This is a genomic window from Pseudonocardia ailaonensis (assembly GCF_039531635.1).
In the GTDB taxonomy this organism is placed as follows: Bacteria; Actinomycetota; Actinomycetes; order Mycobacteriales; family Pseudonocardiaceae; genus Pseudonocardia; species Pseudonocardia ailaonensis.
This window is the reverse complement of sequence record NZ_BAAAQK010000005.1, coordinates 710,554-764,432: the sequence shown is the minus strand read 5'-3', so window position 1 is coordinate 764,432 and position 53,879 is coordinate 710,554. Positions and strand designations below refer to the sequence as shown.

General features: G+C 71.1%; 61 protein-coding genes and 4 pseudogenes (2 of these 65 only partly in view). 35 read left to right on the top strand and 30 right to left on the bottom strand.

The genetic code is table 11. The features are described 5' to 3' along the window. Positions 1 to 364: the 5' portion of an SDR family NAD(P)-dependent oxidoreductase gene (locus ABD324_RS12390; protein WP_344415720.1), read on the bottom strand. 293 nt of this gene lie to the left of the window's left edge; only the first 364 of its 657 coding nucleotides appear in the window; the start codon lies at positions 362 to 364; the stop codon falls past the left edge of the window. A gap of 28 nt (positions 365 to 392) precedes the next feature. Beyond that, positions 393 to 527 carry a hypothetical protein gene (locus ABD324_RS12385; RefSeq protein ID WP_344415718.1) on the bottom strand — a complete coding sequence of 45 codons (135 nt, stop codon included), beginning with the start codon at positions 525 to 527 and terminating at the stop codon, positions 393 to 395. A gap of 424 nt (positions 528 to 951) precedes the next feature. Here ABD324_RS12385 and ABD324_RS12380 point away from each other — a divergent pair, with 424 nt between their 5' ends. From ABD324_RS12380 to ABD324_RS37220, 7 genes and pseudogenes are all read left to right on the top strand, one after another. Beyond that, positions 952 to 1,638 carry an isochorismatase family protein gene (locus ABD324_RS12380; RefSeq protein ID WP_344415716.1) on the top strand — a complete coding sequence of 229 codons (687 nt, stop codon included), beginning with the start codon at positions 952 to 954 and terminating at the stop codon, positions 1,636 to 1,638. A gap of 50 nt (positions 1,639 to 1,688) precedes the next feature. Beyond that, positions 1,689 to 2,489 (top strand): annotated as a pseudogene (locus ABD324_RS37230) (TIGR03619 family F420-dependent LLM class oxidoreductase); the annotation flags it as partial. Continuing rightward, positions 2,411 to 2,806 carry an EthD domain-containing protein gene (locus ABD324_RS37225; protein WP_425565846.1) on the top strand — a complete coding sequence of 132 codons (396 nt, stop codon included), beginning with the start codon at positions 2,411 to 2,413 and terminating at the stop codon, positions 2,804 to 2,806. The pseudogene ABD324_RS37230 and the gene ABD324_RS37225, both read left to right, overlap by 79 nt. Then, positions 2,803 to 4,425, top strand: a complete 1,623-nt coding sequence (locus ABD324_RS12375) for a flavin-containing monooxygenase (RefSeq protein WP_344415714.1) — start codon at positions 2,803 to 2,805, stop codon at positions 4,423 to 4,425. The genes ABD324_RS37225 and ABD324_RS12375 overlap by 4 nt, the downstream gene beginning before the upstream one ends. Before the next feature lie 92 nt (positions 4,426 to 4,517). After that, positions 4,518 to 4,823 carry a hypothetical protein gene (locus ABD324_RS12370; RefSeq protein WP_344415712.1) on the top strand — a complete coding sequence of 102 codons (306 nt, stop codon included), beginning with the start codon at positions 4,518 to 4,520 and terminating at the stop codon, positions 4,821 to 4,823. Next, on the top strand, positions 4,820 to 5,374 hold the full coding sequence (locus ABD324_RS12365; RefSeq protein WP_344415710.1) for a Dabb family protein: 555 nt from the start codon (positions 4,820 to 4,822) through the stop codon (positions 5,372 to 5,374). The genes ABD324_RS12370 and ABD324_RS12365 overlap by 4 nt, the downstream gene beginning before the upstream one ends. A 74-nt stretch (positions 5,375 to 5,448) precedes the next feature. Further along, positions 5,449 to 5,763 (top strand): annotated as a pseudogene (locus ABD324_RS37220) (helix-turn-helix domain-containing protein); the annotation flags it as partial. Positions 5,764 to 5,979: 216 nt separating this feature from the next. Here the strand turns inward: ABD324_RS37220 and ABD324_RS12360 are convergent. After that, complete coding sequence (locus ABD324_RS12360; protein ID WP_344415708.1) at positions 5,980 to 6,198, bottom strand: hypothetical protein; 219 nt, start codon at positions 6,196 to 6,198, stop codon at positions 5,980 to 5,982. A 152-nt stretch (positions 6,199 to 6,350) separates the two neighbouring features. Between ABD324_RS12360 and ABD324_RS12355 the strand changes: the two genes are divergently transcribed. Then, positions 6,351 to 6,806, top strand: a complete 456-nt coding sequence (locus ABD324_RS12355) for a nuclear transport factor 2 family protein (RefSeq protein WP_344415706.1) — start codon at positions 6,351 to 6,353, stop codon at positions 6,804 to 6,806. Between the two features lie 56 nt (positions 6,807 to 6,862). On the opposite strand, the gene ABD324_RS12350 is transcribed toward ABD324_RS12355, so the two are convergent. The 5 genes from ABD324_RS12350 to ABD324_RS12330 form a co-directional block, all read right to left on the bottom strand. Then, a complete protein-coding gene (locus tag ABD324_RS12350; RefSeq protein WP_344415704.1) occupies positions 6,863 to 7,642 on the bottom strand; it encodes an SDR family oxidoreductase in 780 nt (259 codons plus the stop codon). Positions 7,643 to 7,816: 174 nt separating this feature from the next. Next, a complete protein-coding gene (locus ABD324_RS12345; protein WP_344415702.1) occupies positions 7,817 to 8,263 on the bottom strand; it encodes a nuclear transport factor 2 family protein in 447 nt (148 codons plus the stop codon). Between the two features lie 3 nt (positions 8,264 to 8,266). After that, entirely contained in the window at positions 8,267 to 9,130 is an 864-nt protein-coding gene (locus tag ABD324_RS12340) for an SDR family oxidoreductase (RefSeq protein WP_344415700.1), read from the bottom strand. After that, positions 9,127 to 9,957, bottom strand: coding sequence for an alpha/beta hydrolase (locus ABD324_RS12335; protein WP_344415698.1), 831 nt, complete (start codon positions 9,955 to 9,957; stop codon positions 9,127 to 9,129). The genes ABD324_RS12340 and ABD324_RS12335 overlap by 4 nt, the downstream gene beginning before the upstream one ends. A gap of 194 nt (positions 9,958 to 10,151) precedes the next feature. Continuing rightward, positions 10,152 to 10,574, bottom strand: coding sequence for a nuclear transport factor 2 family protein (locus ABD324_RS12330; RefSeq protein WP_344415696.1), 423 nt, complete (start codon positions 10,572 to 10,574; stop codon positions 10,152 to 10,154). Positions 10,575 to 10,973: 399 nt separating this feature from the next. Here ABD324_RS12330 and ABD324_RS12325 point away from each other — a divergent pair, with 399 nt between their 5' ends. Together ABD324_RS12325 and ABD324_RS12320 are read left to right on the top strand one after the other, a co-directional pair. After that, a complete protein-coding gene (locus tag ABD324_RS12325; protein WP_344415694.1) occupies positions 10,974 to 11,741 on the top strand; it encodes a hypothetical protein in 768 nt (255 codons plus the stop codon). A gap of 88 nt (positions 11,742 to 11,829) precedes the next feature. Further along, positions 11,830 to 13,866: a molybdopterin-containing oxidoreductase family protein gene (locus ABD324_RS12320; RefSeq protein WP_344415692.1), complete on the top strand. Its 2,037-nt coding sequence runs from the start codon at positions 11,830 to 11,832 to the stop codon at positions 13,864 to 13,866. A 20-nt stretch (positions 13,867 to 13,886) separates the two neighbouring features. Here the strand turns inward: ABD324_RS12320 and ABD324_RS12315 are convergent, their stop codons facing one another. Continuing rightward, positions 13,887 to 14,834: a TIGR03619 family F420-dependent LLM class oxidoreductase gene (locus ABD324_RS12315; protein ID WP_344416378.1), complete on the bottom strand. Its 948-nt coding sequence runs from the start codon at positions 14,832 to 14,834 to the stop codon at positions 13,887 to 13,889. Positions 14,835 to 14,946: 112 nt separating this feature from the next. On the opposite strand from ABD324_RS12315, the gene ABD324_RS12310 reads away from it, so the two are divergent. After that, the gene (locus ABD324_RS12310; protein WP_344415690.1) at positions 14,947 to 15,744 is read left to right on the top strand and encodes an AMP-binding protein; all 798 of its coding nucleotides are present in this window, start codon (positions 14,947 to 14,949) and stop codon (positions 15,742 to 15,744) included. Positions 15,745 to 15,781: 37 nt separating this feature from the next. Further along, a pseudogene (locus tag ABD324_RS37215) lies at positions 15,782 to 16,030 on the top strand (AMP-binding protein); the annotation flags it as partial. Here the strand turns inward: ABD324_RS37215 and ABD324_RS37210 are convergent. The 3 genes and pseudogenes from ABD324_RS37210 to ABD324_RS12305 form a co-directional block, all read right to left on the bottom strand. Beyond that, positions 15,924 to 16,196, bottom strand: a complete 273-nt coding sequence (locus tag ABD324_RS37210) for an AMP-binding enzyme (RefSeq protein WP_425565845.1) — start codon at positions 16,194 to 16,196, stop codon at positions 15,924 to 15,926. The pseudogene ABD324_RS37215 and the gene ABD324_RS37210 sit on opposite strands and share 107 nt — an antisense overlap. A gap of 196 nt (positions 16,197 to 16,392) precedes the next feature. Next, positions 16,393 to 16,503 (bottom strand): annotated as a pseudogene (locus ABD324_RS37205) (hypothetical protein); the annotation flags it as partial. 11 nt (positions 16,504 to 16,514) lie between these two features. Then, positions 16,515 to 16,718: a hypothetical protein gene (locus ABD324_RS12305; protein ID WP_344415688.1), complete on the bottom strand. Its 204-nt coding sequence runs from the start codon at positions 16,716 to 16,718 to the stop codon at positions 16,515 to 16,517. Between the two features lie 283 nt (positions 16,719 to 17,001). On the opposite strand from ABD324_RS12305, the gene ABD324_RS12300 reads away from it, so the two are divergent. Beyond that, positions 17,002 to 17,802 carry a mycofactocin-coupled SDR family oxidoreductase gene (locus ABD324_RS12300; protein WP_344415686.1) on the top strand — a complete coding sequence of 267 codons (801 nt, stop codon included), beginning with the start codon at positions 17,002 to 17,004 and terminating at the stop codon, positions 17,800 to 17,802. 38 nt (positions 17,803 to 17,840) lie between these two features. Here the strand turns inward: ABD324_RS12300 and ABD324_RS12295 are convergent, their stop codons facing one another. Further along, complete coding sequence (locus ABD324_RS12295; protein ID WP_344415684.1) at positions 17,841 to 18,065, bottom strand: hypothetical protein; 225 nt, start codon at positions 18,063 to 18,065, stop codon at positions 17,841 to 17,843. Positions 18,066 to 18,630: 565 nt separating this feature from the next. On the opposite strand from ABD324_RS12295, the gene ABD324_RS12290 reads away from it, so the two are divergent. From ABD324_RS12290 to ABD324_RS12275, 4 genes are all read left to right on the top strand, one after another. Next, a complete protein-coding gene (locus ABD324_RS12290; protein WP_344415682.1) occupies positions 18,631 to 19,608 on the top strand; it encodes a branched-chain amino acid ABC transporter permease in 978 nt (325 codons plus the stop codon). Between the two features lie 176 nt (positions 19,609 to 19,784). Continuing rightward, positions 19,785 to 20,282: a hypothetical protein gene (locus ABD324_RS12285; protein WP_344415680.1), complete on the top strand. Its 498-nt coding sequence runs from the start codon at positions 19,785 to 19,787 to the stop codon at positions 20,280 to 20,282. 9 nt (positions 20,283 to 20,291) lie between these two features. Continuing rightward, on the top strand, positions 20,292 to 20,519 hold the full coding sequence (locus ABD324_RS12280; RefSeq protein WP_344416377.1) for a hydantoinase/oxoprolinase N-terminal domain-containing protein: 228 nt from the start codon (positions 20,292 to 20,294) through the stop codon (positions 20,517 to 20,519). Continuing rightward, positions 20,468 to 20,731, top strand: a complete 264-nt coding sequence (locus ABD324_RS12275) for a hydantoinase/oxoprolinase family protein (protein WP_344416375.1) — start codon at positions 20,468 to 20,470, stop codon at positions 20,729 to 20,731. Before ABD324_RS12280 ends, ABD324_RS12275 begins: the two co-directional genes overlap by 52 nt. Before the next feature lie 223 nt (positions 20,732 to 20,954). On the opposite strand, the gene ABD324_RS12270 is transcribed toward ABD324_RS12275, so the two are convergent. Further along, on the bottom strand, positions 20,955 to 21,839 hold the full coding sequence (locus ABD324_RS12270; protein ID WP_344415678.1) for a hypothetical protein: 885 nt from the start codon (positions 21,837 to 21,839) through the stop codon (positions 20,955 to 20,957). Between the two features lie 151 nt (positions 21,840 to 21,990). On the opposite strand from ABD324_RS12270, the gene ABD324_RS12265 reads away from it, so the two are divergent. From ABD324_RS12265 to ABD324_RS12235, 7 genes are read left to right on the top strand one after another with little or no spacing between them, the layout of a single operon-like run. After that, positions 21,991 to 22,854, top strand: coding sequence for an acyl-CoA thioesterase (locus ABD324_RS12265; protein WP_344415676.1), 864 nt, complete (start codon positions 21,991 to 21,993; stop codon positions 22,852 to 22,854). Continuing rightward, complete coding sequence (locus ABD324_RS12260) at positions 22,851 to 23,948, top strand: acyl-CoA dehydrogenase family protein (protein ID WP_344415674.1); 1,098 nt, start codon at positions 22,851 to 22,853, stop codon at positions 23,946 to 23,948. Before ABD324_RS12265 ends, ABD324_RS12260 begins: the two co-directional genes overlap by 4 nt. Next, complete coding sequence (locus ABD324_RS12255; protein ID WP_344415672.1) at positions 23,945 to 25,102, top strand: acyl-CoA dehydrogenase family protein; 1,158 nt, start codon at positions 23,945 to 23,947, stop codon at positions 25,100 to 25,102. The genes ABD324_RS12260 and ABD324_RS12255 overlap by 4 nt, the downstream gene beginning before the upstream one ends. A gap of 31 nt (positions 25,103 to 25,133) precedes the next feature. Further along, positions 25,134 to 25,754, top strand: a complete 621-nt coding sequence (locus ABD324_RS12250; protein ID WP_344415670.1) for an isochorismatase family protein — start codon at positions 25,134 to 25,136, stop codon at positions 25,752 to 25,754. Next, positions 25,751 to 26,236 (top strand): MaoC family dehydratase, encoded by a 486-nt coding sequence (locus ABD324_RS12245; protein WP_344415668.1) that lies wholly within the window; start codon positions 25,751 to 25,753, stop codon positions 26,234 to 26,236. The genes ABD324_RS12250 and ABD324_RS12245 overlap by 4 nt, the downstream gene beginning before the upstream one ends. Continuing rightward, positions 26,233 to 27,009 carry an SDR family NAD(P)-dependent oxidoreductase gene (locus tag ABD324_RS12240; RefSeq protein ID WP_344415666.1) on the top strand — a complete coding sequence of 259 codons (777 nt, stop codon included), beginning with the start codon at positions 26,233 to 26,235 and terminating at the stop codon, positions 27,007 to 27,009. The genes ABD324_RS12245 and ABD324_RS12240 overlap by 4 nt, the downstream gene beginning before the upstream one ends. A gap of 38 nt (positions 27,010 to 27,047) precedes the next feature. Beyond that, a complete protein-coding gene (locus ABD324_RS12235) occupies positions 27,048 to 28,004 on the top strand; it encodes a TIGR03619 family F420-dependent LLM class oxidoreductase (protein WP_344415664.1) in 957 nt (318 codons plus the stop codon). Positions 28,005 to 28,023: 19 nt separating this feature from the next. Here the strand turns inward: ABD324_RS12235 and ABD324_RS12230 are convergent, their stop codons facing one another. Next, the gene (locus tag ABD324_RS12230; RefSeq protein ID WP_344415662.1) at positions 28,024 to 28,452 is read right to left on the bottom strand and encodes a nuclear transport factor 2 family protein; all 429 of its coding nucleotides are present in this window, start codon (positions 28,450 to 28,452) and stop codon (positions 28,024 to 28,026) included. Positions 28,453 to 28,551: 99 nt separating this feature from the next. Here ABD324_RS12230 and ABD324_RS12225 point away from each other — a divergent pair, with 99 nt between their 5' ends. The 3 genes from ABD324_RS12225 to ABD324_RS12215 are packed head-to-tail and all read left to right on the top strand — an operon-like array spanning position 28,552 to position 31,963. Continuing rightward, positions 28,552 to 29,700: an acetyl-CoA C-acetyltransferase gene (locus tag ABD324_RS12225; protein ID WP_344415660.1), complete on the top strand. Its 1,149-nt coding sequence runs from the start codon at positions 28,552 to 28,554 to the stop codon at positions 29,698 to 29,700. A 51-nt stretch (positions 29,701 to 29,751) separates the two neighbouring features. Continuing rightward, positions 29,752 to 30,606 (top strand): hypothetical protein, encoded by an 855-nt coding sequence (locus ABD324_RS12220; protein ID WP_344415658.1) that lies wholly within the window; start codon positions 29,752 to 29,754, stop codon positions 30,604 to 30,606. A gap of 10 nt (positions 30,607 to 30,616) precedes the next feature. After that, entirely contained in the window at positions 30,617 to 31,963 is a 1,347-nt protein-coding gene (locus ABD324_RS12215) for an MFS transporter (protein ID WP_344415656.1), read from the top strand. A gap of 46 nt (positions 31,964 to 32,009) precedes the next feature. On the opposite strand, the gene ABD324_RS12210 is transcribed toward ABD324_RS12215, so the two are convergent. Beyond that, positions 32,010 to 33,281 (bottom strand): DUF427 domain-containing protein, encoded by a 1,272-nt coding sequence (locus ABD324_RS12210; RefSeq protein ID WP_344415654.1) that lies wholly within the window; start codon positions 33,279 to 33,281, stop codon positions 32,010 to 32,012. 148 nt (positions 33,282 to 33,429) lie between these two features. Here ABD324_RS12210 and ABD324_RS12205 point away from each other — a divergent pair, with 148 nt between their 5' ends. Next, the gene (locus tag ABD324_RS12205) at positions 33,430 to 34,248 is read left to right on the top strand and encodes an SDR family oxidoreductase (protein WP_344415652.1); all 819 of its coding nucleotides are present in this window, start codon (positions 33,430 to 33,432) and stop codon (positions 34,246 to 34,248) included. A 49-nt stretch (positions 34,249 to 34,297) separates the two neighbouring features. Further along, entirely contained in the window at positions 34,298 to 34,891 is a 594-nt protein-coding gene (locus ABD324_RS12200; RefSeq protein ID WP_344415650.1) for a TetR/AcrR family transcriptional regulator, read from the top strand. A 13-nt stretch (positions 34,892 to 34,904) separates the two neighbouring features. Here the strand turns inward: ABD324_RS12200 and ABD324_RS12195 are convergent, their stop codons facing one another. The 11 genes from ABD324_RS12195 to ABD324_RS12145 all read right to left on the bottom strand — a co-directional run bounded on the left by ABD324_RS12195 (position 34,905) and on the right by ABD324_RS12145 (position 45,300). Beyond that, the gene (locus ABD324_RS12195; protein WP_344415648.1) at positions 34,905 to 35,939 is read right to left on the bottom strand and encodes an acyl-CoA dehydrogenase family protein; all 1,035 of its coding nucleotides are present in this window, start codon (positions 35,937 to 35,939) and stop codon (positions 34,905 to 34,907) included. Beyond that, positions 35,939 to 37,120 (bottom strand): acyl-CoA dehydrogenase family protein, encoded by a 1,182-nt coding sequence (locus ABD324_RS12190; RefSeq protein WP_344415646.1) that lies wholly within the window; start codon positions 37,118 to 37,120, stop codon positions 35,939 to 35,941. The genes ABD324_RS12195 and ABD324_RS12190 overlap by 1 nt, the downstream gene beginning before the upstream one ends. Position 37,121: 1 nt before the next feature. Further along, positions 37,122 to 37,982, bottom strand: coding sequence for an SDR family oxidoreductase (locus tag ABD324_RS12185; protein ID WP_344415644.1), 861 nt, complete (start codon positions 37,980 to 37,982; stop codon positions 37,122 to 37,124). Next, entirely contained in the window at positions 37,982 to 38,842 is an 861-nt protein-coding gene (locus tag ABD324_RS12180; protein ID WP_344416372.1) for an enoyl-CoA hydratase, read from the bottom strand. Before ABD324_RS12180 ends, ABD324_RS12185 begins: the two co-directional genes overlap by 1 nt. Before the next feature lie 70 nt (positions 38,843 to 38,912). After that, a complete protein-coding gene (locus tag ABD324_RS12175) occupies positions 38,913 to 39,896 on the bottom strand; it encodes an acyl-CoA dehydrogenase family protein (protein ID WP_344415642.1) in 984 nt (327 codons plus the stop codon). Positions 39,897 to 39,898: 2 nt separating this feature from the next. Then, positions 39,899 to 41,032, bottom strand: coding sequence for an acyl-CoA dehydrogenase family protein (locus ABD324_RS12170; RefSeq protein WP_344415639.1), 1,134 nt, complete (start codon positions 41,030 to 41,032; stop codon positions 39,899 to 39,901). A gap of 4 nt (positions 41,033 to 41,036) precedes the next feature. After that, the gene (locus ABD324_RS12165; protein WP_344415637.1) at positions 41,037 to 41,798 is read right to left on the bottom strand and encodes an enoyl-CoA hydratase family protein; all 762 of its coding nucleotides are present in this window, start codon (positions 41,796 to 41,798) and stop codon (positions 41,037 to 41,039) included. Between the two features lie 10 nt (positions 41,799 to 41,808). After that, positions 41,809 to 42,585: an SDR family oxidoreductase gene (locus tag ABD324_RS12160; protein ID WP_344415635.1), complete on the bottom strand. Its 777-nt coding sequence runs from the start codon at positions 42,583 to 42,585 to the stop codon at positions 41,809 to 41,811. Next, on the bottom strand, positions 42,582 to 43,667 hold the full coding sequence (locus tag ABD324_RS12155; RefSeq protein WP_344415633.1) for an NAD(P)H-dependent flavin oxidoreductase: 1,086 nt from the start codon (positions 43,665 to 43,667) through the stop codon (positions 42,582 to 42,584). The genes ABD324_RS12160 and ABD324_RS12155 overlap by 4 nt, the downstream gene beginning before the upstream one ends. Continuing rightward, a complete protein-coding gene (locus ABD324_RS12150) occupies positions 43,664 to 44,452 on the bottom strand; it encodes a CoA-transferase subunit beta (RefSeq protein ID WP_344415631.1) in 789 nt (262 codons plus the stop codon). The genes ABD324_RS12155 and ABD324_RS12150 overlap by 4 nt, the downstream gene beginning before the upstream one ends. Beyond that, positions 44,449 to 45,300: a CoA transferase subunit A gene (locus ABD324_RS12145; RefSeq protein ID WP_344415629.1), complete on the bottom strand. Its 852-nt coding sequence runs from the start codon at positions 45,298 to 45,300 to the stop codon at positions 44,449 to 44,451. Before ABD324_RS12145 ends, ABD324_RS12150 begins: the two co-directional genes overlap by 4 nt. A gap of 178 nt (positions 45,301 to 45,478) precedes the next feature. Here ABD324_RS12145 and ABD324_RS12140 point away from each other — a divergent pair, with 178 nt between their 5' ends. The 5 genes from ABD324_RS12140 to ABD324_RS12120 all read left to right on the top strand — a co-directional run bounded on the left by ABD324_RS12140 (position 45,479) and on the right by ABD324_RS12120 (position 50,501). Beyond that, positions 45,479 to 46,090, top strand: coding sequence for a TetR/AcrR family transcriptional regulator (locus ABD324_RS12140; protein ID WP_344415627.1), 612 nt, complete (start codon positions 45,479 to 45,481; stop codon positions 46,088 to 46,090). Between the two features lie 109 nt (positions 46,091 to 46,199). Then, positions 46,200 to 47,105: an enoyl-CoA hydratase gene (locus tag ABD324_RS12135; protein WP_344415625.1), complete on the top strand. Its 906-nt coding sequence runs from the start codon at positions 46,200 to 46,202 to the stop codon at positions 47,103 to 47,105. Between the two features lie 90 nt (positions 47,106 to 47,195). After that, positions 47,196 to 47,813, top strand: coding sequence for a TetR/AcrR family transcriptional regulator (locus tag ABD324_RS12130; protein WP_344415623.1), 618 nt, complete (start codon positions 47,196 to 47,198; stop codon positions 47,811 to 47,813). Between the two features lie 153 nt (positions 47,814 to 47,966). Continuing rightward, on the top strand, positions 47,967 to 48,773 hold the full coding sequence (locus ABD324_RS12125) for an SDR family NAD(P)-dependent oxidoreductase (protein ID WP_344415620.1): 807 nt from the start codon (positions 47,967 to 47,969) through the stop codon (positions 48,771 to 48,773). A 126-nt stretch (positions 48,774 to 48,899) separates the two neighbouring features. Next, the gene (locus tag ABD324_RS12120; protein WP_344415618.1) at positions 48,900 to 50,501 is read left to right on the top strand and encodes an AMP-binding protein; all 1,602 of its coding nucleotides are present in this window, start codon (positions 48,900 to 48,902) and stop codon (positions 50,499 to 50,501) included. A 69-nt stretch (positions 50,502 to 50,570) separates the two neighbouring features. Here the strand turns inward: ABD324_RS12120 and ABD324_RS12115 are convergent, their stop codons facing one another. Continuing rightward, a complete protein-coding gene (locus tag ABD324_RS12115) occupies positions 50,571 to 50,834 on the bottom strand; it encodes a hypothetical protein (RefSeq protein ID WP_344415616.1) in 264 nt (87 codons plus the stop codon). A gap of 387 nt (positions 50,835 to 51,221) precedes the next feature. Here ABD324_RS12115 and ABD324_RS12110 point away from each other — a divergent pair, with 387 nt between their 5' ends. After that, positions 51,222 to 51,356 carry a hypothetical protein gene (locus ABD324_RS12110; protein WP_344415614.1) on the top strand — a complete coding sequence of 45 codons (135 nt, stop codon included), beginning with the start codon at positions 51,222 to 51,224 and terminating at the stop codon, positions 51,354 to 51,356. A 477-nt stretch (positions 51,357 to 51,833) separates the two neighbouring features. Here the strand turns inward: ABD324_RS12110 and ABD324_RS12105 are convergent, their stop codons facing one another. Continuing rightward, complete coding sequence (locus ABD324_RS12105) at positions 51,834 to 53,066, bottom strand: acetyl-CoA C-acetyltransferase (RefSeq protein ID WP_344415611.1); 1,233 nt, start codon at positions 53,064 to 53,066, stop codon at positions 51,834 to 51,836. A gap of 71 nt (positions 53,067 to 53,137) precedes the next feature. Continuing rightward, positions 53,138 to 53,879, bottom strand: the 3' portion of a protein-coding gene (locus ABD324_RS12100) for a class I adenylate-forming enzyme family protein (RefSeq protein WP_344416370.1). It continues 839 nt past the right edge of the window; the window shows 742 of its 1,581 coding nt (coding positions 840–1,581); its start codon lies beyond the right edge, outside the window; its stop codon occupies positions 53,138 to 53,140.

The window sequence follows — 53,879 nt, the reverse complement described above, 5'->3', positions numbered from 1 at the left end:
CCCCAAGCTCGAAGGGCGACAGATCCGCTGCCAGGTTCGGACTTCGCCCGCCGACGTCGCCCGGGGCCACGGCGTTGACTCGCACGCCTGCGGGCCCGAGCTCGGCCGATAGCGTACGGACCAGCGAGATGACCCCGGCCTTGACCGCACCGTAGGCGGCGTGGAGCTGGGAGCTGCCGATGCCGTCCACCGATGCGATGCTGGACATCGCCCCGCCGGTGCCCCGCTCGACGAGGACCGCGACAGACTCCCGGAAGCAGTAGAAGACCTGGCTGAGGTTGGTCTCCAGACCGGTGGCCCAGTCGTTGTCAGTGGTATCCGCCAGGGTGTGCCACCCCGCTTCGCCGATGATGTCGACGGCCATATCGATTCCCCCGAGCACGGCGGCGGCATCAGCAACCGCGGCCCGAGCACTCGGTGGGCCTGCGCAGGTCGGCGACGATGGAGTGGGCCTTGCCGCCGAGCTCGTGGATCCCGGCGACGATCGCCTCCGCACGATCCCGGTCCGTGTCGATGCAGGCGACCATCGAGCCAGCCTCCGAGCCGTCGCTCGGCCGTGGCCGGCCCGCTCGGGCCGGAAGCCCGCTCCGGCGACGACGGCCCGTCGGTCGGTCAACCCAAGTCGATGACGGGATCTCCTCTCACAGCAGAGACGCCGTCTGGTCGGCCGGTTCCCACCTCCTGCGGCGGGGACCACGGGACCGGCAGCCTGCCGCGCAGGAAACCGCCTTCTGACGAGAACGTCAAGTCTGCCCAGACGTCTGGCCGCCGTCCGAGTACAGACCAACTCGATGGGACGGATCCACTGCGCCACTGGGCAGAGTAAACTACACTGCTTTCTGAGTTGACATAATCGTCAAGCTTCGGTAGAACGACGGGGCCCCGGATGTCGTCACAACGCACCGTTCCTACAGAGCGGGACACACCGCGAGGCGCCTCCAGGTCCAGGTCGTGTGGGTCCTGCCCGTGCCCGCGCGCTTCCTCGCCACCGAACCCGAGGACACCACAGACAATGACATCGGCCAGGCGCTCCTTCTTCCTCGATCCCATGACGACCGCGGTCGTCTGTCTCGGGTGCCAGAACGGTGTACTGGGCCCGGATGCGGCGCTGCCGGACCTGGCCGCCGACGACGCGCCCGTGCTCGACGACATCGAGCGCCTCCTACACGCCGCCCGGGACGCAGGGGTGCTCGTGGTTCACGCGGTCGCCGCGGGTGCGTTCGGCCCCAAGGACTTGGGGCCCACCCCACTGCTGCACTCGTTGGCTGCGAGCAACCACGACTGGCACCCCGATCACCCCGCGACTCAGGTCGTCCCGCGCCTGTGCGCCGACGGCGAGCTGATGATGCGACGGCGTTTGGGCCTGTCCCCAGCGAACAACACCGAGCTGCTCCCCTGCTGCGGAGCCGGGGGACCCACACCGTCTTGCTCGCTGGGGTGTCGCTCCATGTCGCGATCCTCCTGGCCACTGCGGACGCGACGGAGCGTGGGTTCGACGTGGTCGTCCCGCGCGACACCGTCGTCGGCACTCCCCGGGAATACGGCGAGCAGGTCCTGCGCAACACGCTGGCGATGCTGGCCCGACTCACGACCGTCGACGCGCTTGTCGCAGGCTGGACGGAACGGGGCGCGGCCTGAGCACCCTGCCTGAAGCCCGCCTGTAGTCCGCCATCGACGTAAGGAGCGCAGTGAAGTTCGTTCTGCAGTTCCCGGTCCGGGCGACGCGCCGCTGGGACACCTGGGTCGGTGATGGGGATCTCGCCGACCTGGCCGTCGCTGCCGAGAAATGCGGTCTCGCGGTGTTCGGCTTGTCCGACCATCCCTTCTCCCCGCACAGCTGGGTCGAGCAGGGCGGACACCACTCCTTTGACCCGTTCGACACGCTGGCCTTCGCCGCGGCGCGGACCCGACGGATCCGGCTGCTGACAGCTCTCCTGGTCGCGGGCTACCGCAATCCGCACCTGACCGCCAAGTCCCTGGCCAGCCTCGATCTGCTCTCCGGCAGTCGCGTCGTTGCCGGCAGGGGTGCCGGGTACCTGCGCGCGGAGTTCGCGGCCCTGGGCGGTTCCTTCCCCGACTGTGGCGCGCGCTTGGACGCAGCCGTCGACGCGATGCGCCGCTCCCGGAGCGGCGAGCTGGTCCACAGCGACGGACCCTTTCCTGCCGGCGGCAACGTCGCGCTACCACGCCCGCGCCAGCAGCCCGGGCCCCCCGTCTGGATCGGCGGGAACGGACGGGCCGCGAGTCGGCGCGTTGCGGAGCGCGGGGACGACTGGCTGCCGTTCGAACAGCCGACGGCGATGGCCGAGATCACCGGAACGCCCCCGCTGATCCCCGAACAGCTCGACGAACGGATCGCCGAGATTCGGCAGCGGCGCGCCGCCACCAGCCGCCCCCGGGACTTCGACGTGTGCTTCACCCCGCTCCCGGGCCGCGACCCCGCGGCCGACACCGACTACCTGGCGGGGCGGGTGGCCGGGTACGCCGCTGCCGGGGTCACCCTCCGGCCCGCGCCCCCGCTCCTCGGGGGCGAGACCGGGAGGCGGAGTACGACGTGGTCACCGAGATCTGGTTCGACGATCGGGCCGCGTTCGACGCGATGCGGGCGAGGCTGGCGACGACCCAGACTGTGCTGCGGACGTCGCGGCCGACGAGGAGAAGTTCATCGACAGGTCGCGTTCCCGCATCGCCTTTCGTCGAGCCCGGGGGACCGAGACGTCTACCCAAGACCCACGGTGAACGACAGCCGGCACATGGCCGGCGAACAGATGCCGACCTCAACCCTTGCGGAACGGAACAGCAATGACACAGAAAACGCAGGCCAGTCGTCTCGACGCAATCGTCATCGGAGCCGGCTTCGGCGGTCTCTACGCACTGTACGAACTCCGCCGGCAGGGCTTCGACGTGCTCCTACTGGAGCGAGCCCCCGGGGTCGGCGGGACCTGGTACTGGAACTGCTACCCGGGCGCACGTGTCGACGTGTACGGCATCGAGTACTCCTACAGCTTCTCCGATGAGATCCAGCAGGAGTGGGACTGGAGCGAGGTGATGCCGACCCAACCCGAGCTCGAGCGGTACCTTAACTTTGTCACGGACCGACTCGATCTCCGTCGGGACATTCGGTTCAGCACCACCGTGACAGCCGCCCGTTTCGACGAGGAGGCCGGAGTCTGGTCGGTGGAGGCCGACACGGGTGAGCGGTTCACCGCGCAGTTCGTCGTGGCCGCCACCGGCTGCCTGTCCGCCCCGCTCGCCCCGAACATCCGAGGTGTCGAGGCGTTCAGCGGTGACACGCTGATTACCAGCACCTTCCCGCGCGAGGGCTACGACTTCCGCGGCAAGCGGGTCGCCGTCGTTGGCACGGGTTCGTCGGGGGTCCAGGCCATCCCGATCGTCGCCGAGCAGGCCTCGAGCCTGCACGTCTTCCAACGCTCGGCCGCATTCACCCGGCCGGCCGGCAACCGGCCGATGGGCCGCGACGAGATGGACGCCATCAAGGCCTCGTACCCCGATCTCCGCCGGCGCCTCGCCGAGACGTTCACCGGCACGATCCACGTGGGTGCGATCACCGTCGAGGACATCCCGACAGACGAACGCATCCTGACGGCGAGCCCGGAAAAGATCCGCCGGAAGGTCGCCGAAGACGGTTGGTCGGCGCCCTGGGGCTGGTACGACGCGTTCGTCGACCCGGCTGCGAACAAGGCCGCCGTCGCTCTGTACGGCGACCTCGTGCGGGGCGTCGTCCAGGATCCCGACGTCGCCGAGTCGCTCGTCCCCACGTATCCTCTTGGATGTAAGCGGCCGATTTACGACACGGGCTACTTCGCGACGTTCAACCGCGACAACGTCACGCTGGTCGACCTGCGGAAGGAGCCGATCGACCGCGTGACGCCCGACGGCATCGAGACGGCCGCCCAGAAGTACAACTTCGACGTCATCGTCTACGCAACCGGATTCGACGCCATCACCGGAGCACTCACGCGAATCGACATCCGCGGCCGCGATGATGTCTCGCTGAAGGCCAGATGGCTCGACGATGCCCGCGCGTACCTGGGACTCCAGTCACACGGCTTCCCGAACCTCTTCATGGTGAACGGGCCAGGCAGTCCCTCGGTCCACATCAACGTCGTCGCCGCGGTGGAACACCACGTCCAGATCATCGCCGACCTAATGGTGCACATGGCGAAGAACGACAAGACGACGGTGGAGCCGGACGTCGAGGCCGAGATCGGCTGGGCGGAACGTGTCGATTCCCTGGTGACTGGCACGATCCGCGCGTCCGACGACTGCAACTCCTGGTATCTGGGCTCCAACGTCGCTGGCAAGCGGCGCAAATACCTCACGTTCGTCGGCGGCCAAGTCGCCTATCGGCAAGCATGTGACGAGCTCGTCAACGGCGGCTACATCGGCTTCGTCTTCGACTGATACACCGGCTGACGAATGGCCGGAACCTGCGTGATGCAGGCGTTCTGTCAGCACTGTCTTGCCAGCACGTCGAGATTCTGGAGGAGTAGTTCGTGAGTCGCGTTGCGATCATAGACCGTATCACCCTCGCGGAGGACCGGGTCGAGTCCTGGCTCGGACGCCTGGACCAGGAGTACCGGCCCACCGTCGAGGAACGCGGCGCCATGCTGGTGAGCTCATGGCGCCGCCACATCGACGGGGAGACGATCGAACTGTGCCTGGTCTGGGAGTGCCCGGACATTGCTGCGTTCTGGAAGGTCCGCAGCGAGGCACGGCTCGATCCCAGGATTCTGGAGTGGTGGGCCGCCACCGACGACATCGCCATCAGCCGCGATCGGAAGGTCTACGGTTCGTCATGACGCGCTGGGTACTGCAACTGAAGCTGGCCCCCGAGGCCTCCGTCCGTGACCTGCCTGGCGCGGCGGGCCAGCATGAACCCGGATCGTACGGGGGCGGTGACGCGACCTGGGACATCGTCGCCGACGTCTTGCCGACCGTCGATCGGCCCGGCATCGAGGTGGTCGATGCCGTGGCGCTTGCGCCGGTCGCCTCGCAACACGTGTCCCTAGAAGGCCCGCGCGTGAAAAGGACGCTCCTACTCGGCCTGAAACCGGGTATACCCGACGACGTGCGGACCTCCTTCGAGCACTCGCTCACCGGCATGCCCCTCCACATCGGAGCGATCCGGAGCTGGTCGTTGAGCCGAGTCGACCAAGCCTTGAGCCCGTCCCGATGGACACACGTCTGGGAGCAAGAGTACGAGTCGATCGACGGTCTCCGGGTCGACTACAGCCGGAGTTCCTACCACTGGGCGGGTGTCGACCGATGGTTCGACACGGAGATGCCCGACGCGATCGTCGAGAACACGTTCACGCACGTGTTCTACGTGGCCGAGCGCCCCGTGCTCTGAAGGGGTGACGGATGCCCGCTCTCGGGGGAAGGTCGTAGTTGTCACGACTGCCGCCCGCGGCCAGGGGCGTGCCCATGCCGTTTGGCTGGCCTGGGACGGCGCAGATGTCGCCGCAATCGACCTGTGCGGCCAGACCGGATCGGCTATCCGCTCGCGTCCCTCGCCGATCTCGACGAGACCCGCGCGCCGGTCGAGGCGGAAGTCCGCCCCTCTCGAGCTCCGAGTCATGCTTCGGAACTGGCTGTCCCAGGCCGACACAGATGAAGGCCGCTCGAATTCCTACCTACGGATGGCCACGAGTCCACGCCGAGCTGACCCTCGGGCTGGGCCTGGTGGTCGACCACAAGCGTGTCGCCAGGCTCATGCGCGAGGCCGGCGTCCAGGGCCTGTACCGGCGCCGCAGCCGAGGCTGCACCATCCGTCACCAGCACGCCGACCCCTATGAGGGCCTGGCCGACCGAGACTTCGTCGTGGACGGTCCGAACGACACCTGGTGCACCGACATCACCGAACACCCCCACCCGGGAAGGGACGATCTACTGTGCGGCGGCCATCGACGTGGATCCAGGCCTGTCTCTCTCGATGATCGAGCAGGGTCGGGCGGCTCAGTCGTCATCACCGGATCGACCGCGGCCCTCAAGGGCTTCTGCCACGGCAACGCTGGTGCGGCCGCCTACACTGCCGCCAAGGCCGGCCTGCTGGGGCCACAGCGGCATCGACACGCCGATGATCCACAACGACTCCGGAGGGATATGCTTGACCGCGCGCGGCGCAGCCGGGCGAACCTGGCGAACGCCCTGCCGGTGGGGCACATCGAGGCTCACGACGTCAGCAGGCCGTCGCCTGGCTCGCCTTCCCTGCGGCCCGCTACGTGACTGGTATGTCGCTGGCCGTGGACGCTGGCTTCTCCGTCCTGTGAACAGACGATCGACACGATCTGCCCTCGAGTGATTTGCTCTCGGCGAAGGAGTTCACGATGAACGAACTGCAGTTCTTCAGCGACAAGCACCAGATCGAACAGGTGTACATACGCTATTGCGAGCTCGTCGACGCCAAGGACTTCGACAAGCTGGACCAGGTGTTCGCCGCGGACAAGTACGGCTATTACTGGGGCGCCAGCCGCACCCACTCGGAGCACACGCGGGACTCGCTGATCGCTGGCATGCATGCCAGCCTCGGACCGGACTCCCTCTGCGGTGCGACCGCACACAACGTCTCCAACTTCCGCGTTCGGATCGACGGAGACCGCGCGTTCACTAAAGTGAACTTTTTCGCCGTCCATCGCGGACGCGGACAGTTCGACGGGGAGCTGTGCTCGCAATGGGGTACCTACGAGGACGAGTTGGTGCGCACTCCGCAGGGATGGCGGGTGTGCAAGCGAAACTACACGAACATCCTCAACGAGGGGCCAATCGTGACGGTGCCCGCCTGAGGTTGCCGAGCATCGGCGATCCCCGGGCGGGCAGTCGGAACGACGCCAGGCCGTTGCTACCCGAACGGGCCGGCCCCACGGCGCATCTCGTCAAGCGTGATGCCGACACTCCGGCCCTCGTCGAGCACGAAGTCCGCCCCGTTGTAGCCGATGCTGTCGTCCGAGGCGAGGAAGACCAACGTGGGGACGGCCCGCTCACCGAACCACTTCTCGTCGACGGCCGATGCCTGGTCGAACCCCTTGACGCTGGCAGTCGCGTCGAGGAGCTCTTGAGCGGCCTCGGATCGAGGCGCCTCGTGCAGGAAGGCGCTGCCTCCACCGAGCCCGGAGACGCAGTTGACCCGGACACCGGGCGACGCCTCCATGGCGGCCGCCTTGGTCAGCCCGCGTACGGCGAACTTGCTCGCGATGTAGGACGTGTGGAAGGGGGGAACGCGAAAGACTCCGCTGGACGCATAGTTCACGATCGACCCCCGGCCAGCCTTGTTCATGATCGGTAGAACGGTTCTCATGCCCAGGAACGTGCCCACCTCGTTCACGCGGTTCACCCGGAGATAGGCGTCGAGCGGGGTCTCGACCAGGAGACCCAGGTACAGGGTGGCAGCCACGTTCGCCAGGACGTCGACGGTGCCGAACTCCCGCAGCGCCACGTCGACCAGCTCCTCCCAGCCGGCTTCCTCTCCCACGTCGCAGTGGACCGCCCGGGCGCGCGAACCGAGCTCGGCCGCCATGGCTTCTGCCCGCTCCGCGGCGATGTCCGCGACGACGACGTGGGCCCCTTCGGCGGCGTAGGCGCGGGCGGCCGCAGCCCCCACTCCGCGACCACCGCCGGTCACGATGGCAACCTTGTTCTCGAGCCGACCCGACATCAGATCCTCTTCGTGGTCCGTACCGGTGTACGCCACCGGTATCCCGACATGGCCGCCGCGACGGAACGCGCAACGGGGTTGAACAGCCTTCGGCTGCTGCCGACGGCCCGCCCGGCCCGGGTGGGTACCGGCCGAGTCCGGTCAGGCGGCACGGAGCGGACGCTGGAGCTGCCACGCGATGTCGATCCGCCGTGAGGCGACGCGCCACCGTCCGTCGAGGCAGGTGTACGAGTCCGCGTACTCGATCAGCAGGAGGTCGTCGCGCGGTTCGCCGTCGTCCTGCCGGAGAAGGTGGTGAGCCAGGCAGGTGACCGCCGCGCTCACGACCCCGGTCGTGACTTGCAGTTCCTGGCGGCCGACGAAGTGGAACGTCCGCTGGTAGCGGGCGGCCAGACCGTCCACAACGGTGGCGACCTCGGCCCGCCCGGTGAGTCGCTCACCGGACGAGGTGACGAGGACCCCGTGCGGTGCGAAGAGCGCGGCGAACGCGCCTCGATCTCGGGCGTCGGCCGCGCTGCCGTAGCGCTCGACGAGATCACGCAGCTCGAGCCTGCGGTGCAGCTCGTCCTGGAGAGCATCGGTGGTCACTCGTCAGGCTCCCGGCGCGGCGGACGGCTGCGTCGTCGCCGTCACGCCATCCATCGCCTCGTCGCCGAGCCGACGGCGGGCGACCGCCTCAAGATCGGGGGCCCCACGCAGCTCATGGCCTCCGTCGACGGCGAAGCTCTGCCCCGTGACCCAAGCGGATTCCGGGCCGGCCAGGAAACGCACCGCCCCACCAACGTCGGCCGCGATCCCGGTCCGCCCGAGCGGTGTCACCCGCAGGTAGTTGTCCACCAGCCGTGGATCGGAGAAGATCGGGCTGTGTGCCTCGCGCCTCACCAGGCCGGGCCGCAGGGCATTCACACGGATGTTGAAAGTGCCGAGCTCGTCCGCCGCGACACGGATGAGTGCCTCGAGGCCGGCCTTGGAGGCGCAGTAGGAGCTCAGGTATGGATAGGCGATCGTCGCGCTGTTGGACGAGATCGCTACGAACGAGCCGCCACCGGCGGCCCGCATCGCGGTGGCGCTGTGCTTCAGCGTCAGGAACGTGCCAACAATGTTGAGGGCGAGGTCGTCGCGCAGCTGGTCCGCGGGTGTCAGCAGCAGGGGCGCCATTCCGGACGAGCCGCCCGCCGACGCCACGCAGATGTTCAGGACGTCGTGGCGGTCCGTCGCGTAGGCCACCGCCCGTTCGACATCGCTCTCGATCGTGACGTCGCATCGGGTCCACTCGACTCGTGCCCCGGGCCGTTCCTGCCGCAGTGTCTCCGCCGCGCGCTGGAGCTTCGACTCGTCACGGCCCACGATGGTGACGGCCGCACCGTCCCGGGCGAGCCGCCGAGCCGATTCGAACCCGATCGACGAACCCCCGCCCGTCACTAGCGCGGCCGAGCCCTCCAACGTCGGTGTCACTTGGTCTCCTTCCCCGCAGCACTGCGCGCACCCACCGGCCCGAGGACCCCGCCCAGCCAGTTCTCGACGATCGAGTTCCAGCGGTGCATCACTGCAGAGTCCGCGAACATCTGGACCCCGTGCGGCGCACCGGCCACCACGTGCAGGTCGGTTGGCACTCCCGCGTCCGCAAGGCGCACGGCATAGGCGACGTTCTCGTCCCTGAAGCCGTCGGCGCCCCCGACGATCACGAGTGCCGGCGGCAGGCCGCTCAGGTCCCCCGCGCGGCCCGCCGCCGCGTAGGCGGGCAGATCCGCGGTACGGGCCAGCGGACCCAGATAGCTCGCCCACCCGAAGGCGTTGGACTCACGGTTCCAGATGGCGAGCTCGTCCGCACGACTCGACGCCGTGGTCTGCCGGTCGTCGAGCATGGCAGCCTCCAGCACCTGGAAACCCAGCCTGAACGCTCCCTTGTCCCGTGCGTAAAGCGCCAACGCCGCCGCCAGCCCACCACCGGCGCTCGGCCCGTAGACCCCCACCCGTCCGACGTCGATCCCTAGTCGATCGGCGTTGTCCACCACCCAGGACAAGGTGCAGTAGCTGTCCTCGAGCGCGGCGGGGTACGGCGCCTCGGGCGCCAGCCGGTACTCGACGGAGACCGCCACGCAGTCGAACGTCGTGCACCAGTGCGCCAACCGCTCGTCCTGGGCCGCTCTCGAGCCGAAGACGTAACCGCCCCCGTGCAGCCCGAGCACGCAGGGGGCCGACGACCGCCCGGAGCGAGGCCTGTGGACCCGGACGACGAGCGGCGGTTCGGAGCGAATGACCTCGTCGACGCTCAGGACCATCTCGGTGGACCGGGGTCCGCTGGGCAGCGAAATCTCACGAAGCGACGACAGGCTCGCTTCCGTGGCCGTCAGGGGCGGTAGGGCGGCAACCAGGGGCTGCAGCTCCTCCGCGATCGGAAGTACCGACTCAGGCACAATGACACAACTTTCGTGGGTCCATGACGTCTCTGTCTGCCTGGAACTTCCTGGTCGGGTCAGGCCTGGGGTGCGGTCTCATAGATCGGCAGCTTCAGCCCCGCCTTCTGGCCCCGTTCGAGGGCGTAGTCGTAGTAGAGGCGCCAGGCCGCAATCTTGTCACCGTCAAATTCGAAGATCCCGAAGCACGGAACTTCGTAGTGCTTGCCTTCGTGGTCGGAGATGTCGACCCACTCGACAGCGACCCGGTTGTCCTGGCCGGTCACGGTCCGCGGCGTCGTGACGATGTCGGTGTGGCTCGTGAACCAGATCGTGAACATCTCGTGGATCTCTTCGCGCCCGACGTAGGGCTCCTTCATCATCATCTGGATGTAGGCGTAGTCCGTGAACAGGTTCGTGGCCTCGTCCGGGGCCAGCCTTCCCATGTCGCGGTGGAACCGTTCCACGATGGCAACGATGTGGTCGACGCTCGCGGTCACCATTCTCTGATCCTCCGGCGGGGTGGGACGGTCGTGATGAGGTCGTGCCGGCGCATGCGAAGCCTTCAGCGGGCGCACACGACGTGGAGCAGGATGCGATGTAGTGGTCGGCATTCTCGCGCTCCGTACCTGCTCCGACCACGCGGCCGGCCCGAATGGGCGGCGCCCCGGGACTCCTAGGGTCTACTGGAGCTTGACGATAATGTCAACAACTCGATCCCGAGCCTCTCGGATCACCGATCGCACGCCAGCGCGCCTCCCTGGCGACCTCACCCTGACCGCGCCCGACCCAGAAGACGTCCGCTATAGTAGGTACAAGCTAGCGCTTGCTCGATGGTGAGATCCCGGCACGGACTCGACGTGGAGGTCATCGTGTTCTCAGAGCGCACCTTCTTTTCATTCGTGACGCTGAGCGATAAGTCACCGGCCCAGCACCGCATCTACAACGAGTGGCACCAGCTCGACCACCGCCCGGAGAATTTGCGTCTTCCCGGTGTCGCCTGGGGCGACCGCTGGGCCCGGACACCGGGCTGTGCGCAGGTCGGCCGGGAGGTCGCTGGCGAGCCGGACGCGCCCTTCGCCGACGTCGACTACATGGCGATGTACTGGTTCCGCCCGCCCTACGACACGAGCCTCGACGAGTGGAACAGGCTGGGTGAGGACTCGTTCCAGTGGGGCCGCGGACCGCTTCTGCCCGGGGTGCGGCGTCCCCTGCTCGGGTTCTTTGCACCGGTTCTCGGGTACGCCGCGCCGCGAGTCGCCGTCTCGGCCGAGACCCTCCCCTTCCGACCGAATCGCGGGATGCACCTCACGCTGACCCGACTCGACGAACCGCACGGAGCGACCGCACACGAGCAGTTCCGCTGGCTCGACACCGTCCGTATCCCGGACCTGCTCGACTGTCCGGGCGTTGCGGGTGCGTGGACCTTCTCGTTGATCGAGACCCAGCGGCACACGAGCCTCCCGCTCGACTCGGTCCCGGACCACCCCCGCGGCTCGCTGCGGATCACGCTGCTCTACCTCGACGACGACCCCGAGCAGGTCACGCGGGAGATAGGCAAGCGGATCGCCGCCCAGGACGCCGACGGGCGAGGGGCGCCCGCCCCGCAGGCCGAGCAGGTCCTGCTCTCCACACCACTGCGGACGATCATCCCGTGGCAGGACTGGTGAAACGAATCCGCCGAGCGATACCGATCCCGGTGCACCGCAGAACCACCTCGGATCGGTAGCCGCGGCGCGTAGTCGGAGGTGCATCACAATGGGAACAGCCGAGGTCCGGACCTTCTGTCGCCTGTGCACTGCGGGTTGCGGGGTGCTCGTCTCCGTGGAGGCCGACACCGTCATGAAGGTGCGGGGAGACAAGGCACATCCGATTTCTCAGGGATACACCTGTGTGAAAGGCCGTTCACTCGGCGTCGCGCACCACGACCCGACACGACTGAACGAGCCGATGATCCGTCGGAACGGCCGCCTCGTCGAGGTCGGGTGGACCGAATGGCTCGACGATCTGAGCGGCCGATTGTCGTCGATCATCGCCGGGTACGGCCCCTCCGCGGTCGGAGGCTTTTATAGTGGTGGATCGTATTTCGACGCGTCCGGCCACAGGATCGGCCAGGCCTTCCTCTCTGCATTGGGAACGAACAGCGTCTACAGCAGCTACACTCTCGACTCCCCCAACAAACCACTGGTGGCGGACCTGGTCGGTGGTTCCGTGCGGCTGTTTCCGGTACCCGACCTCGAGGGAACGGAGTTCATGCTGATCGTCGCGACGAACCCCGTCATCTCCCACGGCCACGGAATTGGGATGAGCAACCCGCTCGGACGGCTACGGCAGATCCGCTCCAGAGGACAGGTGTGGGTTCTCGACCCGAGACGCACCGAAACCGCGAGGGCGGCCACCCGGCATCTCTCGGCCAGGCCCGGAACGGACTACGCCGTGCTGGCGTTCCTGGTCCGCGAGCTTCTCTCGAGTGGTGCCGATCAGCGCTACCTGGAGGACCACGTCGCCGGGACAACGAAGCTCAAGCGCACGGTCGCCGGTTTCGACATCGACACCGTGGCCGGCATGACCGGCCTGCAGGAACAGGATCTACTGGATCTTCTGAGCGCGGTTCGGCGGGCCGGCCGCGTTTCGATCGTGACGGGGACCGGCGCTTCGATGTCACGTACCGCGAATGTCCTGGAGTGGATGGCCTGGGCATTGGGAGCGGTCACCGGCTCGCTGGACCGCCCCCGAGGGACATGGTTCAACCCGGGCTTCTTCCGACAGAACGACAGAAGCACGTTCCAGCCAGCACCGCCCGAAGGGAATGTGACCCCGGGCCCCTTGAGCCGGCCCGAGCTGTGTGGGCGAAACAATCAGCTACCGGCGGTGGCCATCCCGGACGAGGTCGCGGCCGGAAACCTGCGAGCCCTGTTCGCTCTCGGTGCGAATCTCGTCGCGGCGAACCCGCAAACCAGGAGATTGACCGACGCGCTGCGGGACATAGAAATTCTCGCTGTCGTCGATATCGTCGCCAACGAGACGACGGAGTTCGCGACACACGTGGCGCCGGCCGCGGGCCCGCTCGAACGATCGGACCTGAGCACCTCGTCGGAGATATTTCAGTCGAGTGTCGTCGGTCAGTACACGCCGGCGACCGTCCCGCTCAGCGGAGGACGGAGGCCACTGTGGTGGATCATGGCACAGATCGCCGACCGACTCGGCCTCGACGTTCTAACCGGTGGGCTGGATCCACATCGAGCGACCACCGACGACGTCCTGGCCGAGATGGCCGCCGGCGCACGCCTGCCGTTCAGCCAGGTGCTCGACGGTGACGGGCCCGTCTTTGCCGAGACGAGCGCCATCTTCGGGTGGGTACTGGGGGGTGCCGTACTTCCGGAGGGACGTTGGCGGATCGCACCCCCACTCCTGGTGGGGCAGCTCGCCGAACTCACTCACGCCCCAGGCCCGCTCGTGTTGATACCCCGACGCGAACGCAGGCAGTTGAACGGATTCCTGCGCTTCCTCCAGGAAACCCCGATGCCGGAGGTGATCATGCATCCCGCCGACGCGGACCGTGCGTCGGTCGGAGACGGTGACGTCGTGACGATCGGTACCGACATCGGCGAAATGCAGGGCCTGGCCCGAATCGACGCGGACATGAGCATCGGCGTTCTGAGTATCCCCCACGGCTGGCGGGCGCCGTCCTCCGTGAACGACCTGCTGTCGGGTGAGCACGACATCGATTCGCTCACCGGAATGCCGACGTTGTCGGGGGTGGCCGTGACCCTCCGCAGGGGGAGCACTCGGTGAAGCGGGCCGTCGGGCGCGGGTCATAGCCGCGGGGATCCGTCCACCTCGGACATCACCTCGCTCGCGAACCACCGCAGGTAGTCGCAGTACTCCGCCTCCGACCCGACTGCCGGCGGCGACTCCGCCACCGTCCGGGTGATGCCGACCTTGCGATACGGGCCCAGGTAGGCCGCGACAAGCTGGTCCCGATACGCCCGCAGGGCCGTCGGCGTCGTCTGGGCGAACCCGTTCGACAGCTCGACACCTGCCGGGGACTTGATCCAGTTGAGATCGAACGTCCGCTCCTTTCCAGTGAACTCCGGCCTGGCACGCACGTAGTCCATCAGCGGTGGGATCATCTCGAGACTGAAGTCGGTCGGGTTGGGCTGCCACCCGTCGTGGCGGGCCGCGCGTCGGAGGGCGGGTTTCGAGTTGCCGCCGACATAGATCGGCGGATGCGGCTTCTGCAGCGGGGTCGGCTCGATCGCCAGGCCCTCGATCGTGAACCGGGCGCCGCGGTGCGCGGGGTACTCCTGGGTCCAGAGCGTGGTGAGCGCCACGAGGATCTCGTCCGTAATCGCCCCACGCCGCTCGAAGGGTATGTCCACCGCGGCGAACTCCGACTCCGCATGACCGACCCCGATCGAGACGTCCAACCGGCCGGCCGAGAGCACGTCAATCGTTCCGAGGGCCTTGGCGAGGCGTAGCGGATGATGGAGTGGGAGCACGAGTACGGCGAAGTCCAGCCGGATCCGGCGAGTGGCGGCGGCGGCGAACGCGGCCACCGTTAGCGCGTCCTGCCAATACGAACCCAGCCGCGGCACCTCGTGATGAGGCATCGCCAGGTGCTCCGACACCGCAACACCACGGAACCCCGCCTCGTCGGCCGTGGCCAGGATCCGACGGAAGCCGTCGGAGTCGAGCTCGTGGGACCAGGGATAGAAGCCCGGGAGACGATTGGTCCCGGGCAGGATGATATCGAACTGCATGCGCACCCTCCAGTGGTCGACTAAGAGTACCAAGCGCTTGGTTGACAGCCAGCCTCGTGTGTGCCGCGATGCTGACCGGACACCACCCCGGCTCCTTGCAAGGACGGATGCGATGAGCAGCACAGGCAGCCGCAGGCCCACCGTGACGCGCCCGCGAATTCCTGATGTCGAAACCGTTCCCAGCGCGCTACGCCGGACGGCCGATCTGCACGGCGACGTCGAGGCAGTTGTCGATCGCGACGCCCGATTGACATACGTCCAGCTGCGCCGTGAGGTCGAGGACGTGTCAGCTGCGCTGTTCGCCCGGGACCTGCGCTCCGGCGACGTTGTGGCGATCTGGGCACCGAACTGGAGCCGGTGGGCGCTCACGGCTCTGGCGTGCATGAACGTCGGCATCACCCTCGTCCCGGTGAACACTCGGTACAAGGCCGAGGAAGCCGACGCGGTTCTGGAGCGCAGTGGCGCCTCCATGGTGTTCGTCGAGGACGGGTTCCTCGGTGTCGACTACTCGTCCATGGTCATGAGCAACGCCTCGTCCACGCGGCCCCCACGATCGTCACGTTCGGCCCCGTCGAACGCATGGGGCTCGCTCCTCGCGGCGGCCGGCGACGTCGACAGGGCAGCGGTCGAGAGCGCGAGCGGACTCGTCGCCCCGGGCACCCGGACGCAGGTCATGTTCACCTCCGGCACGACCGGCGCCGCCAAGGCAGTCCCGCTCACGCACGGACAAGCCGTCGGTCTGTACAGCGCCTACTCCGCCAACCTCGGGCTGCGCGCGGGCGACCGCTACATCTTGGTTAATCCGTTCTTCCACAGCTTTGGTCTGCTGGCCGGTCTGCTGTCGTGCATCCTCCGAGTGGCGACCGCCATCCCGGTGCCTCGACTCGCCCGTCCGATGTCCTCGCCCTGATCGAGCAGGAACGCGTGACAGGTCTCCCGGGTCCCCGATGCTGTTCGCCACACTGTTGAACGATCCGGCACGTACGGGCCGGAAGCTCTCGTCGTTGCGGCTGGCAGTGACCGGCGCGTCGATGATCCCGTCCGCACTGATCCGTCGGATGCGAGTGGAGCTGGGCTTCCAGGACATCGTCACGGCCTACGGGTTGACTGAGTCGAGCGGCGTCGTGACGATGTCCCGGCTTGGCGATACCGACGAGGTCGTCGAGACGACCAGCGGGCGGGCGGTCGCGGGCGTCGAGGTGCGCATCGACGCCGCGCCGGGGGACGGCGAGGTCCTGGTCCTGGTCCTGGTCCTGGTGCCGGCTGCACCACCGCGCAGATCCGCTCTACCCGCTCGGGGTCGGGTAGCCCGATCACCGCGACGTCCGCGATCTCGTCGAGTTGCTCCAGGACCTCCTCGATCTCGGCCGGGCTGATGGACTCGCCCTTGCGTCCTTCTCCCGCCCCACGAGGACGACATGGCCTTCCCCGCGCACGTACCCGAGGTCACCGGTGAAGAACCAGCGCCGTCGTGCGGTCTCAACGGCTCGCCGTCGAGGAGGTAGTGGCGGAAGAGCATCGGCCCCCGGACCCATACCCCGCCGCGCTCCCCCGGTTCGAACACCTCGTCGTCCTCGGAGCGGATCTCGACCTCGCAGCCGCGCACCGGGCGGCCGGAGGCGGCCTCGCGCGCCTCGTCGGTGTCGTCTGGCCGGCCGGCCGTGATCATGGGGCACTCGGTCATGCCGTAGCCGTGCGCGACGACGACGTCGAGGCCTTCGGAAACTCCCGGTAGACCTGCGCCGGGAGCGGTGCGCCACCGCCGGTGAGCAGCCGCAGCGTCGGGACGAGCTGTCGCTCCGGCTCGAGCCTCTGCTGCTGGAGGTACAGCAGGGTGTAGAACGCGGTGCTCGCACCGGAGACGGTGACGCCGTGGGCCCGCATCAGCTCGACGTCGTCTAGTAGCCAGGACGGACGCGACGGTCTGGCGGCGACCGTGTTCGTCGGCCAGCATCAGGTCACCGGGCGAGCTCCGGGCCCGATCTTCTCCTCCTCTTGCCCGCGGTGGCGGCCGAGAACCGCCCGACCGACAGTTTCAACTGAGAGATCGCCGCTCGGGTGGAAGCAAGCGATTGGTCGACTCCATCTGACGTGCCAGTATGCGGAAGGCGAGGCGGCTACCTGAGACACGGGCGCCGCTGCACGAACCGACGATCCAGGGGGACAGTTGAGGCTTGCAGGCAAGGTCGTGTTCATCACCGGAGCCGCCCAGGGCCAGGGGCGCAGCCACGCCGTCCGGATGGCGCAGGAGGGGGCCGACATCATCGCCGTCGACCTGTGCGAGCAGCTGGACATCGTGCGGTACGGCATGGGCACCCGCGAGGGTCTCGCCGAGACCGCCCGCCAGGTGGAGGCTCTCGACCGCAGGATCCACACCGCGGTCGCCGACGTCCGCGACGTCGGCGCGCTGGCGAAGGCGCTCAACGAGGGCGTCGCGGAGCTCGGCAGGCTCGACGTCGTGGCGGCCAACGCCTCGGTGGTCACGGTTCAGGCGGCAGAGGACCTCACACCAGAGGTGTGGCAGACCACTCTGGACATCAACCTCACCGGTCTATGGCACACCTGCCAGGTCGCGATCCCGCACTTGCTCACGACCGGTGGAGGAAGCGTGGTCGTGACGGGCTCGACGGCCGCGGTGCGGGGTCTCCCCTTCTTCCTCCCCTACGTCGCGGCCAAGCACGCCCTGGTGGGGGTGACCCGCAGCCTCGCCGTGGAGTACGCCAACCGCAACATCCGCTTCAACATCGTGCACCCGACGGGCGTGAACACCGCCCAGGGCAGGCCCGACGCGCTCCCCGCGCTGCTCGAGAGCCGGTCCGATCTCGCGGGCATGCTGCAGAACTCGCTGCCGGTGGTGCGTCTCGAGCCGGTCGACGTCAGCAACGCGCTCGTCTACCTCGCCTCGGACGAGGCTCGCTACGTCACGGGGAGTGAGCTCACCGTGGATGCCGGCGCGACGATCCGCTGAGGCGAGAGCCGAGCCGGGCACCGGCGCAGCCGTACCGGTCAGGCGGGTACGTCGTGCTGGCGGACCAGGCCGAGCGGCCCCGGCGCACCGGGCTGAGGAGACAGCTGGACCTGACCCTGCCGGCCGACGTCGGCGAGCACGTCCTGCACCGTCTCCTGGGAAAACGCCTCCGACTCGGGACACCACGCCGGGTAGGTCTCCAGATCCAGGTCGAGATCGTCCACCTCGCGGATGCAGAGCCCGAACCCGACCTCGCACTCCATCTTGGTCTCGGCGCTCCCGACGAACAGGGAGAAGCCTTGGCCGGTGGACAGCAGATCGCGAATTCTTGTGTGGACTCTCGACGTCGACCGTCTGGTTCACCCCCGCGCTCCGAGAGAACCGCCCGCAACCGCGCGTAGTAGACGGGAAGGCCGGCGGAGAACGACGAGGTCGAAACAAGGGCTGACCGGTGAAGTCCCGCAGCGAGAGCCGCGGCTTGTCGGCCTGCGGGAGCGACCCCGAGAACATGAGGGCGGTCCGGTCCCGGCGCAGCAGGCACGACGAGATGCGCGAGGACACCGGTCGCTGGTGCACCGGAGCCCGATCGAGGGGCGTGCGCTGCCAGGGACGCGCGACATGGCCTCATCCCCCGCGGGGCCGGTGGTGCTCACACGACCCCCTGTGCCCGCAGGACCACGAGCTAGCTAGCTCGGGGTCGGCCCGCCGGGCCCCACCGCGGTGTTCGATCGCCGGGGTGCTCGACCCGGTGGCGGGCTCGGTCCCCTACCGGGGCCGGCAGATCGCGTACGGGCGTCCCGAGAAGGTCGTCGCGCAAGGGTCTCGCTCGTGCCCGAGGGCCGTGACATCTTCGGCTCGATGACGGTGCGCGAGAACCTGCTGCTCGGCAGCCTGGCACACCGCTCGCGCTGGCGGCAGCACTCCCTCGACCCCGGCGCTCGACCGGTTCCCCGCGCTCCGGGACTGCTCGGCGGGCTCTACGCGGTGGTGCCGATCGGGGTCGCCCCGGTGTTCAGCGTGATGCGGCTGGTCAACTTCGCGCATTCGAGCCTGCTGCTGGTCGGCGCCTACGCCATCTTCTTCTTCGGTCCGTCCGGACCGCTCGTGTGGATCCCGCTCGTCGTGGTCGCCTGTGTCGCCGCGGCCCCGCTGCTGGAGTCGGCGGCCTTCCGCCCCCTGCAGGTCGCGGACGTCACCACGCTCATGATCGCGTCCTTCGCGATCTCCCTGGTGGTGCAGAGCGTGGCCCAGCTGACGGCGGGCAACGTGGCCAAGCCGCTGGTCATGCCCGCGTGCTTCATCAGCTCGGAGTCGCTCGGCGGCATTCGGGTCCAGGCCATCGCGATGGCGACCATCCTCACCACCGCCGTGACGCTGGTGCTGCTCGCGCTGTTCCTCCGCCGGACGACGTTCGGCCTGCAGATGCGGGCCGTCGCGGAGAACCTGACGATGGCGCGCCTGCTGGGGGTCCGGGTCAACGCCGTGCTCCCCGCAGCGTTTGGCATCACCGGGCTCCTGGCCGCCGTCGCCGCGATCCTGTTCGCCGGCCAGGTCGGCACCGTCACCCCGCAGTTCGACTTCAGCATCGTGATCAAAGGGTTCATCGCCTGCGTCGTCGGCGGCATGGGGAGCCTGCCCGGGGCGGCCATCGGAGGTTTCGTGCTCGGCGTTCTCACCACACTCCTGCAGGCGGTGCTCCCCGCCGGGCTCGCCGATTACGGGGACGGCTTCCTGTACGTCGCGGTGATCCTGATCCTCCTCGCCCGGCCCCAGGGGATCCGCGGAACCCTCGAGAGGACGGCGTGATGGCCCAGACCTCCGTCGAACCCCCGGCCACCGCGACGCGGCGGCTGCTGCCGCGGTAGTGGCCCCTGATCGGGAACGCGGCGGTCACGGACGCGACCACCATGCTCCGCTAACTGGTACTGGTCGTCGGGCTCTCGGTCTTCGTGGCCAACTCCGGGATCGTGTCCTTCGGCCACATGGCGTTCATAGTGATCGGCGCCTACACGTCCGCGATCGTAAGCATGCCGCTGGCGATCAAGGCGACGATGCTGCCCCACCTGCCGGGCGCCCTCGGGCGCCTGCAGCTCGGCCTGGTGCCCGCCACGCTCCTCGCCGCCCTGTTCGCGGCGTGCGTCGCGTTCGTCGTGGGGCTGGTCCTCATGCGGCTCGCGGGCCTCGCGGCGGGCATCGCGACGCTCGGCCTCCTGGTGCTCACCCAGGTCGTGGTGGTCGGGTCCGAGGACCTCACCCGAGGGGTCAAGATACTGACGCCGATCCCCATCGACCTGACCCTCGGCGCCGCGCTCGCGATGGCGATGGTCGCGGTACTCGTGGCGTTTCTCTACCAACGCTTCGCCCTAAAGGAGGGCGGAAAGCGGGACGGGCACGACTTCGGTCACGACTACCCGCAGCCGTACATCCCCCGCAGGTACACCTTCGGAGTCCCGAGCGGGTCACCGCGGAGGGGACCGTGAGCAGGCCCCCTGGACGAGGGCCGGGTGGCCGAGATCCTCGCGCGGCTCGCCGCCGGGGGCTTCGAGGCCGTCGCCGTGAGCCTGCTGTGGTCGGTGGCGAACCCCGCCCACGAGGAGCGGATCGGCGAGCTGCTCGAGGAGCTGTTGCCGGGCATTCCCCACACGCTCTCGCACCGCTCGCGCCGATCGTCCGGGAGTACCGCCGCGCCTCCGCGACGGCGATCGACGCCTCGCTGAAGCCCCTCATCCAGCGGCACCTCGGCGAGCTGCAGCGCGACCTGCGCGGCGCGGGCTGCGCGGGCGAGCTCCTGGTCTCGACGAGCATGGGCGGTGTCATGGACATCGGCGAGATCGTTAAGGCGCCGATCAACGCGGCCAAGTCCGGTCCGGCCATGGCACCGGTGGCGGGCCTGACCTACTCCCGGCTCGAGGCCTGGGCGATGACATGATCGTCTGCGACACCGGCGGGACGCCGTTCGACGTCGGGCTCTCCCGCGACGGTGAGCTGGTCCGCACCCGGGACACCTGGCTGGGCGGGGTCTGAGGGCGACCTGCTCGGCATCTCGTCTGTCGACATCGCTCGATCGGAGCGGGCGGCGGCTCGATCGCCTGGGTCGACGCGGGGCGGCCTGCTCCGGGCGGGACCGCGATCGGCCGGCTCGGTGGCACTGTTCATCGCCCGGTGGTGCGGTACGCGCTGAGGCGGGCACCCGCCTCGAAGAGAGCCGATACCGAGGTGATCCGGACGTCGTCGGCGCCCTCGTCGTGAAGGGTCATCCGGACGCCGACCATGGAGCCGGTCCCGGTGGCCGGCTCGCACTCCACCCGGAACGGGCCGTGCTTCCCCCGGGCCAGGAACATGACGTGCCACGACCGCAGCTGGACCGGCCCGCCGAGCGCGGCCGAGGCGGCGTCCATCGCCGCCGTCTCGAGCAGGACGTGCTGCGGACCGATGTGCAGGGCGGCGTCCGGGGAGGCGACGTCGACGGTGAGCTCGGGCAGGGCCCACTCGCCGGTGGGGCGGCGGAGCACCCCGAACGCCTCGGACAGCGGCGGGAGGTCCGGTGAGTCCTCGATCACCAGCGGGGCACCGGGCATCCTCTGCAGCCCGGCGGGCGGCACGCCGATGATCGCCCCCTGCCCCTCCGTGACCGCCAGGACCCGGTCCGGCGCGTCGGCGTCCACGATCACCGACCGGCTGTACGCGAGCCGGCGGCCGGTCCGGAGGTCCTCGGACCGGCGCACCTCGAAGCTCCGGACGTCGTGCCCCGGGTCGACGATGTGACAGGAGTGGACGACCGGGTTCGGCACCGACGTGAGGTCGGTCAGCAGCCCGCCCTCGGGCGAGGCGATCGAGATCGGCGCGACCAGCAGGCCGCCCGCGGGGTTGCGCATGTCCCGGCGCACCGGGACGGTGCCGTTCTCCTCCCCCTCGTCCATCGAGTCGAAGTGCCTGCCGATGTAGCGGTAGCTCAGGAGGCCGGACCACCGGCGGGTGAGCTCCTCGGCGTAGGCCTCCGGCTGGTCCGTCAGCTCACGGATGTCCCTGACCACCACGAACCTCCACTTGACAATCTCGTCAGATATCGAGCAGAGCCTACCCGTTTCGGCCGATCTTGGAGACATCAGAGCAGGATCCAACTCATTGACACAAGTGTCAGACTGCGGTAGATCAGAGGCGATCGAATTGCCATCTCCGAGGGGAACGATGACGCTCTCCAGTACAGGCACCGCAACGGCGCCTCCGACCCCCGCGGACCTGCTCGCGGTGCGGCGCGAGGAGCCCGGCCGGTTCACCGCGGCCGTCCACCCGGTGGGCGGGCAGGTCGCCTTCGGCGGCCAGCTCGTCGCGCACACGGTCTCCGCCGCCGCTGCCGAGCTGGCCGGGCGCCCCGTGCGGCAGGTGCACACGGTCTTCGCCCGCTCGGGCCGGACCGACCGGCCGGTGGACATCGCGGTCGAGGTCATCCACTCCGGGCGCTCCTTGAGCAGCGCCGAGGTCGCGGTCACCCAGGGCGACCGCGCGCTGTGCCGCTCGCTGGTCCTCGCGGACGAGGGCGACGAGGACCTGATCGCGGCGGCCGAGACCATGCCGGCGGTCCCCGGCCCGGAGTCCCTGCCGGACATTGGGTGGGACGGCAACCTCGCCGCCGCACGGTTCGCCGACCCGGGCTACCGGCCCGCCGAGCGCGGCCCGGACGGCGAGGCCGAGCTCGCGGTGTGGACGCGCTGGCCCGACCTGGCCGACGATCCGGCCGGGCACGCGGCCGCGCTGGCCTGGCACACGGAGCCGTTCGTCATGAACGCCGCGCTGCGGCCGCACGACGGTGTCGCCGTGTCGATGGCCCACGCCGAGCTCGACACCGCGGTGCTCACCCACACCGTCACCTTCCACGCCCCGGCGCGCGCCGACGAGTGGCACCTGGTCTGGCAGCGCGGACTGCACGCCGGTGCCGGCCGCGTCCACGGGCGCGGGGAGGTCTTCACCGCGGACGGCCGCCACGTGGCGTCCTTCGTGCAGGAGGCCATGGTCCGGGCCAACCAGCTCTCGCGAGAGGGAGGACGATCATGACGATCTCGGCATTCGACCGGGTTGCGCCCCGGCTGCGCTGGAACGACTACTCGCTGAGCGACGAGCAGCAGGACCTCAGGGCCGTCACCCAGCAGTTCCTGGAGCGGCACTGCACGAGCGCGGTCGTGCGCGCGGCCGAGCCGGGAGGGTTCGACGAGCGCCTCTGGCAACTCGCCGGGGACGCGGGCATCAGCGGGATCGGCATCGCCGAGGAGATCGACGGCCAGGGCGGCGACCTGCCGGAGCTCGCGGTCGTCGCGGAGGAGCTGGGACGGGCGCTGGCGCCGATCCCCCTCGCCGAGCACATCGTGGCCGTCCGGCTCCTCCATTCGACCGGCGGTGGGGGCTCGGACCTGGCGGGCGCGGTGGCGGGTGGGCTGGTCCTCGGCCTCGCCCCGCTGTCCGGCCGCTCGCCCTGGCCTCAGCTCGTGCCCGGTGGCGCCGCGGCCCGGGCCGTCCTCGGCCTGGTCGACGGGGACCTCGTCCTGCTGCGGCGCGAGGAGTCCCCGCCGCTCGCGGCCACCGAGGCGAACCTGCCGCTGGCCGTGTGGGCGCTCGACGCCGACACCGAGGTCGTCCCGCTGGCGGCCGGCGACGACGCGCGCCGCCTCTGGGAGACGGCGCTGGGCGACTACCGTGTCGTGACCGCCGCGGGGCTGGTGGGGCTCGCGGCGGGTGCCGTCGAGCTGGCCCGCGGCTACGCGACCGAACGCAGCGCCTTCGGCGCCATCATCGGCAGCTACCAGGCGGTCAGCCACACCCTCGTCGACGGCGTCATGCGGATCGCGGCGGCGCGCAACCTGACGCGCCGCGCCGCCTGGTACCACGCGCACGAGTCCGCCACCCGTCCCGAGCTGCCCGCGATCGCCCTGGCCCACGCCGCGGCGGCCGCCACCCGGTGGACCGCGGCCGCGGTTCACGTGCACGGCGGGTTCGGGCTCACCCTCGAGGCCGACGTGAGCCTCTACCACCGCCGCGCCGCCGCGAGGGGCCAGGCCGCGGGCGGGCTGCGCGAGCACCGCGCGGCGATGGCACCCGCACTCGACAGGCTCGTGGCGGCCCGCCGGTCGCCCCGCTCCGAGGAGACCCGATGAACTTCGCCCCGATCGAGGAGACCCCCGAGCTGCGGCGCCTGGCCGAGGAGTACGCCGAGCTCCTCGGCGCGGACTGGTCGCCGAGCCCGCTGGAGCTCTCGCTCGACCACGACCGGCCCGACGTGGACCTCGTCGAGAGGTTCGCCGAGCGTGGCTGGATGAGCCCCGAGAACCCGCCGGAGCAGGGCGGCGCCGGGCTCGGCCCCGTCGAGGCACGCCTGCTGCACCTGCTGCACGACGAGTTCCGCGTGCCCGAGTACGACAACAACCTCATCGTGCCCACGCTGCGCAAGCACGGTTCCCCGCGGCTGCACGCGGAGATCCTGCCGGGGCTCGAGAGCGGCCGGGCCACGTTCAGCCTCGGCTACTCCGAGCCGGACAGCGGTTCGGACATGGCCGCGGCTCGGACCCGTGCCGTGCGCGACGGGGACGACTGGGTGATCAACGGGTCGAAGATGTTCACCACGTGGGCGGAGACCTCGGACTACCTCTTCATGCTCGCCCGCACCGGCACGGTCGAGGAGAAGCACGCCGGCCTCACCGTGTTCCTCGTGCCGATGTCGAGCGAGGGCATCGAGGTGCGGGCCATCCACGTCATGGGCCACGTGCGGACCAACGTCACCTACTACCGCAACGTGCGGATCCCGGACGACTTCAGGATCGGCGAGGTGGGCGCGGGCTGGGCCGTCGTCGCCGAGCCCCTGGCGGCCGAGCACGGCGCGGGTGCGGCCCTGCCGCTGGCCGACCTGAACGGGGTCATGGCCGCGACCTTCACCCGGGTCCTGGAGCGCCTCGTCGAGCGGACCGTCGACTGGGCGGTCGCCGCCGGACCGGACGGCACGTCCCCGATCGACGATCCCGAGGTCCGCAACCGGCTGCTGGACGCGATCGTGGACATCGAGGTCTGCTGGGCCGCCCCGGGTGACTACGGCAAGGTGGTCGCGGCCGGAGCCCTGCAGCACCACGCCGACCGCCTGCTCGACCTCACCGCGCCGTGGGGCCTGCTGAGCGCCGGTACGCCGGGATCGGCCGTGGACGGGCTGCTGGCGTGGGCGCGCGACTTCGCGCCGGCCGCGGACGTGTACGGCGGGACCTCCGAGATCTACCGCAACAACCTGGCCAGGCGGAGCCTGGGGCTCCCGCGTCCGCGATGAGCCCGTGCCCAGACCCGACGAGAGGAACGCGATGACGTCCGGGCCCACCCGGCAGCACCCGGCTCCGGCCCCCGCCACGACGGCGGTCCTGGTCGTCGAGTGCCAGAACGGCGTACTCGGCCCGGAAGCGGCACTGCCCGCGCTGGCCGCCGACGCCGCACCCGCCATCGGCGACCTCGAGCGGCTCCTCCACGGAGCTCGCGCCGCCGGCGTCCTCGTGGTCCACGCGACCGCCGTCGGGGCATTGAGCCCGGACGATGTCGGCACGACGCCGTTGCTGCGGTCGCTGCGCACGGTGAACGGCGACTGGCACGCCGGGCACCCGGCGACGCAGGTCCTGCCCCGGCTGCTCGCACCGACCGACGTGGTGCTCCCGCGCCACCTGGGCCTGTCGCCGACCACGCACACCGAGGTCCTGCCCATGCTGCGGGCCCGCGGGATCGAGACGATCGTGCTGGCCGGCGTCTCGCTGAACGTCGCCCTGGTCCTCGCCGCGGGGGACGCGACCCAGCGGGGCTTCCGCGTCGTCGTCCCCCGGGACGCCGTCGTCGGCACCCCCGCCGAGTACGGAGAACAGATGCTGCGCAACACGTTCGCGATGCTCGCGCGGATCACCGGCGTGGACGACCTGCTCGCGGGGTGGGCGGAATGACCTCCGGACCGACGGACGTCGCGGGGCCGCTGACCGTCCGCGGGCTCGACGAGATCCGGGCGGCCGAGGGCGCCGAGCTGGGCCCGACCCCCTGGATCCTCGTCGACCAGCCGATGATCGACGCCTTCGCCGACGTCACCGGGGACCACCAGTGGATCCACGTGGATCCCGAGCGCGCCAGGGACTCCCCGTTCGGCGGCACGATCGCGCACGGCTACCTGACCCTGGCGCTGTGCAACCAGATCCTCCCCCAGCTCTTCGCCGTGGAGGGCGTGGAGATGGGGATCAACTACGGCGCGGACCGGGTCCGGTTCCCCGCCCCCCTCCCCGCGGGCACGCGGATCCGCGGGTGTGGACGGGTCGACGCCTGCACGGACGTGCCCGGCGGCGTGCAGACCCGGATCACCGTGACCGCGGAGATCGAGGGCGGGTCGCGGCCCGCCTGTGTCGTCGAGACCCTCAGCAGGTGGATGGAGAAATGACCGACGTGGACGACTCGACGAGGTCCGGGGCGATCGTGGTGACCGGGGGCACGGGCGGGATCGGCGAGGCCATCTGCACCGTGCTGGCGGCCCGCGGCAACGACATCGCGCTCACCTACAACTCCGCCGAGGCGCGGGCGAACGACCTGGTCGCGAAGCTCACCGCGCTCGGGGTGCGGGCCTCGGCCGGCCAGGTCACGCTGACGGACGCCGACGCCGTCGCCGCGTTCGTCGCGGCGACGAAGGACCGGTTCGGGGGCGTCCGCGGGGTCGTCCACGCCGCGGGCCCGCACATCCCGATGCGGCACCTGTCGACGGTCCCGCCCGCGCAGTACGCGGAGCACCTCGACCAGGAGGCGGCGGCCTTCTACAACGTGGTGCACGCCGCGCTGCTGGGGCTCCGGGAGACGCACGGCTCGGTCGTGGCCGTCACGACGGCGGCAACGCGCCGGTACCCGGTGCGCGACGGGTTGTCCGCGGGGACCAAGGGGGCCGTGGAGTCGCTGGTCCGTGCCTTCGCGGCCGAGGAGGGACGCTTCGGCGTTCGGTTCAACTGCGTCGGCCCCGGGATGCTGACCGACGGGATGGCCGCCCGGCTCACCGCGTCCGGGGACCTGGACGAGGCGGCGTTGGCCATCACCATGCGCAACATCCCGTTGCGCCGCTTCGGCTCCGCGACCGACATCGCCCACGCGGTCGCCTTCCTGATGTCGGACGAGGCCGGGTTCATCTCGGGCCAGAAGCTCGATGTCGACGGCGGCTACGGGGTCTGACGCCGAGCCGTGTTTGTCCGACTACGAAGGAGACGCCGATGACGGCGCAGGTCAGCGACGATCGAGACGGCCGGGTCCGGCTGGCGCTCACCCTCCCGGTGGGCGGGCAGGTCTTCGGGGACGACGTCCGGCAGATCGTGGAGGCCGCCCGGCGGGCCGAGGACGCGGGGGTCGACACCGTCGTGGTGGTCGACCACGTGGTGATGGGCCTGCGGACCGACCGGTACCGCTGGGGCACGTTCCGGTTCCCCGAGGGCAGCCCCTGGCCGGAACCCCTCACGCTCCTGTCCGCGGTCGCCGCGGTGACCGGCTCCGTCCGGCTCTCGACCGGCATCCTCATCGCCGGCCTCCGGTCCGCGCCCCTGCTGGCGAAGACCGCCGCGACCCTGGACCGGATCTCGGCCGGGAGGCTCGAGCTCGGGGTGGGGACCGGGTGGCAGCGCGAGGAGTACGAGGCCTCGGGTCTGGACTTCGAGCGCCGCGCGGGGATCCTCGACGACACGATCGGCGCGGCGCAGGCGCTCTGGCGCGCGGAGCGGACCGACTTCGACTCCCCCACGGTGCAGCTGTCCGAGATCCGCTGTGATCCCGCCCCCGTGCAGGAGGGCGGGCCGGCGATCCTGTTCTCGGGCCCGCTCACGCCCCGCAACCTCAGGCGCATCCGGACGCTGGGGCAGGGCTGGATCCCGATCATGCGTGAGTCGGGGGACAACGTCCGCGAGGGTGTGGCCCTCCTGCGGGAGGAGTTCCGCGACGCCGGCCGCGATCCGCGGGAGCTGCGGGTGCGCACGGACCTCCCCTTCCGGACGGGCCCGGACGGCTCACCCTCGCTCGAGGCGACGCTCGCCGAGGCGGCCACCCTGGCCGCGTTCGGTGTGACCGAGGTCGCGCTCCACATGGGCGCCTTCGTCGGGGACCCGGCCGGCGTGGACCCCTTCCTCGCCCGCCTCGCCCGCGAATGGAAAGCGGCCGCACCGAGCGTGGCCCTCGGCTGAGCGGGGGCGGAGCGGCGGGTCAGCTCAGGGTGATCCGCCGCTCGGCCAGCAGCCAGCCACCGCCCTCCGACCGGACGAACCGGTCCTCGTAGACACCGGTCGAGAGCAGGACCGGCGTACCGGAGCCGCCCCCGACGAACTGGAAGTAGGACCGGGCGCGGGCCTGGTCTCCCGAGGGGGTCACGACGATGGTGGACACGAGGTGGCGGGCGCCGGAGCCGGGTCCCTGCAGCCCGGAGGCGCGACGCTCCCGAGCTCCGGCGAGCACGTCCGCACGCCCTTCGCGCCGCTGCGCCGGAAGGCCGGTGGCCGGGTTCTCCGGCATCACCCAGACGATGTCCTCGGCGAGCAGCTCCCCGTACTCCTCCAGGGTGTCGAGGTCCGCCGCCTGGGCGATCCGGGCGAGGAGGTCCGCGACGAGCAGTCGGGTCCTGAGGTCGTCGGTCATGGCTTCTCCAGATCGGTTGCTCCGTCCCGCCGACTCTAGTCGACCAAGCGCTTGGTTCTCGGTTAGCCTCAGGAAAGACAGACAACAGAGGAGATGTCGATGGATGCGTTCGTCGTGGAGGCCGTTCGCTCGCCCGTCGGGCGGCGCGGGGGCGGGCTCGCGGGTGTCCACCCCGCGGACCTCGGCGCGGCCGCCCTCACCGCCCTCGTCGAACGGTCGGGCATCGACCCGTCCGCCGTCGAGGACGTCGTCTTCGGCTGCGTCGACACGGTCGGCCCGCAGGCAGGCGACATCGCGCGGACGTGCTGGCTCGCGGCCGGCCTGCCCGAGGAGGTGCCGGGAGTCACGGTCGACCGGCAGTGCGGTTCGTCGCAGCAGGCCGTGCACTTCGCCGCCCAGGCGGTCATGAGCGGCACCGCGGACCTGGTCGTGGCGGGCGGGGTGCAGAACATGAGCGCGATCCCGATCAGCTCCGCCATGACGCTCGCGGCGCCGCTGGGGTTCCCGGACCCCTTCTCCGGCAGCGCGGGCTGGCGTGCCCGCTACGGCGACCAGGAGGTGAACCAGATCCGCTCGGCCGAGATGATCGCCGAGAAGTGGGGCCTCTCGCGCGAGGACATGGAGGACTACGCGGTCACCTCCCACGAGCGCGCGCTGCGGGCTCGTGCCGAGGGCCGCTTCGACCGGGAGATCGTGGCCGTCGCCGGCGTCACGCAGGACGAAGGCCCGCGGGAGCCGAACCTCGACAAGATCCGCTCGCTGGCGCCGGTCCGCGACGGCGGCATCGTCACGGCCGCGGTGTCCAGCCAGATCTCGGACGGCGCGGCGGCCCTGCTGCTCGCGTCGGAGGCGGCCGTCCGCACGCACGGTCTCGTCCCGCGCGCCCGCGTCCGCCATCTCTCCGCGCGCGGAGCCGACCCGGTGTGGATGCTCACGGCGCCGATCCCGGCGACGGCCTACGCCCTCGAACGGGCCGGGATGACGATCGACGACATCGACCTCTTCGAGGTCAACGAGGCGTTCGCGTCGATCCCGATGGCCTGGCTGCAGGAGACGAAGGCGGACCCGGAGCGGCTCAACGTCAACGGTGGGGCGATCGCCCTCGGGCACCCGCTGGGCGCCACCGGGGCCCGGCTCATGACGACGATGCTCCACGAGCTCGAGCGGACCGGCGGACGGTTCGGCCTGCAGGTGATGTGCGAGGGCGGCGGCCAGGCGAACGTGACCATCCTCGAGCGCCTCGGCTGACCGGGCCCGATCCAGGTGCCCGGCCTTCCCGGGCGATCACGGGAGAGACAGATGAGCAGAGCTGCCCAGACCACCTCCGACGCACCACCGCCGCGGAAGGGGCCGAGCGACATCGGGGTGGGGAGCGCCCTGATCACGTTGGTCGAGCCTCTGCCCGGCAACGAACGGGGCCACAACCGCTGGTACGAGGACGACCACTTCTTCGCCGGCGCGATGCACCTGCCGTGGCTGTTCTCCGGACGGCGCTGGGTGGCGACGCGCGACCTGCAGCTGCTGCGCGGCCCCGATCCCTCGCCGATCGCCGACCCGGTCACCGCGGGCTGCTACCTCGGCACCTACTGGATCGCGCCCGGCCGCCTCGACGAGCTGAAGCGGTGGGCGGGCGAGGCCAACGACCGGCTCGTCCGGGAGGGCCGGATCGACAGCGGCCGCACCCACGTCTTCACCTCCTTCCAGGAGGCGGCGGGCACGGTGTACCGCGACGACGAGGTGCCCCGCGACGTCTTCACCCTGGTCGACCCCGCACCGGGCCTGGTCCTCGAGGCGGTCGACGCGCCCACTGCCGAGACCCGGGGGGAGCTCGAGCGATGGCTGCTCGAGGAGCACCTGCCCGCCGTGACGCGCGAGCCGGGCTCGCCCGTCGCGTCGGCGATGGTCTTCCGCACCGAGGGCCCCTATCCCGAGATGAGCGCGGAGGTCCGGGAGATGCTCGGGAAGGTCGGCGCAGGGGGGCGCCGGCTCACCGTCCTCTGGTTCCTGACCGCCGACCCGCGCGACGTGTGGGACACGGTGTTCGCCGGTGAACAGAGCCGGGTCGAGACGGCCGGGCGGGGCCGCGTCTCCCTCCTCGCCCCGTTCATCCCCAGCCGGATGGGCACCAACGCCTACGACGACCAGCTCCGCTGAGAGGTGAGACATGGCATCGAGTACTGAGACGAGCGGTGCGCCGTCCCGGAAGAAGGTGCGCCGCGCACAGCAGGCCGGGTTCCTCGGGACCCTGGTGGAGGCGTACGACTTCTTCGTCTACACCTATCTCGTCCTCTACACGGCCCCCCTGTTCTTCCCCGCCGACAACCCCACGTCCGGTGTCCTCGCCTCGCTGCTGACCCTCGGGGCGGGCTTCCTCGCCCGCCCGATCGGTGGCCTGGTCTTCGGCTGGATGGGCGACCGGCGCGGGCGACGGTTCACGCTCCTGGTCACGGTGACGATGATGGGGGGCGCGACCCTGCTCATCGGGTTGCTGCCGACCTACCAGCAGGTCGGTGTCCTCGCCCCCGTCCTGCTCGTCGTGGTCCGTCTCCTGCAGGGGTTCTCGGCGGGTGGAGAGCTCATGGGCGCGGCCACCTACGTCTCCGAGCACAGCTCGAAGGGCAACCGCGGGCGGTTGAGCTCGGTCACCCCGCTCGGTTTCACCGCCGGGACGGTCCTGGCCCCGGCCGTGGTCGCGCTCGTGACCCTGCTGGTGGGACCGGCGTCGATGGGCTCATGGGGCTGGCGGGTGCCGTTGTTGCTCTCGCTCCCCCTCGCCGTCCTCTGCCTGGCGCTGCGCTCCCGGCTCGACGACTCGCCCGAGTTCGAGAAGCTGGCCGAGGAGCAGGCCCTGGCCCGCACGCCGGTCCGAGAGGTCGTGCGGCACCATTTCCCCGCGCTCATCAGGGTGATCCTGCTCGGCGCGGTCGTGCTGCTCTCCGGCTACGTCGTGGCCGGCTACGTGCCGGTCTTCCTCCAGCAGCAGGCGGGGATCGCGCCGGGCACGGCCGCCACCATGGCAGCGGTCGCGAACTGCGTCGGGATCCCCGTCGTATTCGCCGCGGGCCTGCTCATCGACCGGATCGGCAAGCGCCCGGTGATGGTCCTCCTCCTGGGGACCCTCACCGTGGTCGCCCTGCCGGCCCTCATGCTGATCAAGCACTCCGGCGGCGTGTGGATCCTGGTCGTCGTCGCCTTCGCCGTGCTCGCGGCGCTCGCCTCGTCGTCGTCCGTGCCCGCCTACGCGGCGTTCACCGGGCTGTTCCCCGCCCGCGTGCGCTACACCGGGGCCGCCTTCGGGTTCGGGCTGGGCTCCGCTCTCGGCGCCGGCTTCGGGCCCTACCTGGCGGCACAGCTCTCGGTCTCGACGGGAAACATCTACGCACCCGCGTTCCTGATGATGGGCGTGTCGGTGATCGGCATCGTGGTCATCCTGACGACCCCGAACACGGATGCGGGAGCAGACGTCCCGGACACCCTCGCCGCCGGCGTGGACGCACGTCCCCAGCCCTGACGCGGCAAGCCCGGGGTGCGGACACCCCGGGCCTGCCCGGCCGGGCTCACATGACCCCGGCGGGTCGTTCGACGAGCAGCGGGGCCGGATCGCGGTCGAACGCCCGCACCATGGCCTGGACGGAGAACGTCGCGACCACGGTCCCGTCCCGGTGGAAGACGGTCCCCTGCCCGCCGGCGAGACCGCGGTGGGCGGAGACCGCCCGGGTCGAGTACAGGTGCCACGCCTGCGGATCGAACCGCTCGGAGAAGTGGACCGTGCAGGTGAGCACCCCGGTGGAGAGGCCGACGTGGGCGTCATCCTCGGTCACCGAGTCCTGGCCGCGCATGGACGCGGCGATCGTCCAGTGGGTGAGGGGCTGGACGAGGAGCGCCGCCGCGAGGGCGTCGTCCGCCGGGCGGTCGCGATAGCGGACCCACACGTCGAGCTCGGGTTCGCCGACCACGCGACCGGCCTGCCCGTACGCGTCGCCGACCACCCGGAACTGGCGACCGGTCGTCCCGAAGTCGGACTCCGCGGCAACCTCCGGGCCCTCGACCTCCGGCATGGCGGCGTCGAGCGCGTAGGGGCCAAGACCGCCCCCGTCGAGCTGGACGAGCGCCGTCGCGCAGACCCGGCCGCCCTGGCTCAGGTCGGTGCGCACCGTGCTGAACGAGCGGCCCAGCCGCACGGGGGCGGTCGCGACCGCGACGGGCTCGGCGAACGACGCCGGCAGCAGGAAGTAGCAGGTCGCGCTGGTCACGGCCTTCTCCGGGTCGCGCCGGGCGGAGGCGACGAGCGCGGTGCCGAGCAGCTGGCCGCCCTCGATCACGTCCCGTGCCGTGCGCGGGCCGCGCGGCGAGACGAACGCGCCGCCCTCCCCCGCGTCCTGCGGGTCCATCATGGCCGTCAGGTCGCGGACGTCGCCCCACAGCGGGAAGCGGGTCTCGACCTCGCTCCCGTCCTCCCACGTCTCGACGGCGACGACCCGGACCCGCTCGTGGTAGAAGCAGAGGTGCGAGGCGAGCCGTTCCATCCCGGGGATCGGGTCGGGATAGGCCCAGGCGACGTCCGCGCCGTCGACGTCATGGGGAGCCCCGGCCCGCCAGTAGCGGGCCGTCCCCTTGTACCGGCAGGTCGTCTCGGACCGGGACTCGGCGAGGGACCCGAGGTCCACGTCGTCGACCGGGAAGTACAGCCGGTCCTCCAGCCCCGTCTCCTCGATCAGGAGGCAGTCGCCGCTCTCCGCGACCCGGCGCGTGCCGAGGTAGGCGCGGGCCCGGTACGCAACCGTCCGGACGAGCACCTGGTGCCCGGAACCGGCCTTCGCATCGGCCATGTCGTCTCCTTCGTGGATCGCGGGGGAACGGCGCTCCGGCCGCCTACTGTGAATACCCTCCCGACCCAGCCTTAACCAAGCGCTTGGTCAAAAGTCATGCTGATCCTGCCGTGAGAAGGAGGTCGTCGTCGTGCCGGACGCTCGTGTCGTGGGTGAGCCCACCGTCCCCTGGGACCTGAAGGGCCTCCGCGTTCTGGTGACGGGGGGCGGCCGCGGCATCGGGCGGGTGATCGCCACCCGCTTCCTCGCGGGAGGCGCGGAGGTGGCGGTCTGCGGCCGGACCGAACCGGAGGACCTGCCCGAGGCGGCAGGCACCCGTGCGGTCTTCGTCAGCGCGGACCTGAGGGAGGCCGCCGAGGCCGCGGACGCGGTCCGGGAGGCGGCGCGCCTGCTGGGCGGGCTGGACGTCCTGGTCAACAACGCCGGCGGCTCGCCCTCGGCCGATGCCGCCACCGCGTCGCCGCGGTTCTTCGACCGCGTCGTCGCGCTGAACCTGCACGCGGCGTTCTACTGTGCCCAGGCAGCGCGTCCGCTGATGCTGGAGGGCGGCGGTGGCTGCGTCGTCAACATAGGCAGCATCAGCGGGAAGGACCCGAGCCCGGGCACCTCGGCGTACTCGGTGGCGAAGGCTGGCCTGCTCATGCTCACCCGGTCCCTCGCGCTGGAGTGGGGTCCGGCGATCCGCATCAACCACGTCACGGTGGGGCAGGTCGCCACCGAGGACATGGCGGAGTGGTATGCGGGTGAGGACGGGTCCGGTGAGGCCGTCCTCGAACGGCTGGCGGCCACGATCCCGGCCGGCCGGATGGCCGATCCGGACGACGTCGCCTCGGCCTGCCTGTATCTCGCCTCGCCGCTCGCCGGCTACGTGAGCGGCGCCGACCTCGACGTGACGGGCGGCGGTGAGTTCCCCGCGCGCCACCTCGCGACGCTCCCGCGGGAGCCCGGCGCCGGGGCGCCGCGGTAGCATCCGCCGAACCAAGCGCTCGACCCGAACGGCCTCGGAGGTCCCGGACATGACGTCGCAGGAGAGCCGGCGGACGGAGATCCTGAGGGCCTCGGCCGCCCTGTTCGCGCGGCAGGGCGTGGCGTCCACGACGGTCCGCCAGATCGCGGCCGAGGTGGGGATGCTCTCCGGCAGCCTCTTCCACCACTTCCCCTCGAAGGACGCGATCGTCAACGAGATCGTCACGGACTATCTCGCCGTGCTCCTGCGGAGCTACCGCGAGGTCATGACGCGCGACCTGTCGGCCCGGGGACGCCTCGAGGCCCTCATCACCGCCTCGTTGCGGATCGCCGAAGCCGACCCGCACAGCACGATGATCTACCAGAACGAGATGAGCTACATCCGCGACCTCCCCCAGTACGAGGCCGTGCGGGACGCCGCGGTCGAGGTGCAGGGGACCTGGCTCGCGGTGATCGGCGCGGGCCGCGACGACGGGACCTTCCGCAAGGACATCGAGCCCGGGGTGTTCTACCGGCTCATCCGGGACGCGGTGTGGCTCGCCGTCCGGTGGTACCGCCCGGACGGCAGCTACACGGTCGACCGGCTGGCCGCGGACTGCGCCTCGGTCTTCCTCGACGGGTACGCGGCGTTCGACGACGACTGACGCGCGCCGGGCGTCAGGCGAGCCCGGCGCGCCGGGCCACCCGGGAACGCACCCAGCTGCGGCCGCCGAAGAGCAGGTCCGTGGACGCGGCGCGCTTGAAGTACCGGTGGGCCGGATGCTCCCAGGTGAAGCCGATGCCGCCGTGCAGCTGGATGGTCTCCCCCGCCACGGTTCGGAAGGCGTCCGCGCAGTAGGCCTTGGCCAGCGGCCCGGACACCGGGTCCACCACACCGTCCGCCCCGGCCGCCCACAGCGCGTACCAGGCGGTGGACGAGGCCGACTCGACGAGGACCGCCAGGTCCGCACACCTGTGCTGCAGCGCCTGGAAGGTGCCCAGCGGGCGGCCGAACTGGATCCGGGTGCCCAGGTAGGCGACCGTGAGGTCGAGGCAGGCCCGCGCGGCGCCGGCACTCTCCCGGGCCACCGCGGCCAGCATCAGGTCCACCGCGGACTCGACCGCGGCGGCGTCCCCGATCCGGGTCGCGGTCGCGCCGTCGAGCGTGATCCGGGCCTGCGGCCGGGTCTGGTCGAGGGTGGGCAGTGGGGTCACGTCCACCCCGGGTGCGTCGAGCCGGACCAGGGTGAGGACCTCGGCGCCGTCGAGAAGCGCCGGGGTGACGAGCAGGTCGAGCCGCGGGCCGTCCACGACGTGCTCGAGCGTCCCGGTGAGGCGCAGCCCGTCCGCGGCGGCGGTCGCGGCCGGAGCCGGACCGCCCGGGGCCGCGAGGCCCGCCACCCGCTCGCCCGCCGCGATCGCCGGCAGCACCTCGGCCGCCTCGGCCGATCCGGACGAGTCCAGCACCGAGCCCGCGACCGCGTTCTGCAGGAACGGGACCGCGCCCAGCGCGGCGCCGAGCTCGTCGAGCACGATGCCGAGCTCCACGGTGGACGCTCCGGCGCCGCCGTGGCGCTCCCCGATCGTGAGCCCGGTCAGGCCGAGCTCGCCGGACAGCCGCTTCCACAGCGCGTCCGGGCTCCCGTCCTTGGCGAGCACGTCCCGGATCAGCGCCCGCAGGTCCTGCTGCTCGTCGCTGAACGTCACGTCCATCAGGCCGGCCCCCTGGGCATGCCCAGCATCCGCTGGGCGATCACGTTGCGCTGGACCTCGTTCGAGCCGCCGTAGATGGTGTCCGAACGGGTGAAGAGATAGAGCTGCTGGGCGGGGGTCAGGTCACCGTCGCCCGGCCCCGGGGCGACGGTGGCGGACGGCCCCAGGACATCGACCGCGAGCTCACCGAGCCGCTGGTGCCAGGGCGCCCACATCAGCTTCGCGATGTTCGCCTCGGTGCCCGGTGTGGTTCCGGCCGGGGCACCGAGCGTCATGACGGCCGTGTGCCGCAGCACCTGCAGGTCCATCCAGGCGTCGAGCAGCCGGTCCGCCAGCACGGAGTCCTGCACCGCGCCGGTCTCCCGGGCCGTGGCCAGGACCTGCTCGAACTCGCGGGCGAAGCCCATCTGCTGGCCGAAGGTCGACACCCCGCGCTCGAGGGCGAGGGTGCCCATGGCGACCTTCCACCCCTCCCCGGGCGCGCCGACCACGTCGGCCTCGGCCGCCCGGGCGTCGTCGAAGAACACCTCGTTGAACTCCGAGGTGCCCGTGAGCTGGACGATCGGTCGGACGTCGATACCGGGCTGGTCCATCGGCACGAGCAGGTAGGACAGGCCTCGGTGGCGCACCGAACCCGGTTCGGTGCGCGCGATCACGAAGCACCAGTCCGCCTCGGTGGCCAGCGACGTCCAGACCTTCTGGCCGTCGACGTGCCACTCCCCGTCCCGCAGCGCGGCCCGGGTGCTCACCGCTGCCAGGTCGGACCCGGCCCCCGGCTCGGAGTAGCCCTGGCACCACAGCTCGGTGCCGGCGAGGACACCGGGCAGGAAGCGGCGCTTCTGCTCGGGGGTGCCGAACATCAGGAGCGTCGGGGCCAGCAGCTGTTCGCCGATGTGCCCCACGCGCCCGGGCGCACCGGCCCGCGCGTACTCCTCGCCGAAGATGACCTGGCGCTCCCAGGAGAGTGCCCGCCCGCCGTCCGCCTCGGGCCAGCCCAGCCCGATCCAGCCGCCCTCGCCGAGCCGCCGCTCCCAGGCCTTGCGCGCCTCCAGGTGCTCGTGCTCGCGACCCGGGCCACCCGCACCGACCAGCTCGGCGAAGTCGCCGGTGAGGTTGGCGACCAGCCAGGCCGCGATCTCCCGGCGGAACGCCTCGTCCGCCTCGTCGAACCGCAGGTCCACGTCAGGCTCCGTACACCGGGGTCGGCGCCGGAGCCTCCGCGACCAGGTCGAGCACGGCCTTGCCCGCTTCGGCCACCGCGAACCGGCGGCCGATCTCGCGGCGGTGCCCGTAGCGCCAGCCGTCCGCCAGCCCGATCCGGTCGGCCTCGACCTCGAAGACCCGGCCGGTGACCCCGCCCGCCTCCTCAGAGCCAAGCCAGACGACCAGGGGCGACACGTTGTCCGGGGCCATCGCGTCGAAGTCCGAGCCCGCGGTGTCCATCATGTCCGCGAACACGGTCTCGGTCATCGGGGTCCGCGCCGACGGCGCGATCGCGTTGACGGTGATGCCGTAGCGCCCGAGCTCCGCGGCGGCCACGAAGGTCAGGCCCAGCACGCCGGCCTTCGCCGCCGAGTAGTTGCCCTGCCCGACGCTTCCCATCAGGCCGGCACCGGAGCTGGTGTTGACGATGCGACCGCTGACCGGCCTGCCCTCCTTGGCCTGCGCCCGCCAGTACGCCGCGGCGTGGCGCAGCGGACAGAAGTGGCCCTTGAGGTCGACCTCCATCACGAGGTCCCACTCGACCTCGCTCATCCCGACGAGCATCCGGTCCCGCACGAGCCCCGCGTTGTTGACCAGGACGTGCAGGTCCCCGAAGCGCTCGACAGCGGTGGCCACCAGCTGCTCGGCGTACGCCCAGCTCGCCACGTCCCCGGCCGACGCGATCGCCGAGCCACCCGCCGCCGTGATCTCGCCGGCCACCACCTCGGCCGCCCCGCCGACGTCGTTGACGACGACGTCGAAGCCCTCCGCGGCGAAGGCGTGGGCGTGGGCGCGGCCCAGCCCCTGGCCCGCGCCGGTCACGATCGCGACCCGTCCCATCACGAACCCCCACCCTCGGCGCCGCGACGCGCGTCGCGCATGCTGCGGGCGTCCTGCCCGCCGAGCGAGTCGACCCCGACCTCGGCGTTGTGCGCGTGGGCGAAGTGGTGCAGCCCGAACACCGAGTCCATCCCGCTCGACAGGCCCATCAGGTCCTCCGCCTGGTTGATCGCCTTCTTGGTCAGCGCCAGCCCGAAGCGGGGCATGGCCGAGATCCGCTCGGCGAGCGACTCGGTGAAGCCGGCCAGCTCGGCGCGGGGCACCACGTGGTTGACCATGCCCCACCGCTCGGCGCGCGCGGCGTCGATCCGCTCCCCCAGGTAGAGGAACTCCTTGGCCTGGCGCGGCCCCATCACCCACGGGTGCGCGAAGTACTCGACGCCCGGGATCCCCATCCGCACGACCGGGTCGGCGAAGAACGCGTCCTCGGAGGCGACGATGAAGTCGCACACCCAGGCGAGCATCAGCCCGCCGGCGATGCAGGCACCCTGCACCTGGGCGATCATCGGTTTGGGGAGCTCCCGCCAGCGCCGGCACATCCCGAGGTACACCTCGGACTCGCGGGCGAAGCGGTTCTCGCCGCCGGACTTGCCGACGTGGTCCCACCAGAGCCCGGCGCGGCGCGGGAAGGACTGGTCGACGTCCCGGCCGGGGGTGCCGATGTCGTGCCCGGCGCTGAAGTGCTTGCCCTCGCCGCGCAGGATCACGGCGGTGACCGAGTCATCGTCGGCAGCGCGGTAGAAGGCCTCGTCCAGCGCGTACGTCATGGCCGAGTTCTGCGCGTTGCTGTACTGCGGCCGGTTCATGGTCACGACGGCGACGGCGCCGTTCGTCTCGTAGCGGACGACCGGCTCGGCCACCTCGCCCGGTTGCGCCGCCTGCGTGCCGGCGGCAGAGTCGGTGGTGGTCATGCGGGTTCCTCTCCTCGGGTCATCGGGCGGCCGGACCGACCGCGTCCGCGTAGACGGCGCGGTGGTCGGCGGCGGTCCCCCAGGCGGCGGCGAGCGCCCAGGTCCGCTTGGCGTAGAGCTGCAGGTCGTACTCGTCCGTGTAGCCCATGGCGCCGTGGCACTGGATCGCGGTGCGGGAGACCTGGTCCGCCGCGTCCGAGGCCAGTGCCTTGGCCGTCGCCACCGCCCGGCGGAGGTCCCCGGCCCCGGGGTCGCCGTCGCACGCCAGGGCCGCGGCGCGGACGGCGGGCTCGGCGAACCGGATGCCCAGCAGCGCGTCCGCCAGGTGGTGCTTGACGGCCTGGAAGCTGCCGACCGGCGCGCCGAACTGCTGCCGCTGCGCCGTGTAGTCGACGGTCATGGCGAGCTGGCGCTCACCGAGGCCCACCAGCTGGGCCGCCGTGCCCAGAGCGCCGCGCAGGCGGGCCGCCGCCACGTCCCCGGCCGCCACGGTCAGCTCCTCCGCGCCGTCGTCGGCGAGCCGTGCCAGCGGACGGGACCCGTCCACGGCGGGCACCCGAATGCCGGGTACGGCGAGCACCGCGCCCTCGCCGAGCACCAGGACGTGAGTCGCCCCCGGCACCCACGGCACCGGCTCTCCGGCCGGAGCTGCGGTGACCAGTGCGTCACCGGCCACGATCGCGGCGACGAGATCGTCCCGGCCCGCGGCGAGGAGCAGCGGGACGGCGACGAGCGCGGTCTCGACGATCGGGGCCGGCACCGCGGCCCGGCCGGTCTCGACGAGTGCGGGGACCAGGTCGCTCACGGAGAGTCCCAGCCCGCCGGCGGCCTCGGGGACCAGCGCGCCGGGCAGGCCCAGCTCGGCCAGCGAGGCCCAGAGCCCGGCCGCCGTCCCCGGCTTGTCCCACGCCGCGCGGACGACGTCGGCGGTGCACCGGGCGTCCAGGAGCTCACGGGTACCCGCGGCCAGCTCACGCTGCAGCTCGGTCGGACGGAAGTCCACCGCTACCTCCCCACCCGCGGGAGCCCGAGGACCCGCTCCGCCACGATCGTCCGCTGGATCTCGTTGGTCCCCGCGTAGATCGGGCCGGCGAGGCTGAACTGGAACCCGCGGCTCCACGGCTCGTCGACGGCGGCCTCCGCGCCCCTCAGGGCCAGGGCGGTCCGATGGGTCAGCACGTCCAGCTCCGACCACCAGATCTTGTTCAGGCTCGACTCCGCCCCGGCCTTCGCGCCGGCGACGAGATCGCTGACCTGCGAGAGGGTGAAGAGCTGGTACGCGTCCGCGCGCATCGACGCCTCCACGACCTCCTCCCGCAGCCGGCCGCCGGCCCCCTGTGCCTCGGCCAGCTCGCGCAGCCGCCGGGTGGACTCGAGGAACCGGCCGGGCGAGCGCAGGGTGAGCCCCCGCTCGGAGCCCGTCGTCGCCATCGCGACCGACCAGCCCTTGCCGACGCCGCCGAGCACCGCCGAGTCGGGGACGAACACGTCGTCGAGGAAGACCTCGGCGAACCCCTCGTCGCCGTCCAGCCGGCCGAAGCCGCGGACCGTGACCCCGTCCGCGTCAAGCGGGACCAGGAAGTAGGTGAGGCCCTTGTGCCGCACCGACTCCGGGTCCGACCGGAACAACCCGAACAGGTGCGTGCAGAAGGCCCCGCGGGTCGTCCAGGTCTTCTGGCCGGAGAGCCGCCAGCCGCCGTCGACCCGGTTCGCCCGGCTGCTCAGCCCGGCGAGGTCGCTGCCCGCCCCGGGTTCCGACCAGCCCTGGCACCAGAGGTCCTGCGCCGCGGCCATCCGCGGCAGGAGGGCGTCCTGCTGCTCCGGGGTGCCGAACTCGAAGATCGTGGGGGCCAGCAGGAAGATCCCGTTCTGGGTGACCCGCTGGGGAGCACCCGCCCGGTAGTACTCCTCCTCGAACAGCAGCCACTCCCAGAGCGACGCGTCCCGGCCGCCGTACCGTTCCGGCCAGGACACGACCGACCACCGGGCGTCGAAGAGCCGCCGCTCCCAGTCCAGGTGTGCGGCGAAGCCCTCGCGGGTGTCCCCCGAGGGCAGCGGCCGGTCCGGCACGTTCGCCGCGAGCCACTCGCGCGCCCGGGCCCGGAACTCCTCCTGCTCCGGCGTCCAGGTCAGGTCCACGCCGTCACCGCCCGAACGTGTCGCGGACCTCGTCCGCGGTGCCGGAGAGGTTGAGCTCGAAGGTGAACCCCTGCTCGTAGCGGTAGCTCCGCTTGACGTCCCACGGGTCGATGCCGTTGAGGGACTCCTTCGCCGCCCGGATGATCACCGGCGACTTCGCGGCGATGTCCCGGGCGATCTCGAACGCCGCATCCCGCAGCTCCTCGCGCGGGACGATGCTGTGCACGGAGCCGAACGCCGCGAGCTGGTCCGCCGTGGCGGGCTTCGCGGTGTAGACCATCGCCCGCATGAGGTGCTGGGGCACCAGCCGCGACAGGTGGGTGGCGGCGCCGAGCGCACCCCGGTCGACCTCGGGGAGCCCGAACGTCGCGTCCTCGCTGGCCACGATCACGTCCGAGTTGCCGACCAGACCGATCCCGCCGCCGAGACAGAAGCCCTGCACCGCCGAGATGACCGGGACCGGGCAGTCGTAGACGGCGGCGAAGGCCGCGTAGCAGCCCCGGTTGACCCCGATGATCTCGGAGTTGTCCGGGCAGGCCTGGATGGCCTTGATGTCCACGCCGGCGTTGAACCCGCGCCCCTCGGCGCGCAGCACGACCACACGGGTGGCGGGGTCCGCACCCGCCGCGGTCAGCGCGTCCGCCAGTGCGAACCACCCCGCCGCGGTCAGGGCGTTGACCGGAGGCGCGTCCATGACGACCTCGACGACGCCGTCGCGCGCCGGCAGGGACGTGACGCCGTGGGCGGTCGGAACTGCGGTGCTCATCGGGTGGCTCCTAGGGATGCTGGGACGAGACCGAGACGATCTCGCCGGTCAGGTAGCTCGAGTAGTCGCTGGCCAGGAAGGCGATCACCGTGGCGACCTCCCACGGCTCCGCGGCGCGGCCGAACGCCTCGCGACCCGCGAGCTCGTCGAGAAGCTCCTCGGTCGTGACCTTCGCGAGGAAGGCGTGGGCGGCGATGCTCGGGGACACGGCGTTCACCCGGATCCCCAGGTGCGCGACGTCCATCGCGGAGCACCGGGTCAGCGCCATCACGCCCGCCTTCGCCGCGGCGTAGTGCGCCTGGCCCTGCTGGGCCCGCCACCCGACCACCGACGCGTTGTTCACGATCACCCCGCAGCGCTGCTCCGCCATCACCGCCAGGGCGGCGCGGGTGCAGCGGAACGTGCCCGTCAAGGTCACGTCGAGGACCTGCGACCACTGCTCGTCCGTCATCTCGAGCACGCTGGCGGTGCCGCCGAGACCGGCGTTGTTCACCATGACGTCGAGCCTGCCGTGGGCCTCGACGGTCGCCGCGACCATGCGCCGGACCTGCTCCTCGTCCGTCACGTCGCAGGGCACGGTGAGCGGCTTGCGACCGGCGGCCTCGGCGAGGCTCGCGGCGGTCTCGGCCAGCCGGCGCTCGTGGCGGTCGCTGATCACGACCTCCGCCCCCTCCTGCAGGCAGCGCAGGGCGGTGGCCGAGCCGATGCCGGTGCCGGCGGCGGCGGTCACCAGGACCACCTTGTCGCGCAGCAGGTCGCGGCCCTCGGGGGGAACCGGTGCGGTCATGACGTGCCCCCCAGCCGGGCGAGGGTCTTCTCGGCCTCGGTGACGATCCGGTCGATCAGCTCAGCACAGCTGGGCAGCTCGTCGATCAGGCCCGCGACCTGTCCGCTCGCCAGGCTGCCGAGGTCCACCCGGCCCTCGACCATGCCGGTCCTGATCATCATCGGGGTGTTGGCGGCCATCAGGAGCTGGCGCAGGCTCAGCTCGCGCTGCCGGCGCATCGCCAGACCCTGGCGGACGATCCCCGGCCAGGACTCCCCGACGTGCTGCTTGAGCGCCACCGCGCTGCGCACCGCCCGGACCACGCCGCGCGGCCCGCCGCCCCGCCCGGACACCAGCTCCTCCACGAGCGGCGTCCGCAGGACCCGTTGGGGCACACCGTCGATCAGGTCGGTCACGACCGTGCCGTCCAGCCCCGCCGACAGGTACGCCTGCTTGACGTTCGCCGGGACCGTGCTGTCCGAGGTCAACAGGAACCGGGTACCCATCGCGATCGCCTCGGCCCCGTAGGCCAGCGCCGCGACGAGCCCCCGCCCGTCGAAGAAGCCGCCGGCGGCGATCACCGGGATCTCGACCGCGTCCACGACCTGCGGGACGAGGAGGCCGGTGGGGACCTGACCGGTGTGCCCGCCGCCCTCGCCGCCCTGCACGAGGACCGCGTCCGCGCCCCAGGCCGCCATCTTCTCCGCATGCCGGCGCGCCCCGATCGAGGGGATGACGACGATCCCGGCGTCCTTGAGCAGCCGGAACACGTCCTGCTTCGGCGCCAGTGCGAACGACGCCACCGGTACCTTCTCGGCGACCAGCAGCTCCGCACGCTGCCGCACGTCCGTCGCGGTGCCGACGAGGTTGACCCCGAACGGGGCCTCGGTCCGGGACCGGATCAGCCGGATCCCGGCGACCATCTCCTCGCGGCTCAGGGTGGCCGAGGCCAGGATTCCCAGGCCGCCCGCGTTCGCGGTGGCGGCCGTGAGCTCGGGCCCGGACACCCAGCCCATGCCGGTCTGGACGATCGGGTACCGGACCCCGGTCAGCTCCGTGACGCGGGTCCTCAGCTCCGGCACCGGGAGCGGGACCGGCGTCATCGCGGCTTCACCTCGCGCTCCCGCAGGCCCTTCGGGTCGATGACCTCGCGGATGAGCGCGAGCTCGGCGTCGGTGGGCAGGGGCGTGGTGACGACGTCCTCCGCGTGCGCGAGCTCGAACCCGGTCGCCTCGACGACCTCCGCCACGGACACGCCGGGGTGGGTCGAGACGAGGCGCATCGCGTGGTCCGGGCCGCCGAAGTCCAGGACGGCGAGGTTCGTGACGACCCGGCGCAGGTCCAGGTAGCGCAGCGCCGTCGGCCCGGCGGCCGCTGCCCGGTCGTACCCGATGCCGCAGACCACGTCGACCTTCTCGACGAACACCCGCGGGCTGTGCCGGCCGACCCAGTAGCTGGTGGCGTGGTTCGCGGTGTTGCCCGGCGCGCCGCGCATCCCGAGCAGCGCACGCTTCGGCCGGTCGTAGTCACCGATCGCCGAGAGGTTCGCGTTCCCGAAACGGTCCAGCTGCACCGGGCCCATCATCACGTGCCGGCGGCCGGAGTCCACGACGTCGAACACCGTGCGGAAGGGCAGCCATCCCTCGATGGCGGGCGGGGGCTCCCCCACCGCCCAGATCCCCGCGACCAGCCGGGCCTCCCCGTCGGAGAGCAGGAGGTCCGGGTCGGTCGTGGCGCGGGCCAGCCTGGCGCCGATCGTCGGGATCAGGGTGATGGGGCTCGCCAGGATCTCCCCGTCGCCCTCCCACGCCCGCGCACACGCGACGGCGCAGATCTCGGCGAGAGTGGCCGGCCGGACCTGCTCCGGCGCCTCGGACACCGCGGTCACGATCCCACCCCCACACCGGCCGCACGCCGGTAGCTCGTCTCGTCCCCGCCCAGGTAGCGCTCGACGAACGCCTCCCAGGTGTCGGGGCTCGCCGCGGCCTGCGCGTACTCGCTCTGGAGCTGCTCGTCCCGAGCGTAGTCGGGCTCGCACGAGGTGAAGTGCGCGCCGAACGGCGCGTGCACGACCCCCTCGACGAACCAGCGCTGCACCAGCAGCTCCTGCGGCGGGCCGGACACCAGCTCCTCCGTCGGCACGATGCGCTCGGCCGACACGTACGCCTTGTCGGCGGCCTGACAGAACAGGTCGTCGAAGTACGGGTCGATGCCCAGGTAGCGCGCGTTGCCCGAGGCGTCCGCACGGTGCAGGTGGACCAGCGCCGCGTCGAGCCGCAGTGCGGGCATCGCGAGCAGCTCCTCGGTGCCGTACGGGTCCTTCACCAGGCGCAGCGCGGGATCCGAGCGCAGCACGTCCGAGGCCAGGCCGGCCCGGGTCGGCAGGAACGGCAGCCGGTGGGCCGCAGCGCGCAGGCCCCACTGCAGCATGCCCTCGTCGTACTCCGTGAACCGCACCCCGCCCCGTTCCCGGGCGGCCCGGAAGTGCGGCTCCAGCGGGATCGAGTCCAGGGAGACGAACCCGTAGACCAGGTGGCTCACCTTGCCCGCGGCCAGCAACAGGCCCACGTCCGGCCCGCCGTACGACACGACCGTCAGATCCCGGATGTCGGAGCGCAGGAGCGCACGGACCAGGGACATCGGCTTGCGCCGCGACCCCCAGCCGCCGATCCCGATCGTCATCCCGGACTCCAGCCTCGAGACGACATCCTGCTCGGTCATGAGCTTGTCGGCCACCCCACCACCCCGTTCGACCCCAGCGGCAACTCCGGCCGACCGTACACGAGCAAGCGCTTGGTTGAAAGACCGTCGAGGCCGGGTGCCGGGTGGCGGCGCCCACGCATCCGGGACTCGCACCGACGGACCACTATAGGCTGATGAAGCAAGCGCTTGCGCCAGGATCGAGGAGGCCGCAGTGACCCGGACGACCGACCGCCGGTCCTCGATCCTGAGCGGTGCCGCGGAGCTCTTCGCCCGGCAGGGCGTGGCCTCGAGCACGGTCCGCCAGATCGCCGACCGGGTCGGCATGCTCTCCGGCAGCCTCTACCACCACTTCCCGTCCAAGGACGCGATGGTCGTCGAGATCCTCACGGGGTACCTCGACAACCTGCTCGCCCGCTACCGCAGCGTCCTCGGCGAGGGACTGAGCCCCCGCGCCAGGCTCGAACGGCTGGTCCACGCGTCGCTCACCGAGGCCGAGCTCTTCCCGCACGCCACGCTCGTCTACCAGAACGAGCTGACCTACCTCCGCAGCGGCGAGACCGTGCGCAGCCACCCCGGGTTCGAGGGCGTCCGGGCGGCCGCGGCCGAGGTGCAGCAGACCTGGATGGACGTCATCGAGGCCGGCCGCGCGGACGGGTCGTTCCGGACCGACATCGACGCCCGCGTGTTCTACCGCTTCCTGCGGGACTCTGTGTGGCTCGCCGTGCACTGGCACCGGCCCGACGGCGGCCCCGGCATCGACCGCCTGGCCGGCGACTGCGTCTCCCTGTTCCTCGACGGCTTCGCCACCTTCGACGAGGCCTGAGCACGGGAGGGTTGCGGAGCGCCGCGCGACTTGACAGAGTCGTCAGAAACTCCGGCCCGGTCGCTCGTCGCCGCCGGAGCCGGCCACAGACGACCTGCAGGGGGAATCGATGACGACCTCCGTCCGACAGTCCGCCGTCCTCTACGAGACGCTCGAGGAGGGCCGGATCGCGCGCATCACGCTCAACCGGCCGGGCACCCACAACGCCCAGAACCGCCAGCTCCTGGTGGAGCTCGACGATGCCTTCGCCCGGGCCGAGCGGGACGACATGGTCCGCGTCGTGATCCTGCGCGGGTCCGGCCGCTCGTTCTCGGCCGGACACGACCTCGGCTCCCCGGAGGCGGTGGCCGAGTGGACGCCGGGCCCCGACCAGCACTCCACCCACTCGTTCAACGGGGGGACCCTCGAGGGCGCGGAGTGGCGGACCCGCCAGGAGTGGCACTACTACTTCGAGAACACCCGCCGGTGGCGTGAGCTGCGCAAGATCACGATCGCCCAGGTGCACGGCAAGGTGCTCTCGGCGGGCCTGATGCTGGCATGGGCCTGCGACCTGATCGTCGCGGCGGACGACACGGTGTTCGCCGACGTTGTCGGCACCCGGCTGGGGATGTGCGGGGTGGAGTACTTCGCCCACCCGTGGGAGTTCGGACCGCGCAAGGCCAAGGAGCTCCTGCTCACCGGCGACGCTCTCGACGCCGACGACGCGCACTCGCTGGGCATGGTGAGCAAGGTGTTCCCGCTCGACGAGCTGGATGACCGCACGCTCGCCTTCGCCCAGCGGGTCGCCCGGATCCCTTCGTTTGCCGCGCTCCTGATTAAGGAGTCGGTGAACTCGACCCAGGACGCGATGGGCTTCCCCGCGGCGCTCAAGAGCTGCTTCGCGCTCCACGAGCTGAACCACGCGCACTGGAGCGAGGTCTCGGGCGGCAAGGTGATGGCCGGAACCCCCGAGTACGGGCTCGACGACTGGCGAGAGGCCCCTGCCCTCCGGCGCGCAACCAAGGACCAACCCTAACATCTGACGAGAATGCCAGACTTCGACCTCGTTGCCGTCCGGACGGCTAGACTCCGAATTCGGACCAGGCCAGACCAAGGACGGCGCAACATGACCCTTCCTGGAACGGACGTCGAACAGGACGCCGCCGAGGCACAGCTCGGCGAACGCGCCATTCGGACGCGGGACTCGATCGTGGACGCCGCCCGCACGCTTTTCCTGACCAAGGGGTATGCGGGAACGCGCATCGCGGACATCACGGATGCCTGCAACATCTCCCGGGCGGGCTTCTACACGTACTTCAAGGACAAGCTCGAGGTCTTCTACCTGCTCGGGCGCACCGCGTACCGAGAGAACCTCGCCATCTTCTCGGCCTGGGAGGAAATGTCCCGTCCGTGCACCCGCGCGGACGTCGACAGCTGGGTGCTTCGGTACTTCGCCTTTCTCGATCTGCACGGCGCGTTCGTCCTCTCGGCCAACACCACACCCGACAGTGACGAGGTGCGGGCCGATTCCACCCGGATGACCGTGCGGTGCTGCTTTCTTCTCGGCGTCGGACTGAGAGCCAGGCAGAACGTCCCGACGGAGACACCGGAGGCCCTCGGCATGGCCTTCAAGTCACTGCTTGACCGGACGTGGCACCAGCTGCGGGTCGAGCCCCTCCCAATGGAGGACGACGAGGTCAGGGGCGCCGTCATCGACATCCTGCTCGCCACCCTCGACAACTGACACCCCCGTCACCCCGCTGGTGAACGGGGCGTCAGAAACCGCGCCCGACCGGCGGTCAGGCGCGGCGGACGGTCCACGACGGCGTGGGCCGTCGTCCCACCGACCCGGACTCACTGAGGAGCCAGACGTGAACACCAGCACTGGAGCAGCAGCGTGACCGCCACCGACTCGTCCCCCGTCCCCGACTTCGTCGGTCTGCTCCGGCTAGACGACCGGCGCTACGTCGTCGCCGGCGCCGGCGTCGGCATGGGCCGCCAGACCGCCCACGCCCTGGCCCAGGCGGGCGCCGCCGCGATCGTCTGCGTCGACGTCGACGCGGACCGGGCCAAGGAGATCGCCGAGGAGGTCGGCACCGTCGCCCACCCCTGGACCGGAGACGTGACCACCCGCGAGGGAGCCGCGGCCCTGGGCACCTTCGTCGACGAGGAGCTCGGCGGGATCGACGGGTTCGTCGACATCATCGGCATGGCCAAGTGGGAGTCGATCCTCGACATGTCGGACGAGACGTTCGACTGGCAGATCGACATCAACCTGCGGCACGCGTTCCTCCTCTCCCAGGAGCTCGGCCGCCGCATGGCCGCGGCGGGCGGCGGCAGCATGGTCTTCGTCGGCTCCGTGAGCGGCCTGACGGGTGCACCGATGCACGCCGCGTACGGTGCGGCGAAGGCCGGCCTGTCGGGCTGGGTCCGCTCGCTAGCGCAGGAGCTCGGCCCGAAGAACATCCGCGCGAACGCGGTCGCCCCGGGCAGCATCCTCAGCCCTCGTATGGACGCGGTGTTCACCGACGACCTCCGCCGGGCGAACTCCGAGAACGCCCCGCTCGGGCGGATGGGCGCGACCTCCGAGGTCGCCTCCGCCGCCCTCTTCCTCGCCAGTGACCTGTCGAGCTACATCACCGGCCGGACCCTCGTCGTGGACGGCGGCGTGGACGTGAAGTTCCAGTACCCTTCGACTCTCTGACGGGGGCACCCGGGCCGGAGCCCGCCTTGACCAGGGGCTCGCGCTCAACCTAGCCTAGCAAGCGATTGCTTGGCAATGAGCGCGGCGCAACGGCGGACGGCTCACGAACGCTATGAAAGGCGGCCCATGACAGCAGGACGGGAGGCCGGCGCGGGCGCCGGCGCCCTCCTCGACGAGCCCAGCGAGCACGACTGCCTGCCGGGCGCCCTGCGGCGTGCGGCCGCGCTCCACCCCTCGGTGGAGGCGGTCGTCGACAGCGAGCATCGGCTGGACTACCGAGCCCTCCTCGTCGAGGTGGAGCGAGTGGCCGCCGCTCTGCTCAGCCGCGGCGTCCGCCCGGGGGACCGGGTCGCCGTCTGGGCACCGAACTCGGTCCGCTGGGCGCTCGCTGCGCTCGGCGTGGTCCACATCGGAGCCACCCTGGTGCCGGTCAACTCGCGGTACCGGGGCGAGGAGGCGCAGGGAATCCTCGCCCGGAGCGGCGCGGTCGCGCTCTTCGTCGAGGACGGCTTCCTGGGCACGGGGTACCTCTCGATGCTGGACGGGGCCGAGCCCCTCCCCCTGCTGCACACGCGGGTGTCGTTCACCCCCACGGACCTGGGCCTGTCCTGGGAGAGCTTCCTCGACGGCAGCGCGACCACCGACCGCACCGCCGTCGAAGGGGCCTCCCGGGCCGTCGGGCCGGACACCCTGCTGCAGATCATGTTCACCTCCGGCAGCACCGGGAAGCCGAAGGGCGTCCTGCAGCGCCATGGGCAGATGGTGCGCACGATCGCCACGTACACCGCCGGGCTCCGCCTGCGGGCCGGCGACCGGTACCTGCTGGTCAACCCCTTCTTCCACGGGTTCGGGCTGAACGCCGGCCTGTACGCGTGCATCATCCGGGGGGCCACCGCGCTCGCGGTGCGCAGGTTCGACGCCGGCGAGGCCCTGGACCTGATCGAACGCGAACGGGTCACCGGCATACCGGGGCCACCCACCCTGTACTCCTCGCTCCTGGACCACCCAGCCCGGGCGGATCGGGACATCTCCACGCTGCGGCTGGCGGTCACCGGGGCGTCGGTCATCCCCTCCCAGCTCATCCGCCGGATGCGGGACGAGCTCGGCTTCCGGGACATCGTCACCGCCTACGGGCTGACCGAGGCATGCGGTTTCGCGACTATGTGCAGCCCGGACGATCCCGACGAGGTCGTCGAGCACACAAGCGGCCGCGCGATGCCTAGGGTCGAGGTCACCATCGCAGCGGTCGACGGTTCCGAGCACGGCGAGATCCTGGTGCGCGGCGAGAACATCATGTTCGGGTACACCGACGACCCTGTGGCGACGGCGAAGGCCGTCGACGCCGAGGGCCGGCTGCACACCGGGGACCTCGGCTACCTCGACGCCGACGGCAACCTGCACATCACCGGCCGGATGGGCGACATGTTCATCGTCGGCGGGTTCAACGTCGCGCCGGCCGAGGTCGAGGAGGTTCTCTGCCGGCATCCGGCCGTCTCCGAGGCTGCGGTCATCGGCGTTCCGGACGACCGCATGGGCGAGTCCGGCCAAGCCTTCGTGGTGCTCCGCCACCGCGCCGAGGCCCTGGGACCCGACGACCTCGTCGCCTGGTGCTGCACCCGGCTCGCCAACTTCAAGGTCCCCCGCACCGTGGCGGTGGTCCCCGAGCTCCCCCGTGCCGACACGGGGAAGGTCGACAAGGCGGCGCTCCGCCGGCGCGCCACGACCTGAGCGTCCGTACGCCGGGCCCGAACCGATGGAGACAGTGTGGACGACGTGCAGAGCGCCTCCCGAGAGTTCCTACGGGACCCGCGGACCATCGTCGACCAGGAGCCCGCGGTCATGGACGCGCTGGCGGCGCCAGCGTTCGGCGATCTCCAGCTCGCCGCAGTCGACGGGATCCCGACGGTCCGGCGTGCCGCCGAACAACGCGGGATCACCGAGGTCGACCACGTCGATGACCTGCTGGCGGACAGGATCCCGGCGCTCGCCGAGATCGTCGACGGACACGATCCGGCGCGGTTCACGGACCTCGACGACTACGTGCCCCGTCCTGTACGACACAGACGTCTACAAGGACTACGACCCTGCGCTGGTCGACGCGGGGGACTTCCCGGGACTGGCCCGGTGGCTGGACCGGCTCACGTCGGTCGACCTGTCCGAGGTGGACATGACCGGCTGTTCCGGGCTCACCGAGTGGTGCCGGCGGCTCGACGATCAGGCGACTTGTTCGTGTGCCATTCCACGGGCACCACCGGGACCCTGTCCCTGGTCCCCCGGGTCCCGCCTGCACCGCGACACCACGGTCGACGACGTGGTCTACCGCAACCGGCCGCTCTTCCAGCGCTTCGAGGCCGACGAGGTCACCTTTTCGCGCTGAGTCCCCGCCTCCTCTACCCCATCACCCAGGCCATCTACGACAGACTCGAGGAGCGGCACCGCACCAGGCCCGTGCAGGTCCTCGACCTGTTCCACAGCCCCGAGTTCCACATCGCACAGGGCCGCCTGCGCATCGCCAAGATCCAGGGCACCCTCGACACCTGTCTGCGGGACCCGCGCGTCGCCGCGCATCGGGCGAAGGTCTAGGAGTACCTGCGGTCCTTCCCGGAGCTGACCCAGCGTTGGACCGAGAACCTGGTGCGGGGTGAAGGACGGCGTGACCCTCCCGGCCGACTGAATGTCACAGCTCCACGACGTCACCGGAGTCGGTCGGGAGAACGTGACCTCGCAGTGGGGGATGTCCGAGATCACCGGCCGGTGGGACGCTGCGGGGAGGGCATGTACCACGTCCCGCCGGCCATCGTCCCGTACCTGCTCACCCGGACACCAGCACGGCTCTCCCCCGGCGGGGGTGCGGTCGGGTCGGATCCCTGCTCGAGCTCAACTCCGCGAGCTGCTGGGGCGGACTACTCGGCGGCGACCGGGCACGATTGACTCGGACTGCCGATGCGGCCGGCGTGGCCCGTTGCTCCACGCCGACAGCATCCGACGTCTCTGAGGCCGTCACGACAAAGCGCCGGCGCCCCGGGGAACTCGGGGTGCCGGCGCTTTGTCGTGACGGGCCTAGTCGACCCGTTCGATCACCATCGCCATGCCCTGGCCACCCGCAGCGCACATGGTCACCACGCCGCGTTCCAGATCGGACTCCTGGAGGCCGTGGATCAGCGTCGTCGTCAGGCGGGCGCCGGTCTGCCCGAACGGATGCCCGAGCGCGATCGCCCCGCCGCGCGTGTTGACGCGGTCCATGTCGATCCCGATGCGATCCACGCACGGCAGCACCTGCGCGGCGAAGGCCTCATTGAGCTCCATCAGGTCGATGTCGCCGACGACCATGCCGGCGTGCCGGAGTGCCCTTTCCACGGCGTCCACCGGACCGAGGCCCATGATCTCCGGGCTCAGCGCGGACACCCCGGTGGAGACGACCCGGGCCAGCGGCGCCACACCGAGGGCGGCAGCCTTGGTCTCCGACATGACGACGAGGGCGGCGGCCCCGTCGTTCAGCGGGCAGCAGTTCCCCGCGGTCACGGTCCCGTCCTCACGAAAGACGGGCGCCAGCGACGCCAGCTTCTCCGCGGTGACGCCCGCCCGCGGTCCGTCGTCGGTGCGCACGACCGTGCCGTCCGGGAGCGTGACGGGGGTGATGTCACGCTCGAAGAAGCCCGACGCGATGGCCGCCTCGGCACGGTTCTGGCTCAGCGCCGCGAACTCGTCCTGGGCGTTCCGTCCGACGCCGCACAGCTTGGCGACGTTCTCCGCCGTCAGGCCCATCGCGACGTACAGGTCCGGCAGCTCGCCGTCGAGCCTGGGGTCCTTCCAGGGCTCGCCCTCCGTGATCCGGCGCGCGGACAGTTCCGCGGCGGGCGCCATCAGCGGGTTGCGTGTGTCCGGCATGCCGTCGGCCTTGCCCCTTCCGTACCGGGACACGCACTCGACCCCGGCGGAGATGATCACGTCCGCCTCCCCGGCACGGATCGCGTGAGCCGCCATACGGGTGGTCTGCACGCTGGAGGCGCAGTACCGCTGCACAGTCGCCCCGGGAACACTGTCCAGACCAAGCAGGACGGACACCGCCCGCCCGAGCCCGTAACCCTGCTCTCCGGCGGGCTGGCCGCAGCCGATCAGGAGATCGTCGACTGTGGCCGGGTCGAGCTCCGGCACCTGACAGAGGGCGGCTCGCACAATCTGCGCCGCCAGGTCGTCCGCTCGAACGTCGCGCAGGGAGCCCTTCCCCGCGCGCCCGATCGGTGACCGCGTGGCCGCCACGATCACAGGTTGTGCGCCGTCAACGGCTCTCACTCTGACCTCCCGGTCGATGCTCGTTCCGATGCTCCGTGACCCCGGATCCGGCCGGACGGGCCACGTGGTGTTCAGCTGGTGGACCGCGCCGCGGGCGCGCTGAACCGGCTTCGCAGGTCCCGCTTTTGCACCTTGCCCAGCGACGACCGCGGCAGGACGTCGACGACCTCGAGCCGTTCCGGGACCTTCTGCGCCGGCAGCCCGAGCGCCAGGCAGTGCTCGCGCAGCTCTGACAGCGTCGGTACCACCCGGCCTTCCGCCACCACGACGACCGCACAGGCCCGCTCCCCGTAGCTGACGTCCGGCAGCCCGATGACTGCGACGTCCCCGACCCCGGGGTGCGAGGCGACGGCCTGCTCCAGCTCGAGAGCGGAGATATTCTCGGCGTTGCGGATGATGATGTCCTTGAGCCGCCCGGTGATGCGCAGGTGGCCGGTGATCTCGATGACACCCAAGTCCCCGGTCCGCACGAACCCGTCCGGCGTCACGACGTCCTCGGGAGCCGGACCGAGATAGCCCGCGAAGGCCTGAGGGCCACGCAGGAGGACCTCGCCCTCCTCCCCCGCCGGGACGTCCCGGCCCGCCGAGTCCACTGTGCGCATCTCGACGCCGGGCACGGCCCGCCCTTCGGTGTGGGCCACAAGCTCGTCGGAGTCGTCGAAGGACGCCACGGTCGCGATCGGGAATTCGGTCAGCCCGTACGAGCCGAGGATGCCCTTGCCACCGAGCTCGGCGCGGACCCGCGCATGCATCTCGGCGCTCTTGGGTGCACCGCCGTTGACGCAGGCCCGCAGCCGCGGGTAAAGCCGGTCG

What these genes read in the sequence shown, in the direction of transcription:
- ABD324_RS12385 (WP_344415718.1), bottom strand. Translation starts at nt 527, where the DNA reads ATGGTCGCCTGCATCGACACGGACCGGGATCGTGCGGAGGCGATCGTC.
- ABD324_RS12375 (WP_344415714.1), top strand. Translation starts at nt 2,803, where the DNA reads ATGACACAGAAAACGCAGGCCAGTCGTCTCGACGCAATCGTCATCGGA.
- ABD324_RS12365 (WP_344415710.1), top strand. Translation starts at nt 4,820, where the DNA reads ATGACGCGCTGGGTACTGCAACTGAAGCTGGCCCCCGAGGCCTCCGTC.
- ABD324_RS12355 (WP_344415706.1), top strand. Translation starts at nt 6,351, where the DNA reads ATGAACGAACTGCAGTTCTTCAGCGACAAGCACCAGATCGAACAGGTG.
- ABD324_RS12335 (WP_344415698.1), bottom strand. Translation starts at nt 9,957, where the DNA reads ATGGTCCTGAGCGTCGACGAGGTCATTCGCTCCGAACCGCCGCTCGTC.
- ABD324_RS12330 (WP_344415696.1), bottom strand. Translation starts at nt 10,574, where the DNA reads ATGGTGACCGCGAGCGTCGACCACATCGTTGCCATCGTGGAACGGTTC.
- ABD324_RS12320 (WP_344415692.1), top strand. Translation starts at nt 11,830, where the DNA reads ATGGGAACAGCCGAGGTCCGGACCTTCTGTCGCCTGTGCACTGCGGGT.
- ABD324_RS12315 (WP_344416378.1), bottom strand. Translation starts at nt 14,834, where the DNA reads ATGCAGTTCGATATCATCCTGCCCGGGACCAATCGTCTCCCGGGCTTC.
- ABD324_RS12310 (WP_344415690.1), top strand. Translation starts at nt 14,947, where the DNA reads ATGAGCAGCACAGGCAGCCGCAGGCCCACCGTGACGCGCCCGCGAATT.
- ABD324_RS12305 (WP_344415688.1), bottom strand. Translation starts at nt 16,718, where the DNA reads ATGCGGGCCCACGGCGTCACCGTCTCCGGTGCGAGCACCGCGTTCTAC.
- ABD324_RS12295 (WP_344415684.1), bottom strand. Translation starts at nt 18,065, where the DNA reads ATGGAGTGCGAGGTCGGGTTCGGGCTCTGCATCCGCGAGGTGGACGAT.
- ABD324_RS12285 (WP_344415680.1), top strand. Translation starts at nt 19,785, where the DNA reads ATGGCGTTCATAGTGATCGGCGCCTACACGTCCGCGATCGTAAGCATG.
- ABD324_RS12265 (WP_344415676.1), top strand. Translation starts at nt 21,991, where the DNA reads ATGACGCTCTCCAGTACAGGCACCGCAACGGCGCCTCCGACCCCCGCG.
- ABD324_RS12260 (WP_344415674.1), top strand. Translation starts at nt 22,851, where the DNA reads ATGACGATCTCGGCATTCGACCGGGTTGCGCCCCGGCTGCGCTGGAAC.
- ABD324_RS12255 (WP_344415672.1), top strand. Translation starts at nt 23,945, where the DNA reads ATGAACTTCGCCCCGATCGAGGAGACCCCCGAGCTGCGGCGCCTGGCC.
- ABD324_RS12250 (WP_344415670.1), top strand. Translation starts at nt 25,134, where the DNA reads ATGACGTCCGGGCCCACCCGGCAGCACCCGGCTCCGGCCCCCGCCACG.
- ABD324_RS12245 (WP_344415668.1), top strand. Translation starts at nt 25,751, where the DNA reads ATGACCTCCGGACCGACGGACGTCGCGGGGCCGCTGACCGTCCGCGGG.
- ABD324_RS12240 (WP_344415666.1), top strand. Translation starts at nt 26,233, where the DNA reads ATGACCGACGTGGACGACTCGACGAGGTCCGGGGCGATCGTGGTGACC.
- ABD324_RS12235 (WP_344415664.1), top strand. Translation starts at nt 27,048, where the DNA reads ATGACGGCGCAGGTCAGCGACGATCGAGACGGCCGGGTCCGGCTGGCG.
- ABD324_RS12230 (WP_344415662.1), bottom strand. Translation starts at nt 28,452, where the DNA reads ATGACCGACGACCTCAGGACCCGACTGCTCGTCGCGGACCTCCTCGCC.
- ABD324_RS12225 (WP_344415660.1), top strand. Translation starts at nt 28,552, where the DNA reads ATGGATGCGTTCGTCGTGGAGGCCGTTCGCTCGCCCGTCGGGCGGCGC.
- ABD324_RS12220 (WP_344415658.1), top strand. Translation starts at nt 29,752, where the DNA reads ATGAGCAGAGCTGCCCAGACCACCTCCGACGCACCACCGCCGCGGAAG.
- ABD324_RS12215 (WP_344415656.1), top strand. Translation starts at nt 30,617, where the DNA reads ATGGCATCGAGTACTGAGACGAGCGGTGCGCCGTCCCGGAAGAAGGTG.
- ABD324_RS12210 (WP_344415654.1), bottom strand. Translation starts at nt 33,281, where the DNA reads ATGGCCGATGCGAAGGCCGGTTCCGGGCACCAGGTGCTCGTCCGGACG.
- ABD324_RS12200 (WP_344415650.1), top strand. Translation starts at nt 34,298, where the DNA reads ATGACGTCGCAGGAGAGCCGGCGGACGGAGATCCTGAGGGCCTCGGCC.
- ABD324_RS12195 (WP_344415648.1), bottom strand. Translation starts at nt 35,939, where the DNA reads ATGGACGTGACGTTCAGCGACGAGCAGCAGGACCTGCGGGCGCTGATC.
- ABD324_RS12185 (WP_344415644.1), bottom strand. Translation starts at nt 37,982, where the DNA reads ATGGGACGGGTCGCGATCGTGACCGGCGCGGGCCAGGGGCTGGGCCGC.
- ABD324_RS12165 (WP_344415637.1), bottom strand. Translation starts at nt 41,798, where the DNA reads ATGAGCACCGCAGTTCCGACCGCCCACGGCGTCACGTCCCTGCCGGCG.
- ABD324_RS12160 (WP_344415635.1), bottom strand. Translation starts at nt 42,585, where the DNA reads ATGACCGCACCGGTTCCCCCCGAGGGCCGCGACCTGCTGCGCGACAAG.
- ABD324_RS12155 (WP_344415633.1), bottom strand. Translation starts at nt 43,667, where the DNA reads ATGACGCCGGTCCCGCTCCCGGTGCCGGAGCTGAGGACCCGCGTCACG.
- ABD324_RS12135 (WP_344415625.1), top strand. Translation starts at nt 46,200, where the DNA reads ATGACGACCTCCGTCCGACAGTCCGCCGTCCTCTACGAGACGCTCGAG.
- ABD324_RS12130 (WP_344415623.1), top strand. Translation starts at nt 47,196, where the DNA reads ATGACCCTTCCTGGAACGGACGTCGAACAGGACGCCGCCGAGGCACAG.
- ABD324_RS12120 (WP_344415618.1), top strand. Translation starts at nt 48,900, where the DNA reads ATGACAGCAGGACGGGAGGCCGGCGCGGGCGCCGGCGCCCTCCTCGAC.